The sequence below is a fragment of the Vibrio sp. RM-41-2B genome (assembly GCF_024744415.1).
GTDB lineage: Bacteria > Pseudomonadota > Gammaproteobacteria > Enterobacterales > Vibrionaceae > Vibrio > Vibrio diabolicus.
Window position 1 is genome coordinate 1 of the sequence record NZ_JAMQWD010000016.1, and the last position, 57671, is coordinate 57671.

The window sequence follows — 57671 nt, forward strand, 5'->3', positions numbered from 1 at the left end:
ATCACAGCTTTTAAGTTGCTCTGACTTACTTTTGTGATCTTCATCTTTAAAGGATGATCCGAACTTAATCTTTAGCTAATATCTTTAGCTAACGAAATTAAGTAAAAGAGCAGAATGGCTAAAAAAATCACCATGAGTGACATTGCGGCGGCGGCTGGCGTCTCTCAGTCGACCGTATCGCTGGTATTGAATGGCTCAACTTCCGTAAAAATCGCGGAAGCGACCAAACGTAAAGTGCTCGAAACCGCAGAATCACTTGGCTACAAAAACAAAAAGGTTGCCCATGCTTTGGGACGCCCTAAAAAGATCGCATTGGTGATCAACGGCTTAACCAGTTATGACCCATTTATCGATGCCATCAATGCAGCGAGAGAAGAAGCGTGGTCGAACGACTACATATTGGTGACGTTCAATTACAGCCATGATGAAGTGTTGGCAAGCAAGATTGAGTCGGAGATCAACGGCGGTGATTACGCAGGCTTGGTTTACGCATCCAGTATGACGCGAGAGTTGGAGCAGCAACGCGTCACAACTTCCTTACCGACTGTGCTGCTGAACTGCACCAACGAAGAACACACCGAAACGCCAAGTATTTTGCCGGCCGATATGATTGGAGCTTACAAAGCAGTTTCACACCTCACGACGCAAGGTTATCGTCGCATTGCCATGCTGTCTGGTGAAAGTTGGATGCTAGCCAGTAAGCAACGTGCCGATGGTTATCGTCAGGCTCTCATTGATGCAGACATCATTCCTAACTCAGAGTATTTAGTCGATGCAAACTGGTCGCTAAAAGAAGCGCACCAGCAAACACTGGCACTACTGAATATGGAGCAGCCGCCAGAAGCGATTTTCTGTGGCAGCGACTATATGGCAATGGGGTGCTACCAAGCGATAGCGGAGTTGGGGTTGAAGATTCCTCACGATGTTGCCGTTGTCGGTTACGATAATCAGCAAATCGCCTCTGAAAGCTTCCCAGCATTAACGTCGGTTGAACTGCCCTACTCAGACATGGGTAAACTCGCAATCGAATCGTTGATGGCACTGATTGAAGGGCAACCGTTGCTTTCTAACAAACGCAAAGTAGAGGGTGAGCTCATCGTTCGAACCTCTTCGACAAAAACAAAAAAGGTGGGCATGTAGCCCACCATAACACCCAAAGTCGTTGGAGTTGCATCGCTGCCGCTGCAAGTTCAAAAGGCAGAAGTGCTATCTAAAATTCAAACTGATAAGTAGTTTGATGCTGATAGCAATTCCCAGAGCTCAACACCCCATTGTTGAGTCCCCATTCTGGTTTGTTTGGCCCGTCTGGCAAGTATTGCGTTTCCAATGCTAGGCCGTCATAGCGTTCGTAAGTTTTACTTGCACCTGGCGTACCGGCTAAGAAATTACCTGAATAAAACTGGATGGCAGGCTTGGTGGTTTTCACCTTCATCACCACATCTTCTTTTGGTGCAATTAAAACCGCAGCGACAGACACGCCATCGGTCACTTCAGGCATGAAGACAAAGGCGTGATCGTAGCCACCAGCAGTTTTCTGATCTTGCTCGGCAAGAAATTCTTGGCCAATCGATTTTGGCTCGGTGAAGTCGAAACTGGTACCAGAAACTGGCTTTTGTTCACCGGAAGGAATTAACCCCGCATCTGTTGGCAAGTAATACCCAGCGTTAAGCTGTAAAGTATGATCCAAACTTTTCGCGCGGCTCGCCTCACCAGCCAAGTTAAAGTAGGCGTGATTGGTTAAATTCACTGGTGATGTTTTGTCGGTCTTAGCATCATAGGCGACAGCTAATTCATTCTCGTCAGTGAGCGTGTACGTCACCTTCACATCGAGGTTTCCCGGATAGCCTTGGTCACCGTCCGGGGAGCGAAGTGAAAAAGTGACCTGTTGATCATTTTGCTCTTCAACCTTCCAGCGGCGTTTATCAAACCCTTCTAGGCCACCGTGCAGTGAGTTTTCACCGTTATTGATACCAAGTTGATACTTCTCTCCGTCTATCTCAAACTGCCCCTTCGCAATTCGGTTAGCAAAGCGGCCAACAATGGAACCGAAGTAAGCGTCTTGCTTCATGTGTTCAGCCATATTTGGTGAGCGCAACAACACTTCACGGTTTTCACCATTTACCGGTAATGTGCAACTCAACCACGTCGCACCAATATCCATAAACGACGCCGTCATACCATTCGCGTTGGTCAAATGAATCAGAGTCGCAGTTTGGCCATCAAACGACGGCGTTTGCGCCATCGCTTGTTCTAGTTGTTGAAAATAGGCTTTCATCATCATTCCTTACAGCACTTCAACCAAACCCGCACCATTTTTGGCTTGGCAAACATAAATCGACTCTTTTAAGCCCGTAGCCGCTTGGTACTTCGCTTCAACTGCCGCTTTCACATCATCAACCAGTGCTGGCGGTACAAGTGCCACAATGCAGCCACCAAAGCCACCGCCGGTCATGCGCACGCCGCCTTGATCGCCGATCACCTCTTTGACTATCTCCACCAGCGTATCGATTTCTTTTACCGTGATTTCGAAATCATCGCGCATCGAGGCATGAGACTCGGCCATCAGCTCGCCCATACGCTTCATGTCGTGTGCTCGTAGCGCTTGCGCCGCTTCCACAGTACGATCGTTTTCTGTGATGACATGACGGGCACGTTTTGCCACCATTTCATCCAGCTCAGCGACTTTCTCGTTGAACTGCTCAATCGTCACATCACGCAAAGCTTTCACTCCGAAAATACGCGCCGCTTCTTCACATTGCTGACGACGAGTGTTGTATTCACTGTCGACTAAACCACGTTTTTTATTCGAGTTGATGATCACGACTGCCATCTCTTCTGGCATCGAGACCGCTTCAGTTTCAAGGCTACGGCAATCTAATAGCATCGCATGATTTTCACGCCCTTCCGCTGAAATCATTTGATCCATGATGCCGCAGTTGCAACCGACGAATTCGTTCTCTGCTTGCTGACCGTTTAACGCGATTTCGGCTTGGCTGATTTCAAGGTTAAACAGCACTTTAAAGGTTTGACCGATCACCACTTCCAATGCCGCCGATGAGCTCAAACCCGCGCCTTGAGGTACGTTGCCACTGACTGAAATATCCGCTCCAGTAAACTGGTAGCCACGCGCCAGAAGACACTTCACCACGCCGCGAATGTAGTTCGCCCACATTTTGTCTTGCTGGAAGGTAATGGCTTGCGTGATATCGAATTCGTCCATTGCGTTACCGTAATCGACCGACACCACACGCACGATATTGTCTTCACGCTTTGCCGCCGCCACGACCGTTTGGTAGTTAATGGCACACGGTAGGACAAAACCATCGTTGTAATCGGTGTGCTCACCAATCAAGTTCACACGACCAGGCGCTTGGATAATATGGCTAGGTGCGTAGCCCAACACTTGCTCAAATGACGCTTTCACATTTTGGATAAGTTCAGACATAGGGACGTTCTCTTAAAATAGTAATTTGTGTGGGATAGCGCGTTGAGCCTAACTTTCTATCTGTAAAGTCGCGCTATCCCGTTATTCGTAATCAGTCCAATTTAAAGACTTAGCATTCTTTGTAGTGGACATCACTCACATCACGCAGACGCTGCGCCGCTTGCTCTGCGGTAAGGTCACGTTGGCTTTCTGCCAGCATTTCGTAGCCCACCATGAACTTACGAACCGTGGCACTGCGCAGTAGTGGCGGATAGAAAAGTGCATGAAGCTGCCAATGGTCGATGTCGGTGCCCTGGTCAAAAAATGGTGCGTAATGCCAGCCCATAGAGTATGGGAATGAGCACTGGAATAAGTTGTCGTAACGGCTGGTCAGCTTCTTGATCGCTACCGCTAAATCGTCTCGTTGCTCATCGCTGAGTTCACTCATGCGACGAATGTGCGTTTTCGGCAGCAACATGGTTTCGAACGGCCAAGCAGCCCAGTAAGGCACCACCGCCAACCAGTGTTCGGTTTCCACCACGATGCGTGAGCCGTCTTTGAGTTCCGCTTGTACGTAATCCACCAGCAAGTTGCTGCCGTGTTCTTGGTAGTACGCTTTTAGGTTGTGCTCTTTGCGCTCGATCTCATTTGGTAAGAAGCTGTTCGCCCAGATTTGACCGTGCGGATGAGGCTGAGAACAGCCCATGGTTTCACCTTTGTTTTCGAACGCCTGAACCCAAACGTACTCTTTGCCTAGCTCTTCAATTTGCTCATTCCATGTATCAATCACGCCACGAATTTTATCCACTGGCAGCTCCGGTAAGGTTTTGCTGTGATCTGGCGAGAAGCAAATCACTCGGCTCAAACCACGCACGCCTTGCGTTTTGAATAGCGGGTTGTTTGACTCCGGTGCATCTGGTGAATCCACCATCAGCGCAGCAAAATCGTTATTGAACACATAGGTGCCTTGGTAGTCTGGATTAACATCGCCAGAGATACGTTCGTTGGTTGGACAAAGGAAACATTTACCGTCATAGCTTGGTAGCTCATCCAGTGCGGGCTTTTCATCTGCGCCGCTCCAAGGGCGTTTTGCACGATGAGGTGAAACCAAAATCCATTGCCCAGTCAGAGGGTTGTAACGGCGGTGTGGATGATCCACTGGGTTAAATTCGACATTCGACATGTTACTTACTCAACTCTTTAAAATTCTTCAAACTCAGCTTCCCAAAACCGTGAGAAGTGCAGATGGCAACGCGGCGACTGCAATTACTCCTGGGAATAACCATTGGGATTTTTTGACTGCCAGTTCCACGTATCGGCGGTCATTTCAGCTACCGTGCGTGTTGCTTTCCAGCCTAGTTCACGCTCGGCTTTTTCCGTACTTGCCCAACATTCAGCAATATCCCCAGGACGACGCGGGCAAAACTCGTAAGGCACTGGTTTACCGCAAGCGGCCGCGAACGCATCCACCATCTCAAGTACGCTCGAGCCTTTACCTGTACCTAAGTTGTAAATGTGCAAACCCGATGTTTCCCCCACCGATTTCAAAGCCGCAATATGGCCGTCGGCCAGATCCATCACATGGATGTAATCACGCACGCCAGTGCCGTCAGGGGTTGGGTAGTCGCTACCGAATACCGCGAGTTTTTCTCGGCGACCAACAGCGACTTGGGCGATAAATGGCATCAGGTTATTGGGAATGCCTTGTGGGTCTTCCCCCATGCAGCCCGATGGGTGCGCGCCAACTGGGTTGAAGTAACGCAGTAATGTGATGCTCCAGTCGTTTTCAGCATGGAACAGATCGCTTAAGCATTGCTCCACCATATATTTACTGCGACCGTATGGATTGGTGGTTGCGCCTGTTGGTGAATCTTCCGTAATCGGCACAATTTCTGGGTCACCGTAAACCGTTGCCGATGAACTAAATACGATGCTTTTCACGCCCGCTTTACGCATGCTGCGCGCCAACACCAATGAGCCATTGACGTTGTTGTCGTAGTACTCAAGTGGTTTTGCCACCGATTCGCCAACCGCTTTGAGGCCAGCAAAGTGGATCACGGCTTGGATGTCGTGCTGCGCGAATACCGTATCCAAAAAGGCTTCGTCACGGATGTCACCTTGGTGGAACGCAGGCTGTTTGCCAGTCAGCGCTTCAATACGGTTTAACACTTCCAGTTTGGCGTTACACAAGTTATCAACGATGATAGGTTCCATTCCCGCTTCAATCATCTGAACGCAAGTGTGACTACCGATGTATCCCATACCGCCTGTGACAAGAACTTTCACTTTTTGCTTCTCCACGTTTGCTGCTTTCTGTTCACACCTCACTCTGATGCGCTAAAAGCCAATCGCCATTGCATCGAATCGGTACGCCCATTTCTTAACTGGCTAAAAGTCTAGCAACCAATCTCGATCCAGATCCGTGATCGAATTCAAATTGTGTAAACGTTTCCACAAAATTACACAAAAGCCTTATTTTAGATGCTGACTTTAGTTAAATTAAACCAGGAGGATGATGAGCAGTGAAGATGAGTCGAGCAGATACCGCTCTCTTTCGTGGATCGCACGATTTTACTAAAAGTTTGTGCATCCCTAAGTAGCTGTTTACAATAGCCAGATTATTGAGTTCTCACTTGGACTGTGAGCAATGCCAACGGGAAATGTACATGGCAACACTAAAAGATATCGCCACTGAAGCGGGCGTCTCACTTGCAACCGTATCGCGAGTTTTGAATGACGATCCGACGTTGAGCGTTAAAGAAGAAACCAAACGCCGCATTTTAGAAATCGCAGAAAAGCTGGAGTACCGCACCAGCAGCTCGAAGAAAGCCACCAAAGAAGCCAAGCAAAAACATCACTTTTTGGCCTTGTACAATTACAAACAAGAAGCAGAAGTGAACGACCCGTACTACTTGTCGATTCGTCATGGGATTGAAACTCAGTGCGACAAACTCGGCATTACGCTAACCAATTGCTACAACAGCGAAATTGATGTTGAAACGCAAAAGATCACGGGTGTCCTTTTAGTCGGAAAAGTCGACCAAAAGGTGGTCAATAAGTTACCTAAACGCCTAGCCGATAGCATCTGTTACATCGACTTTTCAGATCCAACTAGTCCTTACGATTGCGTTGATATCGATCTTGTAAGAATCAGCAAGCAAGTGGTTGATTTCTTTGTACAACAAGGCTACGAGCGCATCGGATTTATTGGTGGACAAGACGAACCCAACACCGCAGACATTCGTGAAAATGCGTTTGTGGACTACGGCAGTCTAAAAGGTGTGGTTTCTGAAGACGACATTTATCGTGGCGATTTCTCTAGCTTGTCCGGTTATGACTTAGCGAAAGAGATGCTGGCCAAAGGCGATTTCCCAAAAGTGATGTTCATTGCTTCGGACTCCATTGCGATTGGTGTGTTACGAGCAGTGCATGAGTTTGGTTTAAACATTCCTGATGATATTGCGCTGATCAGCGTGAACGACATCCCTACCGCGCGCTTTACCTTCCCACCTCTATCTACCGTTCGTATTCATTCTGAAATGATGGGGATTCAAGGCGTGAACTTGTTAGTAGAAAAATACCGTGACGGACGCGCACTGCCCCTTCAAGTGTACGTTCCAAGCAAGCTCAAGCTACGCGGCACAACTCGATAAAACCCCCTCAAAACTGCTCAAATAAGGCACTGAATTTTCAGTGCTTTTTTATTTCTTCTTTTATTTTCTACCGAATTTTTACTGTTTTTACTTTCCAAAACAATCTAGAACGCATTCCTTTACGCTGATCATATCTTGCTCAACATTGGTCATTTAAAACGTGACCAAGTTAAAGTAAAACGTTTTCACTAATTTATTTTAGTAAAACTTTCACTAATATATTTCTCAGATTATTCATAAGCATTTTTCACAATACATCGGCCGTTATTTTTGCACTGATGTTGAGCCGCGATGAAATCGTCCCGCACTCCAACATAAGCGCACCAAGCCGAGGGGAGATCAAAACGTGAACAATTGGGAAAACTTCCAACACTTACACGAGAATCGTATGGCACCGCGTGCGTACTTTTTCTCCTACGACTCTGTTCAGAGCGCACAAACCTTTCAACGTGAACTGAGTCGCCGCTTTATGTTACTCAGCGGCCAATGGAGATTCCGTTATTTCACCAACCCAATGTTGGTACCTGATGAGTTTTACTCACAAACAATGAACGACTGGGGACACATTACCGTCCCAAACATGTGGCAAATGGAAGGTCACGGCGATCTGCAATACACCGATGAGGGCTTCCCATTCCCGATCGACGTCCCGTTTGTACCAACCGACAACCCAACGGGCGCTTATCAACGCACATTTACACTTGGTCCACAGTGGGATAACCAACAAACCATCATCAAGTTCGACGGCGTGGAAACCTACTTTGAAGTGTACGTAAACGGCGAGTACGTCGGCTTTAGTAAAGGCAGCCGACTCACAGCGGAATTCGACATTTCCAAGTTCGTCCAACAAGGCGAAAACTTGCTCTCTGTACGCGTGATGCAGTGGGCCGATTCCACTTACATTGAAGACCAAGACATGTGGTGGACGGCGGGGATCTTCCGCGATGTTTACCTTGTGGGCAAAGAGCAGGTTCACGTCCGAGACCTAACAATTCGCACCGATTTCGCCGACGATTACCAAAGTGCGACGCTCAGTGCTCAAGTCGAATTAGAAAACCTTTCCACCGCTATCGCGTCTGGCTATACGCTGGAATACGCACTGCATGACAAAGGCACTGTCGTAGCCAGTGGTCAATGCGATTCACTGACTATCCAAAACCACCACTCAACAAGCTTTGCGATTGATATGGTGAATCCAACGCATTGGACGGCTGAAAATCCTTACCTTTACCACTTGTTCATTACCTTAAAAGATCACCAAGGCAACGTAGTGGAAGTGATCCCACAACGCGTGGGTTTCCGTGATATCAAAGTGCGTGATGGCCTGTTCTACATCAACAATCAATACGTGATGCTGCATGGTGTAAACCGTCATGATAACGACCACCTAAAAGGTCGCGCAGTGGGCATGGACCGCGTGGAAAAAGATCTGATTTTGATGAAACAACACAACATCAACTCAGTTCGCACCGCACACTACCCGAACGACCCACGCTTCTACGAGTTATGTGATATTTACGGCCTGTTTGTGATGGCAGAAACCGATGTGGAAACCCACGGCTTTGCCAACGTTGGCGACCTCAGCCGCATCACCAATGATCCTGCTTGGGAAGCGGTGTTTGTCGATCGCGCAGTGCGTCATGTTCATGCGCAAAAGAACCACCCTTCTATCATCATGTGGTCACTCGGTAACGAATCGGGTTATGGCTGTAACATCCGTGCGATGTATACCGCGACCAAAGCAATTGATGACACCCGTTTGGTTCACTACGAAGAAGACCGCGATGCTGAGGTCGTCGATGTGATTTCGACGATGTACTCACGCGCTCAACTGATGAATTACTTTGGCGAACACCCACACGAGAAGCCACGCATTATCTGCGAATACGCACACGCGATGGGTAACGGGCCGGGTGGTCTGACGGAATACCAAAACGTGTTCTATGCGCACGACCACATTCAAGGTCACTACGTTTGGGAATGGTGTGATCACGGCATTCTAGCGCGTGATGAACACGGCCAAGAGTTCTACAAATACGGCGGCGATTACGGCGATTACCCAAACAACTACAACTTCTGTATGGATGGTTTGATTTACCCAGATCAAACCCCGGGCCCTGGCCTGAAAGAGTACAAACAAGTCATTGCACCGGTGAAAATCCGCGCCGTTGAAGGTTGCCATGACCGCTTTATCGTTGAGAACAAACTGTGGTTCACCAACCTCGATGATTACACCATCACTGCCGACGTGCGTGCCGAAGGTGAAACCCTGCGTAGCGTGCAATTCAAAGTCGAAGCTTTGGTAGCCAACAGCGCTCGTGAAGTGAGCATCGACTTACCAGAATTGGATGAGCGCGAAGCCTTTGTTAACTTCACCGTACGCAAAGACAGTCGCACGCTTTACAGCGAAGCCAACCATGAAATTGCGGTGTATCAGGTCCAACTGAAAGACAACACCGCGACGTTGCCTGCGCTGGTCAACCACAATATTCAACCCTTGGTGCTTGAAGAAAGCCGCCTAGAGCACGTGATCACAGGTCATAGCTTCACGCTTACCTTCTCCAAAGTAAACGGCAAGCTGACTTCTTGGCGCGTAAATGGCGAAGAGATCATTCAATCTGAGCCGAGACTGAACTTCTTCAAACCGATGATTGATAACCACAAACAAGAGTATGAAGGTTTGTGGCAGCCAGCGCATCTGCAAATCATGCAGGAACACTTCCGCACACTTGCAATGGAAGCAACCGATGATTCCGTCTTGATTACGACCACCAGCATCATTGCGCCGCCGGTCTTTGATTTTGGCATGCGTTGTACCTATCGCTATCAAATCAATGCTCAAGGCCATTTGAACGTGGAACTGAGTGGCGAGCGCTACGGCGACTACCCTCACGTGATTCCGGTCATCGGCTTGGATTTGGGCATCAACGGCAGCTTTGATCAAGTGAGTTACTACGGTCGTGGCCCAGAAGAAAACTACCAAGACAGTTGCCAAGCCAACCTCATTGATGTTTACCACACCAATGTGGCGGACATGTTCGAGAACTACCCGTTCCCGCAAAACAATGGCAACCGCCAACACGTGCTCTGGGCCTCACTCACCAACCGTCATGGCACAGGGTTATTGGTGAAACCTCAACAAGAAATCAACTTCAGCGCGTGGTTCTACACCAACCAAAATCTGCATGAAGCGCAACATACGATCGAGCTAGAAAAGAGTGGCTACATCACCCTTAACCTTGACCATCAAGTGATGGGGTTAGGCTCAAACTCATGGGGCAGCGAAGTGCTCGACTCTTACCGCGTGTACATGGACGAGTTCCGTTACGGTTTGACGCTGATGCCACTGCAAGCAGGCGATTGCAACGCACAAGTGATGGCAAACCATGATTTCGATAACGCGTTTTTCACTCAAACCAATACTCAATCAGTCAACGAGGCGTAACCCATGATCGTGTTAGACAGCTTAGAGCAATTCCAACAGGTATATCGCAACGGTCGTAAATGGAACCGCTGTGTGGAAGCCATTGGCAACATCGGCAACATCAAAGATGGCGTGATGCACTCGATTGGCGATTCACTGGTTTACATGGTTGAAGATGGCATCGCGAAACAAACCGAAACGTTCATCGGTAACCGTCGTTACTTCGATGTGCATTACTACCTCGAAGGCCGAGAAACCGTTGAGTTCGCGGATAAAACCGCGTTGACACTAGAACAAGCTTATCGTGATGAAACCGACCGCGAATTTTTTTCTGGTCAGGGTGAAACACGTGAGCTTTGCGAAGGCCAAGTGGCGATTTTTGAAAACAGTGAAGCGTACCGCTTCCATGGAGACAACCGCGTAAGAAAAGTGGTGCTCAAAGTGACCATCGAAGATGGCTACTTCCTAAATAAATAAAACAAGAGAAGGGCTGTGGTCACAGCATTACAAGCCCTTCCTCCCTGCAATTCCAACGTGATTCACCGGAGATAGAACATGTCTGAATCCAAACGTAATACGATAGGCAAATTCGGGTTGTTGTCCCTCACCTTTGCCGCAGTATTTAGCTTTAATAACGTAATCAATAACAACATCGAGATCGGTCTAGCTTCTGCGCCAATGTTCTTTCTGGCGACCATTTTTTATTTCATCCCTTTCTGTTTAATCATCGCAGAATTCGTATCTCTGAATAAAGATTCTGAAGCGGGGGTCTACGCATGGGTAAAAAGCTCACTCGGCGGTCGCTGGGCGTTTATCTCTGCCTACACTTACTGGTTCGTTAACCTATTCTTCTTCACATCCTTGCTGCCGCGTGTTATCGCTTATGCGTCTTACGCGTTCTTGGGCTATGAATACATTCTGACGCCATTCACCACTACCGTGCTCAGTATGATTTTGTTTGCCTTTGCAACCTACGTATCGACGAACGGCGCGAAAATGTTGGGGCCAATTACGTCGGTGACCTCCTCCCTCATGCTGCTACTGACAATGTCGTATATTTTACTGGCTGGCGCAGCGTTGATCGGCGGCGTAGAACCAGCTGACCCAATTACTGTAGAAGCGATGATCCCTGATTTCAGCTGGGCATTTTTAGGCATTACTACATGGATCTTTATGGCGGCAGGCGGTGCGGAATCAGTCGCGGTTTACGTAAACGATGTGAAAGGCGGCTCGAAATCGTTCGTTAAAGTCATCATCATCGCAGGTATCTTTATCGGTGTGCTTTACTCAGTCGCGTCTGTTTTGATTAACGTGTTTGTTCCTAGCGAAACCCTAAAATACACGGGTGGCTCGGTACAAGTATTTGAAGGTTTGGCTGCGTACTTTGGTTTGCCAGAAGTATTGATGAACCGCTTTGTAGGCTTGGTATCCTTTACCGCTATGTTTGGCTCTCTACTGATGTGGACAGCAACGCCAGTGAAAATCTTCTTCTCTGAGATTCCAGAAGGCATTTTTGGTAAGAAAACCGTAGAGCTGAACGAAAACGGCGTACCAGCTCGCGCAGCTTGGTATCAGTTCCTTATCGTTATCCCATTGATGATCATCCCAACATTAGGTTCTAACATCGCTCAAGATCTGATGAACACGGTGATCAACATGACCGCAGCGGCATCCATGCTGCCACCACTGTTCATCATGTTGGCGTACCTGAATCTGCGCTTGAAACTGGATCACGTTGAGCGTGATTTCAAAATGGGCTCACGCAAAATGGGCATCGCTACCGTATCGGTACTGATCGCTATCTTTACGGTTGGTTTCTTAGCATCGACCTTCCCTACTGGGGCCGACATCATGACCATCATTTTCTACAACGTTGGCGGTATCGTGATTTTCCTTGGCTTTGCTTGGTGGAAGTACAGCCAATACGAAAAATCATTGAATCAGGAAGAGCGTATAAAAGAAGCCGCGCCAGCTTCGCAAGCGGTATAACACAGACTCTCAATGACAAACATTCTGGGCACCCTTTGGTGCCCTTTTTTATATGTGAGAGGTAATGGTCGAAGAAACCAACTCGCGTAGCCAAATGCCTTTGTCTTCATTGTTTCGGCTTGAATGCCACAGCATGGCAATATCAAAATCCGCAACGGCGATCGGCGGCTTAATAGTAATGAGATCGTCCGAAAAGCCCTCCGCCAACGCCATTTTTTCTGGCACGATGGCAATGAGATCGCGCTTTTTCAACAAATGCCGAATAGTGAGAAAGTTGCGCGACGCCACGGTGACTTTACGGCTCAAGCCATGTTCTGCGAGCTTTTGGTCTACTTGTGTCTTTAAGCTCCCATCGGGACTTACCAGAGCTTGCTCTATGTTCGCGAACGCTTCCAGAGATAGCTGTGTTTCCCCTTTCAATACCTGTTTATCACACATACACACATGTTTTTCCGTGTACAAGTACAAGCTCTCAAAGTTGTCATCCAACACCGGCATGCTGCCAATAATGACATCGAGCTTTTCGTGCTCAGTTAATGCCACGTAGTTGCTACGATTGACGTTAATAAAACTGATCTGGGCCTCTGGTGCGCGCTGGCGTATTTCGTCATAAAGCCGAGGAGCAAAAATAAACTCGGCATAATCCGTTAACCCAATGCGACATACACCCGCGTAATTTTCAGGCTGGAAGACAGACTTAGTGAGCAAGTCTTTGGCGATAGAGTCCAGCAAATGATGCACGGTTGGCGCGATGTGGTGAGCGTGCTCGGTGGGCTCCATCTTGTGTCCTTTTCGCTCAAAAAGCGGGTCGTCAAACAACAACCTTAAACGAGACAAACTATGACTCATCGCCGACTGGCTAACGTAACTTTTCTCTGCCGCGACGCTAACGCTTCGATGGCGATACAAGTAGGAAAACGTCACCAATAAGTTCAAGTCAATGTTGCGCCACTGAATGTCCTCTTTCACCTCAACACCTTCATCCCATTTCATTCATAAACGAAATTAAATCTATCAATTTGAGTCATTTTAGAGCATCCGATAAATTAGCAACAATGCTTTTTAGATAAACAGGCTCGACATGTTCACCATCTTCAAAACTTTTTTCTGGCTAGGTTGGTTCAGCTTCGGCGGCCCTGCGGCTCATATTGGTTATTTTCGCCAAACCTTTGTTGAGAAACTGAAATGGCTTGATGACAGCGAGTACGCGCAAATCGTCGCACTCAGTCAGTTTTTGCCGGGACCGGGATCAAGCCAAGTCGGCTTTGCATTGGGTTATAAGCGCGGTGGTTTAAGTGGCGCATGCGCAGCATTTGTCGGATTCACGCTTCCTTCGGTGATCATCATGTTGGCACTGGCGATGGTGAGCAGCCAAATCACCGACACCGCTGTGTTTCAAAACATAGTCCACGGCCTAAAACTGCTCGCAGTCGTGGTCGTGGCGGATGCGACTTGGGGCATGTACAAAAACTTCTGCCAAAGCAAACTGACCGCGGGTTTGTGCGTCGCGACTGCGATTGCGTTGCTGGTGGCACCAAGCATCATGACGCAAATGTTCGTGTTGCTCGCAGCAGGTTTTGTCGGCATGCGATATCTGAAGAAAGACTCCGCGCCATCAACCGAGCCGTTTAAACCGTCTATCGCGCCATTGGCTCTATTTGCGGTGCTTTTACTCGGCTTACCGTTAGTGGCTCATACGTTGCCTTTGCTTGGGCTGTTTAGTGATTTTTTCCAAGCTGGTAGCCTAGTGTTTGGTGGCGGTCATGTGGTTCTGCCGCTTCTGCAAAACATTGTTGGTGACCAGCTTAGCCAAGATGCATTTTTAACAGGCTACGCCGCTGCACAAGCTGTACCGGGGCCAATGTTCACCTTTGCGACTTTTATCGGCTATGAGCTTTCGGATACGCCAATTTTAGGCGCGCTGATCGCAACGCTTGGCGTATTCCTCCCAGGTTTTCTTTTACTGCTTGGCGTTCTTAAAAACTGGCAAGCACTGGCAGGCAAACCGCTGGTCTCCGGCGCCATCAACGGTGTAAATGCCTCGGTAGTAGGGTTACTACTCGCGGCACTTTACCAGCCAGTATTTAGCAGCGCAGTTGTTACTCCCATCGACATGGCGTTAGTGATTTCGGGTTTCTATCTACATAAAAAACTCAACCTTTCGGTGCTGTGGATGATCGTGTTTTTTGTGGGAGCAGGCCTTGTCACGGGCATGATGTAGCCTGCTGATACGCCAACTATTAAATCCAGATAAACCACGGGCACTCAAATACGAGTGCCCTTGCTTAGATTAGATAGCGATAACGGAACAGACCCCCGATTAAAAGAGCATCACAAAGGTAGGAGATAATTACCCCATATCCACACTACATCCCGATGTACAAGTCGATAGCCGCAAAACCTCAATGCTGTTGATTAAAGAACGTACACCACGATTTTATGACTTAACTTCTCTCGGTTAAGCCATTGTTCATTCTTACCAACTTAACCGCATCATGACGAGAATGGACATCGAGTTTTTTATATAATTTGTATATATGGCTTTTCACTGTACTTTCAGACAAGAAAAGTCTTGAAGCAATTTGTTGATTTGAAATGCCGTACACAAGTAGCTCTAGAATCTGTTTTTCTCTGCATGTTAACTCATCATGCTGCTGTTCTTCGGACAAATTTGCATGCCGATAATTGAGGACTAACTTCTCTAGGTACATTCTTGGCAGCCACAACCCACCTTTCAGTACGTATTCCGCGCCATCACATATATGTGTCACTGATGCGCTTCGGAGCAAAATTCCTTTTAACAACTTCCAATGCAGTAAGTCCGTTTGTACTTTTTCACAAGGGACGTTGTGAAGCATAAAGGACCACCCAAATAGATCAAAATCTGGTAACTTTCCTTGCATTTCAAGCTGACGCATAAAATCGTAATCAATAAACATCAAATCGATACTGAGTGAGTGACTTCTGAACACCACTTCATCTGGTTGCATTATCTTTACATCGACATCATGAATGGAAGACAGCTGTTTTTTTATTAAGTTACTTTGTAAATTACTCTCAGCTAGCAGTATCAAGTGCTTCTTTTCCATAGTCCCACCACATTAACTTACCTGTTTCACCAACCCCCGTTAGAAAATTAATTGGGGATAGCAAAGAGAATTTATCTTCATTTTAAGTAGAAAATATAGCACTTCAGAATGATATCGCATTGCTTTTCAGCACCGAAAAAGGCTTAAAAAGTATGAACCTGTTATATTTTTATCCATACTTTTCAACCTGTGTTAGCATAAGGATATGATTTATAATATTAAATAATAAAGATAATAATTGGATAAAATACCATTTATAAAAAATGGATGACTGCTCCGCTCAGTGCGATAGAACGAACTACTTCTTTATATTGGCTTCATTTCATACTTGATGAGTACTTAAAGTAAATACAAAAAATAACATTCTGATTATGTTATTTTTTTCTTTAATACCTTAAAGAGACGCACCTAAATACTCCCTTTCAGCCTGAATCATTCTCAATAATGAGAACAGATTTCACTAATCCTTTCTTATAATTTCATCGCTTCCCACAACATTTGAAGGAAGCAGCAAGAAGTTAAGTGCAGTCATTTTTAATCAGGAATAACAGGAAATGGAGTAATCGTTATGACTCTAAACAAAACAGGGCTTGCTTTAGCAATGTCAGCAATTTTATTTAGTGGCTCTCTAATCGCGAATGAGATCGATGATGGAGACGACAACATGCAATGGACTGACAGCGCTAATACTGCTATCGGTTTATCAGGCAGCTTTAACGACAACAGTGACAACAGTGCTTCATTGGGTGTTGGCGATAGCTTTAACGACAACAGTGACAACAGTGCTTCACTGGGTATCGGTGATAGCTTTAACGACAACAGCGATACTGACAACAGTGCAACTCTTGGCGTTGATGACAGCTTTAATGACAACAGCGACAGTTCAAACTCGAGCATGAACACAGCTCAAAGCCACAACGACAATAGTACGTCTAACGCTAACGACAACAGTACCAGTGCTGATCTTGATGTGAGCCTAAATAGTGATAGTAGTGATTCAAGTACTAACACAAATAGAAGCCACAACGACAACAGCGACTCTAGTACTACTGTAAGACGTAGCAACAACGACAACAGTGACTCTAGTATCAACAGTAGCTTTAACGATAACAGCGATAATCGTAATCAAAGCGACAACCGTAACCAGAGTGATAACCGTAGCTACGCTGATTCAAGCACAACAAACTCGAACAGCTTTAACGACAATAGTAACTATCAAAGTGACTCGAGCTCAACAAATGTTGATAGCTTCAATCAAGTCCATATGGATACAGATATGGTTGTTGCGAGCTCAAGTCTAATGGGTGGTGTTACAGGTGCATCAGTTATTTATGCAACTAACGCGGATGATACTCGAGTTCGAGTTGAAAACATGAACACCCTTGGTGGTCTTGGTGGTGCAGCTGGTATTACTACCGTTGGTCAGAATGCTGGTTCAAATTCACTTGTACAACAATCTGTTACAACTAATGCAAGTGTGTTTACTGGGGGTGAGTAACCGACTAGTAGGAGAAAGCGATGCGTTTGGCAATCTGTACTTTGAGTATGATAGTGGCCTGCACTGCACTCGCTGATGACATTGCATTATCTGGCGGAGAAGTTAGCTTGGATATCATGAATGAATCAAGAGGTGGACAAAATGTTGAACTCGACTTGGTTTATGCAGAATCAGATATCAATGGTATTTCGTCAGATAATGTCGCGTCAAACACCGTGAGTGGTAACAATATACTATCAAGTGGAGCGTTCGCAGACAGTTCGGGTATATCCAACGTAATTCAGAACAGCGGAAACAACGTTTTAATCCAGAACTCTACCGTCGTTAACCTGACACTCAAGTAAACAATATGAAAGTATTAAATAACTTAATTTGGCTGATGCTCGTTTATTCAGCATCAGCCATTTCATTAGAACTGCTACCTTACCGAGCACATTACTCTGTTCCTGTTAAAAGCTACAAAGAAATAGTGTTTGGTGATGTTTTTCGCCAACAGTATGACTTCAGCTGTGGCTCTGCCGCCCTGGCTTCTCTTCTCACTTTTCATTATGCAACAGAGTCATCTGAACAAGATATCTTCAAAAGCATGTTTGAAAAAGGTGATAAAGAAAAAATCAAAGAGAAAGGTTTTTCTTTGTTGGATATGAAGTTTTACTTGGATTCCATAGGGTTACGTTCTGACGGCTTTCAAGTAGGACTGGAGAAAATTAAAGAAGTCGGCGTCCCTGGGATTACTCTCGTTAATTTCGATGGGTATATGCATTTTGTTGTAATCAGAGGTATAAACAATCACTCAGTTATTCTAGGAGACCCTTCTAGAGGAACCATGATAATGAAACTGGATGAGTTTGAAAAATATTACCAAGGAATTGTGTTACTGGTCCGTAACGAAGCGGAAATGGGACGGTCTAGCTTTATTACCAATGATAATTTCACTGTATATCAAAGATCACCACTAAAAACAGGTGTGTCTAGAGATTCCTTGGGTGTATTTAGCATTACTCTCCCAGTTTCCGGTGAAAATTAATATAACATTGTTTTAAATAACTTTAATAATTTAACTACCTGAAAGGCCAGCATTATGAACTACAATAAATTTTTGTTAATGCTTTGTATGTTAATACCTCATTTTAATGTGGATGCTAAAGATGTTGGTCTACAAAAACTTACTCCTCTTTCAAATTCATCTCTAGAAGAATATCGAGGTGGTTTCCAAGTTACGAACGAGTATATTATTAATATTGGATTAAGCATTACTACGACTATAAATGGCGATGATATATTGAACACAAACATTGCCAACTTAGTAATTGAAAATGGCAATTTAAAAAACATTAGCGCAAATAGTGAAAATCAAAGTGGAGATGTTTTCAACCAGGGTATTGTTAACATCATACAATTTGGTGAAGGAAATATTATTGGAGATAATTCTATAGATTCCCCTCAAATGCCTTCGTCTCAAAATCCTAATATAATAAGTTCAGACTTTATAAACTCAAGCATTATCAATATTATTCAAAACACGAAAGATAACAGTATTATTGGACTTAGCACGCTCGTAGACATTGATGCTCAAGTAAATGGGGTAATACGGGAAATCAAAGCAAACCAACAATTAGAAGACGCCTTATTGAACCACCTTCAATGAGCATTTCCATTTTTATCTGAAAAATTATCACGTTAAGCTTCTTTGATATTAGAAACGACTGATATCTATGATTACATACCAAAAGAAAGGTTGAAATATCAATCGGCCACCATCATTTTTAGAGTATATACCTACTTTATCCAATATAATCCAATTAATTTATAATGCGAACACTAGACGCTAACGGTAGATTAGGCCCAAAAATCAAGGGCCTAATATCCATTTTACAAATTAAAAGGTACTCGTACTGTTAATTGAAAGTCGGGAGTATCTTCTGTAAGACCGGCTTGAGCACTAACATTGATAGATGAGCGTTCACTAAAGGCATAGTTTATACCAAAAGTTAATGCATCTAATTGAAGCAACTTAGCATCATCTGCCGATCTGCCATTTACTTTGCTTTTTAAAATAGTTTTATGGCTAAGCCCTAAAGAGAATGAAAGATCAGGATTCACCGCAAACCCCATTCCTCCTGAAAGAGAAATAGTGTCTCCAAGTTCAACATCAGCTTTTGTATCGCCAACTGTAACAGTATCCTCTAAGTTATAAATGTAACTTAGACTAGCGAACAAGACCGCTGGATCAACAGGGTGAATAAGAGATAAATTAGGCTCAAAACTCCAAAAACCCGAGCCAGTAGGGACATCACTAAATGAGTTGCTTCCATCTTCAATAGAAACATCATAAGGCGATCGTCCTGTATCCGACTTGACTCTAAGGCCACCTACCCAGTATGGCGCAGACTCAAAGTTAAACTGGTGCCTCAATGCGAACTCTACATCACCAAGCCCTCCGCCATCCACCGTGGTGTTTACTACTTCACTGTTTGAACCATCCTGAATGGGGCGCGTAGAAACTTGGTCATTACGATAAACATACGGCACTCTAACTTCTAACTCTGTGGCGTTTGTTAAACCGTACCGAGCAGTTAATCCAACGGTTACGGTAGTCCTATCCGAATCACTCACTTCAATTCGCCCAACAATCAGAGTTGGTAAGACTGTATACCCAACAACAGATACTTTGTTTGAAGAGTTTTGTGTATAGCTTAAAGACGAATCAAATGACCATTTACCTTTAGGTGTGAGAACGCCTGGGCGCTCAATAACATCACCAACCGTTTGGGCGCGCTGAGGAATATCATCTCCTTCAGCACCATATGCATTCCCCGCAATGAATAAACTACAAAGATAGGTACCCAGTAAAGTCTTCCGTAACATCACATCTTTCCTTTTGCTGATGATCGTACCCAAGTAATCTCAGGCAATAGCTTGAGGTGAAGCTCCTAACTTTCCAAAGTAAGATTAGTATAGCTACTTCAAAACCACGACATACCTTTAAGTTTGGCGCTTTGAAGAAATTAGGAGACATTTATACTTATCTTCAACACTAAGCCACTAGTTAATAAATAATTAGGATAGATTCTATGTTTTCGCAATATTATTAATAAAATAAATTGCTTACCTGTGCTCTTAGTATGAAGTAAGTATGACATAACAGCTGAAAAGCCTGTTCTCTTTTGCGTAGCATCAATCACATTGCTTTTTAGATCGAGTCGCTCCGACTTCAACCATAACTAACGCTATCTTCCCCACATATTTCATCAAAATGCATTCCCGTGTCGCGATTTAACATGCTAAAGTTAACAATGCGTTAACAATTATAAATACAATGAGAAGACATGGAGTCACTTAAAATGAATCAGCCGAATCTAAATAGCGCTGCTGGTTGCGCTCTCCCACCACCAAATGAAATGATTCTCAAATGGGCTCAAGAGCGTCCAAATGAGGTCTACCTAAAGCAAATTATTAACCGACAATTTGTTGAATACACGTTCGCTGATGTTGCCGATCAAGCCTTAAAACTCGTCAGTGCACTACGCAACCTCGGAGTACAACCTGGCGACAAAGTGGCGTTAGTGTCTAAAAACTGTGCAGAGTGGTTTATTTGCGATCTTGCTATGATGCTTGGTGACTATGTCAGTGTGCCAATCTTTCCTACCGCCGGCGCGGACACCATCGAATACTGTGTGACTCATAGTGAAAGTAAAGCGCTCATTGGCGGAAAACTTGATGATCCTAAAGCAACCCAGCAAGTCATTGATGCTATGCCTGAACTCATTAGCATCGCTCTACCTTATGACACGGCACCAAAGTGTAAGCACGAATACCAAGCGCTCATTGCAGATGCAGTGCCAAGTGAAGAGAGTCCGCAGCATTACGATGACAAGCTAATGTCGTTGGTGTATACCTCAGGCACATCAGGGTTACCGAAAGGCGCGATGCTAACTTACGGCGCATTCAGTTGGTCTGTTCAGCAACTGATCAATCATATTGGTATCCAAGAAAACGACCGACTGTTCTCTTATTTACCGCTCGCTCATATTACAGAGCGTGTTTATATCTTCGGTTCATCGATTATGGGTGGCGTGCCAACAGCATTTCCAGAGTCACTGGACACTTTTATCGAAGATGTGAAGATGCACCGACCAACTCTGTTTATCTCCGTCCCACGATTATGGACGCTATTCCAACAACGTATTCAAGACAAACTTCCACAGAAGAAGCTCAACATTCTATTGAAAATCCCATTCGTCAATTCTCTGATCAAGAAAAAGCTCGCAGAAGGATTGGGGTTGGATCAGGCTCGAGTATTAGGCTGTGGCTCTGCCCCGGTATCACCAGCACTGCTGGAATGGTACCACTCTGTAGGACTCAATATTACTGAAGCTTGGGGCATGACTGAATCATTTGCCTATAGCACGCTCAACTACCCATTTAGAGCTGACAAAATTGGTAGTGTCGGTAATGCAGGGCCAGGCATCGAGTTAAAAATCGCAGCTGATGATGAAATTATGGTGCGTGGCAAAGGGCTATTTTCTGGCTACTATAAAAATGACATTGCCACCCAAGAGTCTTTTGATTCAGAGGGCTGGCTACACACAGGTGATATCGGCGCTATCGATTCAGATGGTTATCTAACGATTCAAGGCCGTAAAAAAGATAACTTCAAAACCGCCAAAGGTAAGTTTGTCTCTCCAGTTCCTATCGAGAAAAAACTTTTCGAATACAGTCGCGTAGAGATGATGTGTCTCATCGGTTTAGGGCTACCAGCCCCGATTCTTTTGGTTGTGCCACATGACTTCCCTAACTTTGATCGAGAGCGATACGCACGAACCACCCGCAAAGTCATTGCAAAAATGAATCAAGAACTCGCCTCTCATGAGCAAATCAAAGGCGTATTAATGATTAAAGAGCCTTGGAGCATTGAAAATGGCGTATTGACGCCAACACTCAAAATTAAACGTCATGTGCTTGAGCAAAAGTATCATGAAGTTGGTCACAACTGGCCGAAAGGTGAATTGGTTGTGTGGGAAGAAGATTTATAGCCTTGTCTGCACTCCTCAATATCATTGGGGAGTGCAGTTTAATTCTGAGCTTGAATCAAACTCATAAACTACTCTCTCCAAAAAGGCTTCCTCACTTCACTATTAATCTCCTTTTCATCTAATCCAATATCGTCCCAAAGATGCTCTGGTAACTCTCTCAAGTGACGACGTGTCTTGTAGTTTCTTCTCCAACTAGCAAGTTTAGAATAAATTAACTGTAATCCGGTCCGATGGTCAGCTGGTAAAGTGCGCTCACAAGTGTGTGTCATGTTTTCCATGTAACCAACTCCTATAACAATGTTGACCACTTAATAATCAGCGACTACGCTGATATCCTCAAACGATAGAATCTACCATTGAGTTAAGGAAAACTAATGTGAAAGATCGAATGCCTCCTTTACAGGGCTTGTATTACTTCTTCGTTGCAGCAAAGGAAGGAAGCTTTAAAACAGCGGCAAAAGAATTGTTTGTTACGCCAGCTGCCATTAGTCAGCAAATTCGTCATCTTGAAGAGTTTTTAGGAACGGACTTATTTGTTCGTCAGCACAGAAAAATCGTGCTCACACCTGAGGGAGAGCTGCTGTTTACTCAGGCAGAAAGAGGGTTTGCACATTTGCAGCAAGGGATGAGATTGGTTAATCAAGATCCTAACCCTAACCACCTTTCGATATCAACACTCCCCTCTTTCGCTCACCATTGGTTAGTCCCGAAAATTACGGCTTTTCGTCAGCGTCACCCTGATATCGCCTTACTATTAGAACCAACCAATGATTTAGTGTCTTTTCAAGATAGTCAGATCGATTTGTGTGTCCGTTATGGTTTAGGAAAATACCCTAATTTAGAATCACAATGGCTAATGGATGAAGCTTTTTATCCTGCCTGTCACCCGGTATATCAGAAAGAGCACGGCATCTATCGCATTGAAGATTTAAGCAAAGCAGAGCTCATCGAAGACGTTTGGTCAGATCTGGACTGGAACATGTGGTTAGCGAGACTTGGTCATTCAGCGGCAAAGCCTGCTTTAAAATACAGTGGCTCACACTTAGTGTTAGAAGCCGCGTTATCACTACAAGGCGTAGCGCTCGTCAAACACAGTTTAGCTCATCAATATTTCCGTTCAGGCAAACTGGTCCGAATTGGTGATATAGCCATTAAACCCAAATTTGCGTATTACCTGTGCGCTCCAAAAGGCTACTTAAAGCGACCTAAAGCCCAATTGTTCGCACAATGGTTGAGAGAAGAAATAGAAACATTTGAAAAGTCAGTGATACCAGATTTTAAAACCATCGACCTCAATGTTAGTAATACTGGCTCAGCTTCAGAATAGTAGGTAAACAACACCAAAGGCGTATATCAGCGAAACAAAAACGCGCTATGTATAAGCGGTTAGATACAAAAAGCCCCGCACTAGGCGGGGCTTTCAAGTTATAGAGTTAACTTAAGAATTACTTCTTAGCGTTACGCTCTTTAACGTCAGCAATTACTTGCTCAGCAACGTTTGCTGGACATGGTGCGTAGTGTGAGAACTCCATAGAGAACTGACCACGACCAGAAGTCATTGTACGTAGAGTACCGATGTAACCAAACATTTCTGATAGAGGTACATCACCCTTGATACGTACGCCAGTAGACGCAGCTTGTTGGTCTTTGATCATACCACGACGACGGTTAAGGTCACCGATTACGTCACCAACGTGATCTTCTGGAGTGAACACGTCAACTTTCATGATTGGTTCAAGAAGTTGCGCGCCAGCTTTAGGCATAGACTGACGGAATGCGCCTTTAGCAGCGATTTCGTAAGCGATTGCTGAAGAGTCAACTGCGTGGAAACCACCGTCGAATAGTTCAACTTCAACGTCTAGAGTTGGGAAGCCAGCTAGAACACCGTGCTCCATCATTGACGCAAAGCCTTTCTCAACTGCAGGCCAGAATTCTTTAGGTACGTTACCACCAACAACTGTTGACTTGAACGTGAAGCCAGAGTTTGGCTCACCTGGTTTGATGCGGTAATCGATCTTACCGAACTGACCAGAACCACCAGACTGTTTCTTGTGCGTGTAGCTGTCTTCGATTGCTTGAGTGATAGTTTCACGGTAAGCAACCTGTGGAGCACCAACTTCTAGCTCAACGCCGTAAGTACGCTTAAGGATATCTACCTTGATGTCTAGGTGAAGTTCACCCATACCTTTCAGGATAGTTTCGCCTGAATCTTCATCAGTCTCAACTTGGAATGATGGATCTTCTGCAACCATTTTACCGATCGCGATACCCATCTTCTCAGAACCGCCTTTATCTTTAGGCTTAACTGCGATAGAGATTACTGGATCTGGGAAGATCATTGGCTCAAGAGTACATTCGTGCTTAGGATCACATAGAGTGTGACCAGTTTGAACGTTCTTCATACCAACTACAGCGATGATGTCACCAGCTTGTGCTGAATCGATCTCGTTACGCTCGTCTGCGTGCATCTCAACCATACGGCCGATACGCTCTGTTTTACCAGTTGCAGAGTTAAGTACTGTGTCACCTTTCTTCATCTTACCAGAGTAGATACGGATAAAGGTTAGAGCACCAAAACGGTCGTCCATGATCTTAAATGCAAGCGCACGTAGTGGCTCGTCTGCAGATACAGTCGCAACTTCACCAGTTGGCTCACCAGTCTCTGAATCAGTTAGAGGCTGTGGATCAACTTCTGTTGGAGATGGTAGGTAATCAATTACCGCGTCAAGAATAAGTTGGATACCTTTGTTCTTGTACGCTGAACCACAGTAAGTTGGGAAGAATGCTAGATCACGAGTACCTTTACGGATACAACGTTTGATGTCTTCTAGAGATGGCTCTTCGCCTTCTTCTAGGTAAGCCATCATTAGATCTTCGTCTTGCTCTAGAGCAGTTTCGATTAGCATTTCACGGTATTCAGCAGCTTTTTCTACCATGTCTGCTGGAATATCTTGAACTTCGTAGTTCTCTGGCTGGCCAGACTCATCCCATACGTAAGCTTGTTGGCTTAGTACGTCTACAACACCTACGAAATCTTCTTCGATACCGATAGGTAGAGTCATAACTAGAGGTGTAGCACCTAGTACGTTTTGTACTTGATCTACAACTTTGTAGAAATCTGCGCCCATACGGTCTAGTTTGTTAACGAAGATCAGACGTGATACGTGTGATTCGTCAGCGTAACGCCAGTTAGTTTCTGACTGAGGCTCAACACCACCAGAACCACAGAATACACCGATACCACCGTCAAGTACTTTTAGAGAACGGTAAACTTCGATAGTGAAGTCAACGTGTCCAGGAGTATCGATGATGTTTAGACGGTGATCGTTCCAGAAACAAGTTGTTGCTGCAGACTGGATTGTGATACCACGTTCAGCTTCCTGCTCCATGAAGTCAGTTGTAGTTGAACCGTCGTGTGTATCACCGATCTTATGGATCTTACCAGTTAGCTTTAGGATACGCTCTGTAGAGGTAGTTTTACCCGCGTCTACGTGAGCAAAAATACCAATGTTTCTGTATTTTGATAAATCAGTCATTGTCTTACTCTGTTAATAAGGTATAAAGTGCGCGCAGAGTATATCACATTCTGTCAATACTGATACCCTTGCGTGCGGATGGAAGAAAAAAAATTTTAACGTGAAATTTCCGTCCCCAAAGCATAGTCAAACACAGCAATTTATGTACTTTATTCGCATTTTATTGAGGACGGATAGAACAGTTTGTGATTCCACAAATACCATTCTTATGAGCATTACAGCTCGTCAAAAGCCTCTATAGCTTCCGACAATTTCTTAACGCCGTGAATTTGCATGCCAGGAATGCCGCCTTTCGGCATGTTGGCTGCAGGCACAATGGCTTTCTTGAAACCATGTTTGAACGCTTCATTCAAACGTTCTTGCCCACTTGGCACAGGACGGATTTCGCCTGCAAGCCCGACCTCACCAAAAATAACCACATCTTTGGGAAGTGGACGGTCACGAAAACTCGATAAAAGCGCCATAACTAACGCAAGATCGGCACTCGTCTCCGTCACCTTAACACCGCCAACCACATTAACAAAGACATCTTGGTCTGCCATTTGTAAGCCACCATGCTTATGCAACACAGCGAGCAAAAGTGATAAGCGGTTCTGCTCCAAACCGACCGCAACACGGCGAGGGTTTGCCAATTGCGAGTAATCCACCAACGCTTGAATCTCTACTAATAGAGGACGCGTACCTTCCCACACGACCATAACAGAAGAACCTGATGTTTCTTCTTCACCACGAGAAAGGAAAATCGCGGATGGGTTACTCACTTCTTTCAACCCTTGGCCTGTCATTGCAAAGACACCGAGCTCATTCACAGCGCCAAAGCGGTTTTTATGACTACGCAATGTGCGAAAGCGGCTATCAGTACCACCATCAAGCAGCACTGAACAGTCTATAATGTGCTCAAGAACTTTAGGGCCCGCAAGGGTACCATCTTTTGTTACGTGACCAACAATAAATACCGCGACGTTATTCTGTTTTGCGTATCGTGTCAGAGCAGTCGCAGATTCACGTACTTGAGCAACACTGCCCGGTGACGATTGAACATCTGAAACGTGCATTACCTGAATCGAGTCAATCACCATAATGCGAGGTTGCTCTTTTTCGGCGATTTGGCAAATTTTGTCGACGTTCGTTTCCGATAGCATTTTTAAGTGCTCTTTCGGCAACCCTAGTCGAGAAGCACGCATTGCTACCTGCTGCAACGATTCTTCACCTGTTACGTAGAGCGTTGGCATTTGCGCAGACAAACTACACATGGTTTGCAGCAACAAGGTGGATTTACCAGCGCCAGGGTTACCACCAATCAAAATAGCGGCGCCGGGTACAACGCCCCCACCTAATACGCGGTCAAGCTCTTTAAACCCACTGGTGAAGCGTGGCACTTCCTGCAGATCAATTTCAGATAACGTTTGAACTGTAGCTTCTGTTGCGGAGCCCGCGTAGCCGGATAAACGTTCATTACGAGCAACCGTTGGCGATGCAGCGATACGGACTTCTGTTATCGTATTCCACGAACCACATGCGTTACACTGCCCCTGCCAACGGGGAAAATCCGCGCCACAATCATTACAAACATACGCTCGTTTTGCTTTCGCCATGATGCCTCGATTTTTTCTACAAATGTGACTAAGCACAGCCAAGTCAGACCTTAACTGAAATGAACTATTGATATACTTAAGTTTTACTTCGCTTAGCCGATACAATTTAAAGTAACGACATACTCTAACAGAAATAATGCAGCAATCTGAAATTCTCTCGATCGCAGAACGACTCATTCCCGTTTACGGTTCGGATGACTTTGACTTTGTCCTTGGCCAATTGACCGAGGAAGAGCCGCCTTCGGCCAAAATCTTAGTGAAAATGGAACTTAACCGCTTGATGGCTCCGTGCAAAAAAAGCATCGACCTGCGCGGTCGCGTCCAAGGTGAATGTCGCGAGTATATTTTGGATGGTATTCCACATTGGTTAGATGACGTTGCTTTCAACGCTTACCATAAAAACATCAAAAAGTTTGGCGGCTACACTGAGGGAATGTGGGAAGCTTTGGTCAACACACGGAATAACTTTCGCGTAATGAGCAAACGTCTTACTCAACAAAAAACGCAATCGTTAACGGATCCTAAAAGCCCTTTCTTAGCGGAGCCCGTTCACCTCGGCTATGACTTAAAGCGCCAAGAAAAGCGCTTGAAAGTCCAATCTCAAGTCGAGATTTGCCGATCTAAAGGGCAACTTCTGCATGGGTTAAGCATTGACTTATCCTGCTCTGGCGCAAAGTTCAAAGTCCCAAGTGCGTTTAAATATAACCTTGGGGAGATTATTCAGGTCACGTTTACTGAGTTTGCCAGCAAATCTCAGGTTGCCGGTATAGAGAAACCGCTGGCGTACCGCATACTTGCGGTTGATGACTGTTACGAGAATGACTCAGTTCGATACCTCAGAACCATACGTTTAACTGAAACCAATGTCGTTACTCGAGTGATCGATGAAGCGCTCAACAGCGCAGCTAAAAGAGCTCGTCACGATAATCAAGATAAGATCATTCGAGCTCGAACTCGTGGTTATGAGCACATCGCACTTAAGCACACCAGCAGCTTACCTCTATTCTTTGATGGCAGTGAGCTGAAACTCGCTATGTTGACGCCAAACAATCAAAAGCTTTGGCAGTACTGGCATGATGAAAGGAACCAGCAAATGTTTGGGTCCTTATTTAATGAGAAGCGAGTCGCGTCACTCATTAAACCTGGCGTTAAAGGCACCACCAATGTCCTTTATTCATTTACTCACGAGCACGAAAACCGAACCTATTTCTATTCGATGCTTCGTCCTGAGGCCACTCGTGAACAACGCCAGCTATTTTGGCATTTAGGTGCTAAACGTGAAAGTTGGCGCGCGTTTAGAATTTCGATATTTGAACTGTCAGAGCAAGAACAGGAAGACTTAGCCGCTTTCTCTCCGGAGTTGGCTGAAACGTCCCAATCATTGACTCATATTGGCATCTTGCAAGAAATTGCTGACGAAAAATCAGGGCAGGATTATCTGCTCACTGAAAAGCCGCGCTTACCCGCGAATACGTTAAATGCATTTCGCCATCCGAGAAGAATTATAGGCAACCCGAAAGGCATTTATTTTGATGCTAAGTCTCGTCGTAAAGAGCCACGTTACCGATTTAAGACCCCAATAGAACTACGTTCTGGGCCCGTCACAGCGATCGGCAGCACCGTCGATATTTCAAAGCGAGGGCTCGGCATTAAACTGGACGAACCTACTATGTTGCGCTCTGGGCAAGAGGTTCAGGTCAACTTCCGAGAGTTACAACTCTACGACAAAAAGCTGCCTTTAATGTCGGTGCCATACCGGGTAATTCGTGTTAGCCCAGATGGCTGTAGCGTACAGTTAGTTATTGATGAAAGCAGCCACACCATTAAAGTGATCGCCTTTTTCAACAGCATTATCGAACACAATCAAGATAAGTTGATCCCGCAAAAAGAGATGCTACCGAGTAATGCGTTACTTGAAAGACTGCACAGCATGTTGCTCTCTCGAACTCTGAGCACACCCATTTTTATCAGTAAAACAGCGTCGTCTTCAATCAAAACCCCCGTTATTGGGGTGAATTTGCCGCTACCTAAGCACATTGAGCTTTTTGCACGCCTTGGGCACGATCAATTGTTGTCACTTGAACCTATCTTTAAAGGTCGAACAAGCACATTAATCGCAGAGCCGATAAAGCGTGTAGAGGGAGCTCAAGCAAGGCATCAGGATATCTACATTAGCGCAGCCAAAGTCGGCAATAAAATTACAGGCATTGAGTCTAAGCTTCATCAAGAGTTCAACAGCGTAAAAGAACGGATTCAATTTATAAAGAAAGCGCGAATGATGGGTGACTTCTACGTAATTCGCTTATCTACAGCCCCAATTTTCGATCCGATGACATCGTTGCTGCAACAAGATTTAAGTGACTTAACCCAATTTGGTGTACATCAAGCGAGCAAATTAGAAAAGGAGCTGACCGCTTTGGTCGGTTACAGTGAGTTTGAAGACATTACGGAAGAGGTTGTAATTAGATTGGAGTTAACCGAGTAAATTTAGAGCCATACTAAGTCAACGAAAAACACCGCCAGAAAGGCGGTGTTTTTGAATGGATAAATTAAGGTTTTGCTTTCCAGCTGACCTTTTGCTGCTTCACCAGTGCACCAGATAAAATACAGAGCACACCGCCTAAGCCTGCAAAGCGAATCGCAGATTGCGCTTGAGCTTCCACTTTAGGTTTTGCGTGGTACGCGATACCTAAGCCCGCCACCGACATCATCACAAGATCGTTAGCGCCATCACCGACAGCAACCGTGTTGTGCTGCTCAATTTCGTATTCATCCGCCAACTCCACCAGGATATCTGACTTCATCTGCGCGGTAACCACATCGCCAAGTACGTTCCCCGTGAGCTTACCATTAATGATTTCTAACTGATTAGAGCGAGCAAAATCTAAATCGACTTTATCTTTGATGTAATCCGAGAAGTAAGTAAAGCCACCGGAAGCAATCGCTGTTTTCCAACCTAGTGCTTTTAACGTTGCGATTAACGCTTCAAAGTCCGGCATAAATGGCAATTGGGAACGAACTTGTTCAAGAATTGATTCATCAGCACCTTTGAGCTTGCCTACGCGTTGACGCAAACTTTGCTCAAAATCCAGTTCTCCTTGCATCGCACGTTCAGTAACTTCTGCTACCTCATCCCCGACTCCGGCCAATTTTGCGATTTCATCAATACACTCTATCTGGATTGCCGTTGAGTCCATGTCAAATACAATCAACCCTTGGGTTGAGAGATCTGGAACTTCATTAAGCGAGGCGTAATCCAAGTTGAGGCTTTGTAAGATCGTTTCGTGTTGAGGGGTCAACTCTCCTGCCATCAAGGCGACTTCATATTGGCCAACTTTCCACGTTTCTAACACGGGGTTGTAGACACCTGTGAAGAAATCAATGTCTTCAAAATGACGTGGCGAAAGGTATTCTGCAAACACTATCCAGTTTGCTTTTGCTTTATCTAGTTGGGAGGCAAATCGAGTCTCGGGTAATCGTTTTAAAAGTGTCGTATGTTTTCTGATAGGCAAGCTTTTTGACGCGTCCATGTATATAATCCCTTATGACTTTGCTAAAACGTTACCTCAACAAACTAAAAAGGCAAGTCTTTGTTTTATTTTAAATGGATGAGTAAAGAGCATGAGTGAATCCTTGTTCTCAGTAAGGAATGCCCTAAGAATTCTGGCACTAATCCTACTGTGTGTGATGTTGTTTATCACGATCAAAAACAGTGTTGTGATCAGTAAGGGCAATGAGAAAATTCAAGCACAGCAGCTTGAGACACTCACCAAAGTTTTGATTTCACAGGCGTCTCTTTCTGCCAGTGAAATGATTTTGACCAAAGATCAAGAACGCTTACTTAAGCTGACAAACCAGCTAGCACAAGACCGTTTGGTGTTTGATGCGACAATATATGATGCACAAGGCGTACGTTTAGCGTCTAGTGAAGATGCGCTATCGGTACGCGAAGTTTTAGGCTTAGACACGCCTTTGGCAACAGCTTCCATTGGCCGCCAGCAGTTGGTTGAACCAGTATTTGCCGATGAAGCACTCATCGGTTTTGTTCGCGTTACCTTTGAGACAGGTCGTGTAACCGCAATTTCTGACCACCACTATCGTAAGAGTGATCGCTACATGTACATGATGGTGCTAATGAGTTTTGTGTGCGGCATGTTATTCATTATGATTTTACGTAGACAGCCTATCCGCCGTAAAAAAGCGCAAAACCTACTGCTAACCAAATAGTCAGTCGGTAATCGACATCTAATACAAAAACAGCCCGCATTGTGCGGGCTGTTCTTTTAGTTCTTAATGTCAAGAAACTAAGATGACTCTTTGTCGCTTATTCTTCGTCGCCTAGCAATACTGAATCTAGTGCGATTAGCATCATGTCGTTGAATGTTGTTTGACGCTCATCAGAAGTTGTTTGCTCACCCGTTTTGATGTGATCTGAAACCGTACAGATTGTCAGAGCTTTTGCACCGTATTCTGCCGCTACGCCGTAAATACCCGCCGCTTCCATTTCAACACCAACAATGCCGTACTTGTCCATTACGTCGAACATTTCTGGATCAGGCGTGTAGAAAAGCTCCGCTGAAAATAGGTTACCGACTTTCACATCAATGCCACGTGCTTTTGCTGCGTCTTCTGCCGCGCGAACCATTTTGTAGTCTGCGATTGCTGCAAAGTCATGACCTTTAAAACGGATACGGTTCACTTTAGAATCCGTACACGCGCCCATGCCGATCACAACATCACGCACTTTGATGTCTTCGTTTACTGCGCCACAGCTACCAACACGTATAATTTTCTTCACGCCGAAGTCTTTAATTAGCTCCGTTGCGTAAATCGAGCATGATGGGATACCCATACCGTGGCCCATTACCGAGATCTTACGGCCTTTGTATGTGCCTGTGTAACCGAACATATTACGCACATCACATACTTGCACAACGTCTTCAAGGAAGGTTTCTGCGATGTATTTTGCACGTAGCGGGTCACCCGGCATCAGTACGACGTCTGCGAATGCACCCATTTCAGCATTGATATGTGGAGTTGCCATTTTCTTTTCCTTAACCTTTCTCTAGCGCTCCGCGCTTAAGGCGATATAAGCCAGAGTATTCTCATTTCCGACAAGCAGTACTTGCATACTGCAAACATAAAACTAGGAGCATTCTGCTCCTAGTTTTCAATATCCTAATTATAGGAAATTCTTACCGTAATCCATTGGAGAAGTACCGAAGTAGCTCGCCAATGTTTGGCCGATGTCTGCGAATGTTTCGCGGCGGCCAAGAGAGCCTGCTGGCACTTTTTGACCGTAAACCAATACTGGGATGTGCTCACGAGTATGGTCAGTACCTGGCCATGTTGGATCACAGCCGTGGTCTGCTGTTAGGATAAGCACGTCATCTTCACCCATCAGTTCTAGCACTTCATTGATGCGACCATCAAAGTACTCAAGCGCTGCAGCGTAACCCGCCACATCACGACGGTGACCGTAAGCTGAATCGAAGTCGACGAAGTTAGTGAATACGATGGTGTTATCAGCCGCTTCTTTGATCGCTTCTTTCGTTGTTTCAAATAGTGCTGGAATGCCTGTTGCTTTGGTTTTTTTAGTGATCCCGCAACCAGCATAAATATCTGAAATCTTACCGATGGAATGCACCTGACCGCCCTTCTCATCAACTAACTTTTGTAAGATAGTCGCTGATGGTGGCTCTACAGATAGGTCACGACGGTTACCCGTACGCTCAAATTGACCTTTACCCGGACCAATAAATGGGCGCGCGATTACACGGCCGATGTTGTAATCTTCTAGTTCTTCACGCGCAATTTGGCAAAGCTCTAGTAGACGGTCTAGACCGAATGTCTCTTCGTGACAGGCGATTTGGAATACAGAGTCCGCAGAGGTATAGAAGATTGGCTGCCCAGTCTTCATATGCTCTTCACCCAAGTCATCAAGAACTTGAGTACCAGATGCGTGGCAGTTACCTAGGAAACCGTCAAGACCCGCGCGCTCAAGGATGCGATCCGTCAGCTCTTTAGGGAAGCTGTTTGCTTTATCTGTGAAGTAGCCCCAGTCAAACAGAACAGGAACACCTGCGATTTCCCAGTGACCAGACGGAGTGTCTTTACCAGAAGAAAGCTCAGCAGCGTGACCGTAAGCACCGATGATTTCTGCATCAGCGTCTAGGCCAGGTGCGAAGCGACCTGTTGACTCTTTATGTGCCATTGCCAAACCTAACTTAGATAGGTTTGGCAGGCGAAGTGCGCCTTGACGTTGGTCGTTATCTGCTAAGCCTTTTTCGCATTGTTCTGCGATGTGGCCTAGTGTGTCTGAACCTACATCACCAAATTTCTCAGCGTCAGCGGTTGCACCAATACCGAATGAGTCTAGTACTAAAATAAATGCTCTTTTCATTGCTCGTTCCTTAGGCCCACTCGGCTTTTTATTATGGTTGAGTAGGCCTTGTGTAATTACTTGTTCTATTAAATATCTTCTGCACGAATTTGGCGGTAAACCTCTGGAGTTGGTGTGTACTCACCACCTACTTTGATTGCACTGCGCAGTGCTTTTGCCGCTTCTTCCCACTGCTCTTCGCTGCGAGCGTGGATAACGGCAAGAGGTTTATCGCTATCTGCAACTTCACCCAATCGGATGAACTCGTCGAAACCTACGGCATAGTCGATTTCATCAGTAGCAACACGGCGACCACCACCCATAGCAACGACAGCCATGCCAATCGCACGCGTGTCCATTGCTGAAACAATGCCCGTTTCCGTCGCGTAAACAGGCTTGATGATTTCCGCTTTTTCTAGGTAGTTATCGTAGTTTTCTACGAAGTCTGCTGGGCCGCCAAGACCCGCAACCATCTTGCCGAAGCATGCTGCTGCTTTACCGTTGTCTAGCGCTTCCATCAACTTCGCACGTGCGTCTTCTGTGTTCTCAGCCAGTTTGCCAAGCACCAGCATTTCTGCACAAGAAGCCATGGTGACTTCAAGTAGGCGTGGGTTACGGTATTCACCCGTTAGGAAACGAACCGCTTCACGAACTTCCACCGCATTACCTGCCGAAGAGGCCAATACTTGGTTCATGTCTGTCAGGATTGCAGTGGTCTTAGTACCCGCACCGTTTGCTACTGCTACGATTGATTTCGCTAACTCTTCAGACGCTTCGTAAGTTGGCATGAATGCACCAGAGCCGACTTTAACGTCCATCACTAGCGACTCCAGACCCGCCGCCAATTTCTTAGAAAGAATGGAAGCCGTGATCAGAGAAATGTTGTCTACGGTTGCGGTAATATCACGAGTCGCGTAAACACGCTTATCCGCTGGAGCTAGGTCACCGGTTTGACCGATGATCGCCACACCAGCGTCTTTGGTCACTTGACCAAAAACATCGTTGCTTGGTGTGATGTTGTATCCAGGAATAGACTCAAGCTTATCTAGCGTACCGCCTGTGTGGCCAAGACCACGGCCAGAGATCATTGGTACGAAACCGCCACATGCTGCCACCATAGGGCCAAGCATCAAAGACGTTACGTCACCCACACCGCCAGTAGAGTGTTTGTCGACAATTGGGCCACCAAAGTTCATGTGGCTCCAGTCGATAACCATGCCCGAATCACGCATTGCACACGTTAGGGCAATACGCTCATCCATGGTCATTTCATTGAAGAAAATTGTCATAGCAAACGCCGCGATCTGACCTTCAGATACGGTGTTATTTGCTACGCCTTGAATAAAGAAGTTGATTTCGTCTGCGGTAAGTACTTCACCGTCACGTTTTTTACGAATGATTTCTTGTGGTAAATACATTAGTGCCTCCCATGCTCTCAGTGAGCCATGGTTAAGTAGGATAGAAGAGGTTTGGTAGCACCCGTTTAGGTGCTACCGTTCAGACATATTATTGGGATTAGTACGCTGCTGGATCAGCAGTTTCGTCTGTCACTTCTAATGTATTTAGTAGGTTAGTTAGCAGGCTAGACGCACCGAAACGGTAGTGACGAGCATCAACCCAGTTATCACCTAGGATTTCGTCAGCCATTGCTAGGTATGCAGCTGCATCTTCAGCAGTGCGCACACCACCTGCTGGTTTGAAACCAACAGTTTCTGCAACACCCATGTCGCGAATCACTTCAAGCATCATGCGTGCGTATTCTGGTGTTGCGTTTACTGGCACTTTACCAGTTGAAGTTTTAATGAAGTCAGCACCTGCTTCAATACAGATTTGAGATGCTTTCTTGATTAGTGCTTCTTCTTTTAGTTCACCCGTTTCGATGATCACTTTAAGAAGAATGTCACCACAAGCTTCTTTACATTGCTTAACTAGTTCGAAGCCTACTTTCTCATCACCTGCCATTAGCGCGCGGTATGGGAAAACAACGTCAACTTCGTCTGCACCGTAAGCAACCGCCGCTTTTGTTTCAGCAACTGCGATTTCAATGTCGTCGTTACCATGTGGGAAGTTCGTTACTGTTGCAATACGAACCTCTGGCGTACCTTGCTCACGAAGTGTCTTCTTAGCAATAGGAATAAAGCGAGGGTAAATACAAATTGCAGCTGTGTTGCCTACTGCTGTTTTCGCGTCATGACATAATGAGATCACTTTTGCATCAGTGTCATCGTCATTCAACGTAGTTAGGTCCATAAGTTTAAGTGCACGTAGCGCTGCTGCTTTTAAATCGCTCATTTCTATCTCCGATCAATATTCAAAAAATTCACTACTCAGCCTTACATCACGTCTCTAACTATAATCAACAAGTCGATATAATGTGAGTAAATGGCTAAACAGTCTATTAATGAACGGACTTGGTTCCCTGAAGACTCGGCATATACAGCGAAAATTTCATATGCCAATTGCTATCCTTGTCACCGCACAGTACCAGTTTGGCCTATGGCACAACAATCTATGATTGCGGTGTCTTTAATATCACATCACACAGCAAAACGCCTATTAGATCTGATATTGTTGGGCAAGTCATTTGCCCATCGATTATGTAATATTCATTACGTGATTAAGTATCAACCTTAACCACTATCCTGTGATTAATACATTATAGAGTTTCACCGCAAAACTGTAGCACCAAATAGAGCGCAAACGGTTTGTATCTCAAAATTTCCTAGCCCCTATTCCATCGGCTGCGTAACTCCTAGACTGAGTCCGGCACCCGGTGAGATTTTAGAGCCCGAAAAACGAAAAATGCCCCGCAGCAATCTCTTGCTACAGGGCATGATGTAAAACGGCGTCTATATATTAAGAACCGATTCTAATTATAGTGCTGCAAGGCTTAAGCAGAAGCCTGCAATTGTCGCTGCCATAAGGTTAGACAACGTACCAGCAAGAACAGCTTTAACACCCATGCGAGCGATGTCACTACGACGGTTTGGTGCAAGGCTACCTAGACCACCAAGTAGAATCGCGATAGAAGAAAGGTTCGCGAAACCACATAGTGCGAATGAGATGATAGCTGTTGTCTTCTCAGACATTACTTCACCAGTTGCCGCGATTACTTGAGCGTTTTCACCTAGGTATGGTGTGAAGTTCAAGTAAGCAACGAATTCGTTCACTACGATTTTCTGACCGATGAATGAACCAGCAGTTACTGCTTCAGCCCATGGAACACCGATTAGGAAAGCTAGTGGAGAGAATGCGTAACCTAGGATTAGCTCTAGCGTTAGTTCTGGCATGCCGAACCAACCACCGATGCCACCTAGCATACCGTTGATCAGCGCGATTAGACCAACGAATGCGATTAGCATTGCACCTACGTTAAGCGCAAGTTGTAGACCAGAAGCCGCACCGCCCGCTGCTGCGTCGATTACGTTTACTGGTTTGTCGTCGCCGCCGTCCATCGCTTCTTCGATACTTTCGTGAGGCTGGTCAGTCTCTGGGTGAAGGATTTTAGCGAATAGTAGACCACCTGGTGCAGCCATAAATGATGCTGCTACTAGGTACTCTAGTGGAACACCCATTGAAGCGTAGCCCGCTAGTACACCACCAGCAACAGAAGCTAGACCACCACACATTACCGCGAATAGCTCTGATTGAGTCATTTTTGGAACGAATGGACGAACAACTAGAGGTGCTTCTGTTTGACCTACGAAAATGTTTGCTGCTGCTGACATTGATTCCGCACGTGAAGTGCCCAGCGCTTTTTGTAGTGCGCCACCAAGAATCTTGATAACCCATTGCATAACGCCAATGTAGTAAAGAACTGAAATCAGTGCAGAGAAGAAGATCAGTGTAGGAAGAACACGGAATGCGAAGATGAAACCGCCGCCGCCGAATACTTCGAACATCTTGTCAGAAACAAGACCACCGAACAGGAATGATGAACCATCGTTACCGTAGTTGATAACGTTAGAAACACCTGAAGAGAAACCGTTTAGTAGATCACGGCCCCAAGGTACATACAGAACAAATGCACCTAATGCGAATTGGATAGCGAATGCGCCACCCACAGTTCTTAGATTGATAGCTTTACGGTTATTAGAAAATGCAAATGCAATCGCAAGAAGCACTACCATACCGATTAGGCTCATAAACAGGCTCATAGTTTATGACTTCCTTATAAGTTATTTATTGGCGTGTTACAAAATGGAGCTATAAAGCGGGAGCAATTATACTCATGCAGAATCAATTAAAGTAATGCCAGCCTCACACTTTCCTATAAGATTCATGATTGATTCAGCCAGCTTTGTGAGTTAATTCACAATAAGCAGGAAAACGTTTTCTATTTCAAACCACATCTTTAGATTTTATTCACATATCGAGAAAGCAAAATTGCTATTTTTCCATAACTGAGAGGCAATCGATTGCCTTGAGCCGTTATGCAACTCTACGAGCTCATTAAAGACGTGAATGAGTTTGGCTGGGTGATTCGACTCCCCTTGATATCCAAGTATAGGCATATCCGGTGCATCTGTTTCGATCACGAGATGTTTGAGTGGTAATTTTTGAATTGCGTCGCGCGTTTTCTTCGCTCTTGGGTAGGTGATGGTTCCTCCTACACCGATAAAAAAACCTAATTTGACCCACTCCATTGCTTGCTGATAACTCCCAGAGAAAGCATGTAGCACACCGCCCCGAGGGAGCTTCGCCGCTTTAACCATTTGAATAAGGCGATTGTGCGCTTTTCGGCTATGTAAAATAACTGGGAGTTCGAAGCGTCTAGCCAGTTCAAATTGAACTTCAAGCGTCTCTTCTTGCAACTGTGGGTCAACATCAATGGCAAAATCTAGCCCACACTCTCCTATGGCCACGCACTGGGGAGCATTTTGTTTTAGATAATGTTCCAATTCAGCAAAGTGCTGCTCGACGTTATCTTCAAGAAAATACGGATGAAACCCAAGGGCGTAATACAAATTGGCATGTTGATCTGCCAAGGTTTGAATACGAGCCCAGTTTTGAGGTCCCATTGAAGGAATCAGAATTCTTGTCACGTCTTGCGTTTGAGCTAGCTGAAGTTGATGTGCAAAGTCACCTTGGAATACATCAAAGTCAAAGTGACAATGGGTATCAAAGAGCTTCATCTTGAGACTTTTTATCTGTACCGACAAACTGAGAATCAGAAAATAGTAGAGCTTCACTGTTCTCTTCATTTTGATGGGCAGGATCTTTTCGATACGGAACGCAGCTGCGTTTTTGATCAGGGGTTAGCCCCATCTCCTTGCACCAGTCGTCGTAACGCTTCAATCCTCGTTTAAACCAGTTCATATCTCATCCTTATAAAAAACGCCCTTGGCTAAGTTTATAGCCAAGGGCGTTTTAAAATCTAGTTTGCGTTAAAGCTTACCCAAACCGCTTTTTGATTAGTGCTCACGCGTCGCACGGAAATCAATATCAGGGAAACGCTCTTTCGCCAAGTTTAAGTTAACCATTGTTGGCGCAATATACGTTAGGTTATCACCACCATCCAATGCTAAATTTGCTTGGTTCTTACGTTGGAACTCATCCAGTTTCTTCGCATCATCACACTCAACCCAACGAGCAGTCGCAACGTTAATGCCTTCATAAATCGCTTCAACGTTATATTCAGACTTCAAGCGAGCGACAACAACATCGAACTGAAGTACACCAACGGCACCAACGATCAGGTCGTTGTTTTGTAGTGGACGGAATACCTGTACCGCACCTTCTTCTGATAGTTGCACCAAGCCTTTTAGTAGCTGTTTCTGCTTTAGTGGATCTTTCAGGCGAATACGACGGAACAATTCAGGCGCAAAGTTTGGAATACCAGAGAACTTCAGTGACTCACCTTGCGTGAAAGTATCACCAATTTGAATAGTGCCGTGGTTATGCAGACCAATGATGTCACCCGCGTAAGCGTGTTCTGCACGTGAACGGTCACCAGCCATAAAGGTTACTGCATCAGAGATACTCACCTGCTTGCCAAGACGAACGTGGTTCATCTTCATACCCTGCGTGTAAGTACCCGATACAATACGCATGAATGCGATACGGTCACGGTGTTTCGGGTCCATGTTTGCTTGGATCTTGAATACGAAACCAGAGAACTTCTCTTCTGTCGCTTCAACTTCACGCTCAACCGCTTGACGCGTTTTCGGTGCTGGTGCCCACTCTGTTAGACCGTCTAGCATGTGGTCTACACCGAAGTTACCTAATGCGGTACCGAAGTAAACTGGCGTCAGGTCACCTGTTAAGAACATTTCCAAATCAAACTCAGGGCAAGCACCCATAACAAGCTCAAGCTCTTCTCGAACACTTTCCGCAAGGCCTGCACCGACTTTTTCATCAAGCTCTGGGTTATCTAGACCTTTGATGATTCGAACTTCTTGAATCTCATGACCGTGACCAGATTCGTATAAAATCGTTTCATCACGGTGAATGTGGTACACACCTTTAAACTCTTTACCACAGCCGATTGGCCACGTGATAGGCGCACACATCATGCCCAATTCGTTTTCTACTTCGTCCAATACTTCCATTGGATCACGAACGTCACGGTCAAGTTTGTTCATGAAGGTCACGATTGGCGTATCGCGTAGACGGGTTACTTCCATCAACTTACGAGTACGATCCTCGACACCTTTCGCTGCATCGATAACCATCAAGCACGAGTCGACTGCCGTTAGAGTACGATATGTATCTTCCGAGAAGTCTTCGTGTCCAGGAGTATCAAGTAGGTTTACCAGGCAATCATTGTAAGGGAACTGCATCACAGACGTGGTTACCGAGATACCACGTTCCTTTTCCATTTCCATCCAGTCTGATTTTGCGTGCTGTGCATTACCACGACCTTTAACCGTACCTGCTTTTTGAATCGCGTTTCCGAATAAAAGGACTTTTTCAGTAATGGTGGTTTTACCCGCATCCGGGTGAGAAATAATAGCGAACGTTCTACGTTTAGACACTTCGCTTAGAAAAGGTGTATTTGACATGAAACTGGTCTTCTTTGATGTCTGAATGCTTGCTCGAAAAGCAAACACGCTTTTTAGATTCAATATTGCGCGGTATTCTCGCTTATTATTGCCTCAGGGGCAACTGATCGCTTTAGGGGCGACTTCCCTTATGGGATGCGTTAACGTTAGTGAAAGAAGAGATAACTCATGATTATCGCATCTTCTTTTCCCGTGCCAGTTTTCGCAGGGTAATAGTTATGACGTCGATCAACTTCATTGAATCCAGCTTGTTCATAAATATAAATAGCAGGCTTATTACTCTCTCGCACCTCAAGCCAAGCACTCTCCGCTTTTGATTGCTCACAATGTTCTAAGAACGCATCCAACAGTTTTTGACCATAGCCTTTACCCTGAAGATGCGGCGCGATAGCAATATTCAGCAACGTAACTTCACCGACAATATTCTGCGCATAGAAGTAGCCAATCACCATCTCGCCATCGAGCATCACATGATGACATGCTCCACGGCTGGATAAATCACGTACCAAAGACTCTGCCCACGGATGCGAGTGTGCTTGCTGCTCAATTTGCCAAACTTGATCTAAGTGCTCAGCGCACATTGGTAAGATTTTAGTTGTCATTATTTACCTAGGGGTTAATGTGCAATACCAATTGCAGTAAAACGGGGATTAATGCTTATTTGCTCGAATTGTTGTAAGAACAAATCTGTTGCCAAAGTGCACGTTTTTGTTGGGTATTCCCATCCACACCTTGCAACAATGGCGATGCCAGTTGTTTAGTGTCAGGCAATACTTCGGCTTCACACCCTGCAAACCAAACCCACTCAAGCTCGTGCTGGCCAAGTAATGGAAATCGCTCTGGCTCAATATGTAACGCTTGGTCAGGCGTTAACTTCATACTCTTTAGGATGTTTTCAAACAAAACCGCCGTCTCATTCTCTGGACATACCGGAGAGATCAACAGGAGTTTGCAAGAACTTTGCAAATCGATTTTTGGCGATTGGTAACCTGCCAATCTATCTGGGTGTACCAGCTCCCATGTGCTGATGCCCATTTCGTGTAAATACTGTTTCTCGTTAATTGACATTTTCCGTCACCTATTTGAACGAGGGCAATCCTAACAAATAATCGTGATTATACCTAAAGGACTTCAAGGAACACCTCAATACATTGGAATGATTGAACTGTTCTGCCTATGACAATGGCCACACCGTAGGTATAACATATGAGGTACATTATGAAATTCTTACCTACACTGCTGCTTTGCGCACTAGTAGCCACCACCAGCATAAGTGTTTTTGCTAATAGCAGCGATGAGTGGGAGCTGATTGCAACGAAAACCGTCAAATTCCAAACAGAAACGGATACCGTGACACCAAATAGCCTATTCCGAAATCGCAGCTTCAGTAAAATTAAACTGAAATGTGTGCAGGGCACGGTAGACATTAACGACTTAAAAGTCGTGATGACGGACGGTAGTGAGAAAAAGCTAACCTCTATGGGTGTGCTAACAAGTGGATTATCGACTCGTGCATGGAGCCTTCCTGGCTCAAAAGAAGCGAAGCTAAAACAGATTGAAATGACTTACAGTAGTTGGGGCAGCAGAAAACTCAATGTTTTAGGGCTAAGTAAGAAAGCAAAAATAGAGGTTTGGGGTAAGAAGAAAAGTGACCAGTCGTCTTAACCTCCCTATCTCAGTTTTCAATGAACTAAGAAAGAAGCCCACTGAGTTAGTGGGCTTCTTTCATTTACAGTTCAGAGAACTCTGGCGCGTAATCTATGCGTCCGGAGTGTCCGGCACATTGACCTTCGACCAACTCTGCGATACGAAATGCACCTTTAGGAACATCCCAAGCGCATTCGAATCCCATCTCGTCGCATGATTGAAAGCCCTGGCGCGCGTAATAATCAGGATCGCCCAACACCACACACACTGGATAGCCAAAATCACGAAGTGAATCAAAACCTTCTTTGATCAACTCTGCAGCGATGCCTTGGCGACGGTAATCTTCATGAACAGCCAATGGCGCCAGCCCTTGCCACGACAAATCTTCACCATTTAAGGTCACTGGGCTAAATAAAGCATGGCCTATCACCTCTCCCTCATCTGTACACGCGACTAAGGAAAGTGTGAATTTGCTGTTTTCGCGCAAACGCATCACAAGCTCAGCTTCAGCTTCCGTCGGGAAGGCGTGTTTCAATAAGCGGTCAATGGTAAGAATGTCCGCAGGGGCTTCAGTTCGAATAAGCATTCGCTACTCCGGTTGGTTGTGCAGGCGCCTGAACTCCTTTCTGAACAAAATCAGCCAATTGATTCAAAGCGACTTGCATTGCTTTCGGTAACTGCTCTAAGTCGACACTGTCCATTAAGTTTTTCACTTCTAAGCCAAGCTCAGTATCACCTTCAATTGAAAGGCGACGTTGGAAGAACAGTGTGTCAGGGTCTTCTTTACGACCAGCAATCAGTACTAGGTCGTTTAGATTACCACTAAAACTCACATCTTCCTGAACTGGTTTTTCAGCTACCACTAATTTTTCGTCTTGATAGCTGATGTACCATGCTAAGTTCAAGTCTTTAATCGCAACTTTTAACCACTTGTCTTCAAGGAACTCAAAGTCACCATCTTCCAAGGCTTCTTTAAACACCATTTTTAACCCTTCCAGCAATGCTTTTTGCTGAATTGGCAGTGGTAATAACTGGACTGGAGAACGCAAAATGTTAGCTGCGTTCTTTACTAGTTGACTGCGAATCTTGTTTAACACGTTCATTATCCGTTACTTTGTCATTAGGTTGCCTATATTAAGCAATCGTGGCAATGAGATTACTGTTATGTATCAATAAAGTGCTTATTTTAGATTGGTGAATTATTGTTCACTAACGCTTCTTTTTTTGAAGTTACGTGTATTATTGATGCGAACAGGTGGATAAACACTTTTACAACCGTATTTTCAAAGTTATAGTTATCTCAGCGTATCCATGTGATTGTCGACTGTAAAGTTAAAACCGCGAGCCCTTTAATGGCAAGCGATACTGTGACTTGATAGTAGACCGCCGCAGGCTTATCAGGGTGTCGCTTTTTATACACGGACGAATAATCTGGCTCATTGGAGATCGGTAATACCCTAATGCCTTCCCAGCAATTAAAACATTGGTTTGCCACGCTAACCTCAAATAGCCCTTTCTTCTTTGCCATTCTTGATAAAAAACACAATTATCGAATGGTAAGTGACCGTTACTGCGATATCGCAGGTTTAAGTCATGAGGAAATCATCGGCTTAAACGATTGCCAGGTACTGGGTGAGCAGTTTTATAAAAAGCTGGCCCCTTACTATCAGCGTGCATTCAAAGGAACGCATGTCGAAGCCGAAATCACCCTCGATGAAACCGACCTTGAAACCAGCCTGCACTTTAGTCTGTCACCGGTTTTTGAAGGTAACGAAATTCGCTTTGTCGTTTTTCACGCCGTGGATACTTCAGAAAAGCAGATCCTCGTACGCTCCTTAGAGGAGTCTGAAAGTAAGTTTGCGAAATTAACACAACTTCTGCCTGACGGCCTGCTGCTTATCGAAGATGACATTATCATCTCTGCCAACCCTGCATCAGCACGCCTTCTGGGACTGAACTCTCCCCATGAGTTGCTAGGCGAAGAGCTCAGCCGTTTATTCATCGATGAAAACAGCAAGAAAGTGTTTAGTCATCGTTTGAGTACATTAATTTCTGACAAGCCTTTTGTTTGCTTAACCAGCGCGAGATGTGGCTTTGAACGAAAAGTTCAGTTACACGCTGATTCCACGGCGATATTAGGCAGCGAGTCTCAAATCATCTTGATCCAAGACGCTGACGATACACCTAAGAATTTGTCTTCTGCATCGAATGAAGACATACATATTGATTCGCTCACCAAACTGTACAACCGCTTTGGTTTTACCAAACGTTTGGAACAGCTGATCAAAAAGCAAACGCCGCTTCTGGTGTTCTATTTGGATATCGATAACTTCAAAAACATTAATGATTCACTTGGTCACCACATTGGCGATAAAGTGATTCAAGAGGTATCGGCCCGTCTTAAACGATTACTGCCAAATCAAGCGATTATTGGTCATTTGGGTGGCGATGAGTTTGGCGTCATTCTGCCAGAACCAGAAAATACCCGCATGGCTGAAATTTTGTCAGATCGCATTATCTCGTTGATCAACCAGCCTTTCGACTTGCACCACTTCAGTAAACGCCTTGCGTGCTCAATTGGTAGCGTTCGTTACCCTGAAGACGGGCAAGATGCGCGAATCCTGCTACAAAATGCCGATACAGCGATGTATGAAGCCAAAGATCGTGGCCGAAATCGCCTGATCAAATTTAACGACCAGATGAACAAAGAAGCGCGCATGCGTTTGTGGCTTGAAATCGAACTGCAAAAAGCATTGCAGCAGAACGGTTTGGAGGTGTGGTATCAACCAAAGGTTAACGCGCGTGACTTCAGCATTAACGGTGCCGAAGCGCTCGTTCGTTGGAAACACCCTGTCGAAGGTTACATTAGCCCAGGTTCATTCATTCCTGTCGCCGAGCGTGCAGGGTTAATCGAACACCTTGGACGCGTCGTGATGCGTGATGTTTTCAATACGGTAAAACGTTGGAAACAACAAGGCATACTGCCAGGTCGTGTCGCTATCAACCTCTCTCCCGAGCAATTTGGTAACCCACAGCTGATCGATTTTATGGAAAAGTTACTTCGCACTACCGAGCTTGATCCAAGCTGCATTACCTTCGAGCTAACCGAAAGTGCCGTGATGAGTGATAGCGAACATACACTGCAAATGCTGAATGCGATTAAGAAACTGGGCTTCGCCCTCTCTATCGATGACTTTGGTACTGGTTACTCTTCCCTTTCCTACTTAGCGCGCTTCCCTATCGACGAGCTGAAAATCGACCGCGCGTTTATTAACGATATCGACACGCTACCCAAACAGGTCACTGTGATTGAAAACATCATTAATCTGGGTAAGTCACTCGACTTGACGGTCGTTGCCGAGGGGGTGGAAACCCACCAGCAAGCTACTTTGCTCTCTAACCTTCAATGTAATGCGATTCAAGGATTCCATTTTTATCGCCCACAGCCAAAACATGAAATTGAAGAGCTGTTTGTACAGAATCGTCGTCACAAGAACTAACCCCGACTCGATACCCTTACTCTCAAGGGGTAAATATCGACTTTATTGAGCTAAACCTAACTTAGGTCAATTTCGCTATTCATAATTCTTCATAAAATGCGGACACCTTTTTATTCTCAATGATTGTGAGCATATGGAACTCTTGTGTCCCGCGGGTAACCTGCCTGCGTTAAAAACTGCGATTGATTGCGGTGCCGATGCCGTCTACATTGGCTTCAAAGATGATACCAACGCCCGTCACTTTGCTGGCCTCAACTTTAACGGCAAAAAGTTAGAAAAAGCGGTGCAATACGTTCACGACCGCGACAAAAAAATTCATGTCGCGTTGAATACCTTCGCTCATCCCAATGGCTTTGAGCGCTGGACGAACGCGGTAGACAATGCAGCGGCATTGGGTGTGGACGCGCTGATTGTTGCAGACATTGCAGTTCTGGAGTATGCAGCTCGCAAATATCCCGATCTGGAACTACATCTTTCAGTGCAAGCATCAGCGACCAACATCGCAGCCATTGATTTTTATAAACAGAACTTCAACGTAAAACGTGTGGTGCTGCCTCGCGTCTTATCGATTCATCAGGTGAAGCAGCTTTCGCGCAACATCACTAGCGATGTCGAGCTAGAAGTCTTTGCTTTTGGTAGCCTTTGTATTATGTCCGAAGGCCGTTGTTATTTGTCATCATACATGACGGGTGAGTCCCCAAACACTGTGGGTGCCTGTTCTCCTGCCAAATACGTTCGTTGGCAAGAAACTGATCAAGGCCTTGAGTCTCGTCTAAATAATATCCTAATTGACCGCTACTGCGCAGGAGAAAACGCAGGCTACCCTACGCTCTGTAAAGGTCGTTTTGAAACAGAAATTGATGGTGAGAAAAAACGCTATCATGCTCTGGAAGAGCCAACCAGTTTGAACACCCTTTCGATGCTGCCAGAACTATTTGCCGCTAATGTCGCGTCTGTAAAAATTGAAGGGCGCCAACGCAGCCCAGCTTACGTAGAGCAAGTCACTCGAACATGGCGAGCCGCGATTGATCGCTACCAAGCCAACCCAGAAGCTTACCAAGTTGAAGCCGCATGGGATGCGACGCTCGCAAATGTGTCGGAAGGAACGCAAACCACCCTAGGTGCTTACCACCGAAAATGGCAGTAGAGGTTAAGATGGATAACTCAATGAAATACGCACTTGGCCCACTACTCTATTTTTGGCCAAAACAAGATGTAGAAGCCTTCTACCAACAAGCAAAACAAAGCTCTGCAGACATTATTTACCTGGGTGAATCGGTTTGCTCTAAACGCAGAGAAATGAAATCAGCCCACTGGTTGGAAATCGCTAAAGACTTATCTGCCTCTGGCAAGCAAGTCGTTATCTCTACGATGGCGCTACTGGAAGCACCGAGTGAAGTAAACATCATGAAGAAGTACATCAATAACGGTGACTTCGCCATTGAGGCTAATGACGTATCGGCGGTTCAATTAGCATCAGAGCATAAAGTGCCTTTCGTCGTTGGTCCTGCAATCAATACTTATAACGCACACACGCTCAACTTATTTTTGAAGCAAGGTATGATGCGTTGGTGCATGCCTGTCGAGCTCTCTCGCGAATGGTTAAACGATACTTTAGTTCAGTGTGACGAGCTGGGTATTCGTAACAAGTTTGAAGTTGAGGTATTTAGCCACGGTTATTTACCTTTAGCGTATTCCGCTCGCTGTTTCACAGCCCGAGCTGAAAACCGAGCGAAAGACGATTGCGAAACCTGCTGTATCAAATACCCTACGGGTATCCAGGTCAGCAGCCAAGAAGGGCAAGAAGTCTTTAACCTTAACGGCATTCAGACACAGTCAGGGTATTGTTATAACCTGATCAATGATTTACCAAGTATGCAAGGGCTGGTTGATGTGGTCCGATTAAGCCCTCTCGGTGTGAGTACACTTTCTGAGTTAGAGCATTTTCGCTCAAACGAGCACGGCGACAACCCTGAAAAACTCGAAAGCCGCCAATGCAATGGCTATTGGCATCATCTAGCTGGCTTAGAAGTAAAAAACATTTAGCTCCCCAAAAAAGAAAAGCGAGGCCCAACCTCGCTTTTCTCTATCAGCCATTGTTAACAGGCTTGCACTGTTGGCTCAGCCGAAGTTTCGTTTAGCAGCTTTTTCACGTCCCGCCACAACATACTGACCACGACTAAACTCAGCGCAATATTGGACAATGGGAAAGCCAGCCAAATGCCTGTCACGCCAAACAGTTTCGGCATAACGAACAAAAACGGCAGTTGAACCAACATGTTGCCTAGTGTCACAAACATGGCTTTGCTGCCTTTGTTTACCGATTGGTAGTACGCAGCCGCCACGACTAAAAAGCCATCTAGGAACAACGCAAACATGTGTAAACGAATCCCGATCACCGTGCTATCAATCAACTGTTGATCAGCATTGTTAAACACCGAGACCAACTCGTACGGGAAAAGGTTCATCAAACCCACAAACGCTACACCACCAAGCACAGATGTCCCCATTGCGACTTGCAGTAATTTCCTGACGTTCGCCTGGTTGCGCGCCCCGTGATTGAAACTCACTAGAGGTTGCATACCGTTCGCGATTCCCTCTGCAATTAGATAGTAAACCGTCACGATATATCCCAAAATAGCATACGCCCCTATCAACATTGCACTTCCGTACTGAGCAAATAATGCGTTGTGCATTGCCACCATCACAGAACCGTACGCGTACATAAAGAAGCTAGATGTACCGATCATTATAATCTTTGGTGCAACATCAACTTGAAACTTAAAGTCACTGATTCGAAGGCGTAAGGTCGCTTTTGAAGTAAAGAAGTAACCAATACCAAGCACGGTTACCACCAATTGTGCCAGCGCTGTAGCAATGGCCGCTCCGCTTAACTCCCACCCCAACCAAGCAATAAATAAGTAGTCTAATACAATATTAATGACAGCACCGATGACCATCAGCATCGTTGCTAAGTTCGGGCTGTCGTCATTGCGTAAAAGAAATGGAACCGCGATAGAGCCTAGCGTAAATACGCACGCGACAATCAGAATATGCAGATATTGCAGCGCGAGTTCAAACACTCGCCCTTCCGCCCCCTGCCAGCGAATAAATTCATCAGCAAAATAGAACAATATGCTAGCAACGACCGGCATCAATATCGCTAACAACCCCAATCCGGTTGTTAAAATACGCTTCGCGCCCTCATGATCGTTTTCTCCTTGCTTAATCGACGTTAGCGCACCAGTCCCCACCCCAATCATCATCCCTATACCGAGGATAGAACCGATGATCGGCCACGCAACATTGATCCCTGCTAATCCGTCAGCACCAACATAACGGCCAATAAAAATGCCATCAACTATTTGATATAAACCGTTCACGAGCATTGCTGCGACGGTTGGAATCGTATATTTCCAAAACTGTCTATAAATTGAGTTTTGCATGACTGCCACCAGTAGTTAGCAAAGCTAACCATTTAATTAGCAAGGCTAACTAAATGGTTAAATTAAATAAAAGAAAAATGAAACACCAAAGGCTAATGCGTACAGCGGAGGCCTTTGGTTTAATTTAAAATGACTTATTGCTCAATGCTTTATTCAGTAAAGCTTGTAACTGCTCAGCTTCTTGCTGATTTAATTGTTGCATCATTTGTTCAGAGATATCTTTGTAAACCACCTGCTCCAAAGACATTTTTTCTGCGACTTCTTCTGTCAGCAATACACGCTTAGCACGGGCATCCTCATTACATGCGATGCGTTTCACCAAACCCTTTTTTTCCAAACGAACAACCATTGTCGATGCGGAAGGCTTTGTCACTTGCAACTCTTCTGCAAGATCGGTTATTCGTACACCCTCAGGGTAAACCTGAATCACACGTAAATAATCGAACTCATTAAAGCTTAGATGTGATAACGGATCTTCTTTGGCATAAACACGCCAAGCTTTGGCGCAAAAACGCTCTAAATCAATCAAGCTTTCTTCTAGTGCCATAAAAGCCACCACCACTTAGTTAGCAAGGCTAACTATTTTAAATGAGTCACTAATCAAGTTCAATCATAAAAAAAACCGCTCTCATTGAGCGGCTCTAAATCATTCAATTCCCTGCTTCTTAGCGGCCTTTAGCTTGGCTAATCTATCTTGCTGTAATTGATCGTAGATTTGTGCCAGTTCCAAGAAGGAATACCGATGCTCAACATAATCATAAACGTTGAACGAAATCGCGAGCTTATAAAGTGAGATAGCACTTGCGATGTCACCTTCAAGCTGATTACGCTTTCCAAGGTAGAAATACGTTTCCGTCAATCGTTCAGCTAGGCGATAGTTCTCTCTCGTTCCATCCATAATTGCTTTAAGAGCGTCTTCGTCCGAGACGTCTCGCAGCATGATGGCAACAAGAACCCATCCCCACTCTTCACTACGATCTCGTAAATAACGCTGTTGAAGATTGGCTTTTGCTTGCTCTGGATTTTGCTCAGCTTCGATGATGTACAGCCATAATGAACGAAAAGGATCCGTTGGCATTTCTTGATAGTGCTTGGTCATATCTTCTAAAGCGAGATCGATTCGGCCACCATAATACAGTGCAATCGCACGGTTGCGTTCAGCATAGGTATTATCCGGAGCCAACTCTATGGTCGAGTCAAACGCTTCATAAGCCGCGTCAAACTCCCCCACTTGGGTGAAATACACCCCCAAAAGATTGAAGATATCCGGTTGAGCAGGATTCAACTGCAAAGACTGGTTAAAGTCCAAACGGGCAAGATCACGCAAACCAACGCTATCGTAGTAGCTACCGCGCTCATAATGCATTTTAGCGCGTACTTCATCACTGAGATCAGGACGTTGTAACAACTGCGATAAACGCGCGATTTGTACTTCTTGTTGAACGCTAGGCTGAAGTGGCACCGCCATCGGTGGATATAGCCACTTTTGTGCTGATTGCTGAGAAGTATTTGCACAACCGGTCAGCGCGATAGCAACACATAAACTTGCGGTTTGAAACCATTTCACTAATTGATACTCCTGTTTGGACCGCTCAAAATTTATTTCTCTTAATGCAATATAGGCGATAACCTCGTTTGAGGTTAATGCGTCGAAATAAACCAAAAAAAGGGGAGCGAAAATGCTCCCCTTTTATAACATGCTTTCAGGCCCTTAATCTAATAAAAGGCTGAAAGTCTCATTTTGTCTTACTCGTCTTTCGCAGCTGGTGCTTCAGCAGCAGCTTCTTCAGCTGGCTTTTCTACCGCTTCTTTCATGCTTAGACGTACACGGCCTTGGCGGTCGATTTCAAGAACTTTAACTTGAACTTCTTGGCCTTCAGCTAGGTAGTCAGACACTTTCTCAACACGTTTTTCTGCGATTTGAGAAATGTGTACAAGACCATCTTTGCCTGGAAGAACCGTTACGAATGCACCGAAGTCAGCTAGACGTGCAACTTTACCCGTGTAGATACGGCCAACTTCAACTTCAGCAGTGATCTCTTCGATACGGCGGATAGCTTCTTTCGCAGCAGTGCCTTCAGTTGCAGCAATCTTGATAGTACCGTCGTCTTCGATTTCGATAGTTGTACCAGTCTCTTCAGTTAGAGCACGGATAACTGCACCACCTTTACCGATAACGTCTTTGATCTTCTCTGCGCTGATCTTCATTGTATGAATACGAGGAGCAAATTCAGAGATGTCTTCACGAGCACCAGAGATAGCTTCATCCATTACAGATAGGATGTGCTTACGTGCACCTTGAGCTTGGTTAAGCGCAATTTGCATGATCTCTTTAGTGATGCCTTCGATCTTGATGTCCATTTGAAGAGCAGTGATACCAGTGTTAGTACCCGCTACTTTAAAGTCCATGTCACCTAGGTGGTCTTCGTCACCAAGGATGTCAGAAAGAACAACGAAGTCGTCGCCTTCTTTAACAAGACCCATTGCGATACCCGCAACAGAAGACTTGATTGGCACACCTGCATCCATAAGAGCAAGAGAAGTACCACATACAGAAGCCATTGAAGAAGAACCGTTAGATTCAGTGATTTCCGATACAACACGTACTGTGTATGGGAATTCATCAACAGAAGGCATTACTGCTGCGATACCGCGTTTAGCCAGTTTACCGTGACCGATTTCACGACGCTTAGGAGAACCTACAAAACCAGTCTCACCTACACAGTATGGAGGGAAGTTGTAGTGCAGTAGGAAGTGATCTTTACGCTCGCCTGTTAGCTCATCAATGATTTGAGCATCACGCTGAGTACCTAGAGTTGCCGTCACGATAGCCTGAGTTTCACCACGAGTGAATAGCGCGCTACCGTGTGTGCGAGGAAGAACACCAGTGCGTACATCTAGTGCACGAACCATGTCTTTTTCACGGCCATCAATACGAGGGTTACCCGCGATGATGCTACGACGTACGACTGTTTTCTCTAGATCATGGAAGATAGTGTGAATTTCTTTTGTATCCGCTTCAGGATCTTCAGCAAGAAGAACTTCATTTACTTCCGCAGCGATCTCATTGATACGGTCGTAACGAGCCATCTTCTCAGTGATTTTGTAAGCCTCAACAAGCTTCGTTTCTGCTAGCTCTGCAATCTTATCTTTAAGTGCTGTGTTTTCTTCAGGAGCAACCCAATCCCAAGCAGGAGTTGCTACTTCTGCTTTGAATTCGTTGATAGCTTTGATAGCAACTTGTTGTTGATCATGACCGTAAACAACCGCTGCTAGCATTTCTTCTTCAGTTAGGTTGTCCGCTTCTGATTCAACCATCAGTACGGCTGATTCTGTACCAGCAACCACAAGATCAAGCTTAGAAGTTTCTAGTTCGGTTTGGCTAGGGTTAAGTACAAGCTGACCATCGATATGACCAACACGCGCCGCACCGATAGGGCCGTTGAATGGAATGCCAGAGATAGCAAGAGCAGCAGAAGTACCGATCATTGTAACGATATCTGGCTGAACATCTGGGTTTACAGACATTACTGTCGCGATAACCTGAACTTCGTTTTTAAACGCGTCTGGGAATAGCGGACGGATTGGACGGTCGATTAGACGAGCTGTTAGCGTTTCGCCTTCAGAAGGACGACCTTCACGCTTGAAGAAACCGCCTGGGATTTTGCCCGCAGCGTAAGTACGCTCTTGGTAGTTAACCGTTAGTGGGAAGAAGTCTTGACCTGCAACGGCTTCTTTTTTACCTACAACAGATACGAATACAGACGTATCATCCATTGTGACCATAACTGCTGCTGTAGCTTGACGTGCAATAACGCCAGTTTCTAAAGTAACTGTGTGGTTACCGTACTGGAACGTTTTAACAACTGGTTTTTCGAACATTGTTATTCCTTGTTTCTAATCTTCCTTTAGTGCTTAAAGAAATCTTAGATGTGTTAATTGACACTCAAGACATTACGAATCGCGACTAGTAAAAAGAAACTCGGAAATTCCTTTTGAATAGTCGCGACCTTTTGGTCGACGTGGTTGACTGTAATGCTATGAGCTTTTGAGAAAACCTCTTACGAGGTTTAGCCGCCAGTATTATAACGGCATAAGTCTAATTTGGCTAAATTTAGGCAACAAAAAAGGGGCATAAAGCCCCTTTTTAGACAAACTGCTATGCAGTCGCTGATTAGCGACGTAGGCCTAGACGTTTGATTAGGTCTTGGTAGCGAGCTAGGTTTTTACCTTTTAGGTAATCTAGAAGCTTACGACGACGAGAAACCATGCGTAGAAGACCACGACGGCTGTGGTGATCGCCTTTGTGCGCTTTGAAGTGACCTTGTAGGTGGTTGATAGAAGCTGTAAGTAGAGCTACTTGAACTTCTGGTGAACCAGTGTCGCCTTCGCCTTGTGCGTATTCTGCAACGATTGCTGCTTTAGTTTCTGCATTCAGAGACATAATTCTCTCCTAATAAGAGTAGGTTTAAAGTTGTAGCAGCCAATCTCTGATTCAGCCGCTACGCGAAGCGCGGATTATAGGGAAATTTCCTATCTCGTGCAATATAAAAATACCGACACTCAGGTCGGTATTTTCAATCATTTACTTGGATGCGACGTCATCTCGGAACACGACCAATCGCTTAGGAGCGATTTTGCCATCTTCGTTCATTTCGCCAACGCCAATAAACAAACGCTCTTCACCCATGGTAAGGCGAAGTGAGCCTTCGGTAGGCGCACCAAATACTTGAACAGGTTGCCCATGCTGAACCATATCCGCCAGTTCAGGCACTAAGTTGACTTCTGGTAAGTCTTCTACCGCTGTATCCATTGGTAACAGCAATGGGTCCAGTAGTTCTCGAGGAGCGCGTTCTTCACGGTGTGCTTGCTCTAGTAACTCATTCAGTTGCTCAAGTGTCACCATCTTCTCGTAAGGGTATTTCGCAACACCAGTGCGTCGAAGCATAGTTACGTGCGCACCACAACCTAACATTTCGCCTAGATCATCCACGATGGTACGAATGTATGTGCCTTTTGAGCAGTGCACTTCCATCTCGACTTCATCGCCTTCAAAACGGTGAAGAACAATCTCGTATACCGTGATCTTACGAGATTCACGCGGAACTTCGATGCCTTTGCGAGCGTATTCATACAAGGGTTTCCCTTGATATTTCAACGCTGAAAACATGGAAGGTACTTGTTCAGATTCGCCACGGAACTTCTCAATGCACGCTTCTAGCTTGTCTAACGTAACATCGATTGGACGTGTCTCTACGACTTCACCATCCGAGTCAGACGTGTTGGTACGTTCACCAAGCTTTGCGATCACACGGTAGCGTTTATCAGAATCTAGAAGAAACTGAGAAAACTTCGTCGCTTCACCCAAGCAAATTGGCAGCATGCCTGTCGCTAATGGGTCCAAGGCACCAGTGTGGCCTGCTTTCTCAGCAAAGTAGATTCGCTTTACTTTTTGCAGTGCATCATTGGAAGAGATGCCTGTTGGTTTGTCCAACAGTATAACGCCATTAATTGGACGACCTTTACGACGACGAGCCATTATTCTTCGTCCTCACGACCAGAATCTTTTTGCTTTTGTTTGTCTGAGCTTACCACTTCAGACACTAGGTTAGACATACGCATACCTTCAACAAGCGTATTGTCATAATGGAAGCGGATTTCTGGCGTTAGACGTAGGCGAATGCGCTTACCTAACATCATGCGAATGTGCACTTCGTGCTCACGTAGCGCTGCTAGACATGATTCTGGTGTTTGCTCGCCCACACATAGGAAGGTCACAAATACTTTTGCGTAAGCTAGGTCACGAGAGACTTCTACGTCTGAGATCGTCACCATGCCAAGGCGAGAATCACGAACTTCACGTTGAAGGATCATCGCTAGTTCTTTTTGCAGCTGCTGTGCAACGCGCTGCGTGCGGCTAAATTCTTTTGACATATCTTTACTCTTATATAGAAAGAATGGGGGGTTGGTCAAAGCCAGCCCCCCATGGTGTATTCAACAACCAATTACTACTTATCTTTCAAAGACAATATTAGTAATTTTAGTCAATTAGTCTAGAGTACGTTTAATTTCAACGATTTCGAAGACTTCGATTTGGTCACCAACTCGAACATCATTGTAGTTCTTAACGCCGATACCACATTCGTAGCCATTCTTAACTTCTTGAACGTCATCTTTGAAACGACGTAGTGACTCTAGTTCACCTTCGTAAATAACAACGTTATCACGTAGTACACGGATTGGGTTGTTACGCTTGATCACACCTTCTGTAACCATACAACCAGCGATAGCGCCCAGTTTCGGTGACTTAAACACGTCACGAACTTCAGCAAGACCAATGATCTCTTGCTTGAATTCTGGAGCAAGCATACCGCCCATTGCTTGTTTAACTTCGTCAATCAATTGGTAAATGATTGAGTAGTAACGTAAGTCAACAGCTGCGGCTTCAACAGCACGGCGAGCAGAAGCATCTGCACGAACGTTAAAGCCAAGGATGATTGCGTTTGAAGCTTCCGCTAGTACTACGTCAGTTTCCGTAATACCACCAACACCAGAACCAACGATGTTCACTTTAACTTCGTCAGTAGATAGCTTAACTAGTGAGTCTGCGATTGCTTCTACAGAACCTTGAACGTCTGCTTTAAGTACAACGTTAAGTTCAGCAACTTCACCAGCAGTCATGTTAGAGAACATGTTCTCTAGTTTAGATTTCTGCTGACGAGCAAGTTTCACTTCACGGAACTTACCAGCACGGTAGTTAGCTACTTCACGCGCTTTACGCTCGTCACGAACTACTGTTGCTTCATCACCTGAAGATGGTACACCTGAAAGACCTAGGATCTCTACAGGGATAGATGGGCCAGCCGAAGTAATTTCTTTACCTAGCTCATCACGCATTGCACGAACACGGCCGTACTCTTGACCACAAAGAACGATATCGCCCTTGTTTAGCGTACCTGATTGAACAAGTACTGTTGCAACTGGACCACGACCTTTATCTAGACGAGATTCAACAACAACACCAGACGCCATGCCTTCTTTCACTGCTGTAAGTTCTAGAACTTCAGATTGAAGAAGGATTGCTTCTAGAAGAGCGTCAACGTTTGTACCCTGTTTCGCAGAGATGTGAACAAAGATGTTCTCACCGCCCCACTCCTCAGGAATAACATCGTATTGAGCAAGCTCATTCTTAACGTTATCTGGGTTCGCGCCTTCTTTATCGATCTTGTTCACAGCAACAATTAGAGGAACGCCTGCCGCTTTCGCGTGCTGAATCGCTTCTACTGTTTGTGGCATTACGCCATCGTCTGCTGCAACAACAAGAACAACGATATCTGTCGCTTGAGCACCACGAGCACGCATTGCAGTAAACGCTGCGTGTCCAGGAGTATCAAGGAACGTGATCATGCCGTTGTCTGTTTCAACGTGGTACGCACCAATGTGCTGAGTAATACCACCCGCTTCGCCAGAAGCAACGTGTGTGCGACGGATGTAGTCAAGTGTTGACGTTTTACCGTGGTCAACGTGACCCATGATAGTAACAACTGGAGCACGTGGCACTGCTTCCGCGTTAGTGTCACGGTCAGATAGTACCGCTTCTTCCAGTTCGTTCTCTTTACGAAGAACTACTTTATGGCCCATTTCTTCAGCAACAAGTTGTGCTGTTTCTTGGTCGATCACTTGGTTGATAGTCGCCATAGCGCCCATCTTCATCATTACTTTGATAACTTCTGTCGCTTTAACCGACATCTTGTTAGCAAGTTCTGATAGAACGATCGTTTCGCCAATTACAACGTCTTGCTTAGCTACCGTTGCTGACTTATCAAAGCCATGCTGCATTGAAGTCGGTTTAGCAAGTTTGCCTTTACGACCTCTACCGCCACGTTGGTTGTTACGGCCACCGCGAGCTTGGTCGTCTTTACCTGAAGCTTTTTTCTTCTTACGACGACCGCTCTCTACTTTGCGATCTGCTTCATCTTCGGCTTCACGTGCGTATTGTGAAGTCGTTACATGGTAATCTGTATCTTCCATATCACCCTTTTTCTCTTCTGCAGCAGACCAACGCTCTTTATTCTTTTCAGCCAATTCGCGAGCTTCTTCAAGCTTGCGCTGACTTTCCTCTTCAGCCTTACGCTTAGCTTCTTCTTCCTGACGACGTTTAAGCTCGTCGGCCTCTTTTCGCGCTGCTTCTTGCTTAATTTTCTCTTCAGCATCACGCTTTGCTTTTTCTTCAGCATTGCGTTGTGCATTCGTATCTACGTCTCGCTTCGCTTTTTCTTCAGCTTCACGTTTCGCTTTTTCTTCCGCTTCACGTTTTGCTGCTTCTTCAGCTTCTCGTTTTGCAGCTTCTTCAGCTTCACGTTTTGCAGCTTCTTCTGCTGCACGTTTTGCTGCTTCTTCTGCTTCACGTTGTGCTGCTTCTTCAGCTTCACGTTTCGCTTCATCTTC

At 45.2% G+C, this 57671-nt stretch carries 49 protein-coding genes (1 of these 49 running past the window's edge); 18 read left to right on the forward strand and 31 right to left on the reverse strand.

Annotated elements, in window-relative coordinates:
* Positions 1–114: 114 nt before the first annotated feature.
* A complete protein-coding gene (locus NB463_RS11875; RefSeq protein WP_145532624.1) occupies positions 115–1140 on the forward strand; it encodes a LacI family DNA-binding transcriptional regulator in 1026 nt (341 codons plus the stop codon).
* Positions 1141–1210: 70 nt separating this feature from the next.
* On the opposite strand, the gene galM is transcribed toward NB463_RS11875, so the two are convergent.
* The 4 genes from galM to galE form a co-directional block, all read right to left on the reverse strand.
* A complete protein-coding gene (gene galM, locus NB463_RS11880) occupies positions 1211–2275 on the reverse strand; it encodes a galactose-1-epimerase (RefSeq protein WP_258431136.1) in 1065 nt (354 codons plus the stop codon).
* 9 nt (positions 2276–2284) lie between these two features.
* Entirely contained in the window at positions 2285–3445 is a 1161-nt protein-coding gene (galK, locus tag NB463_RS11885; RefSeq protein ID WP_031847378.1) for a galactokinase, read from the reverse strand.
* Positions 3446–3554: 109 nt separating this feature from the next.
* On the reverse strand, positions 3555–4607 hold the full coding sequence (locus NB463_RS11890; RefSeq protein ID WP_258431137.1) for a UDP-glucose--hexose-1-phosphate uridylyltransferase: 1053 nt from the start codon (positions 4605–4607) through the stop codon (positions 3555–3557).
* Positions 4608–4690: 83 nt separating this feature from the next.
* Positions 4691–5710, reverse strand: coding sequence for a UDP-glucose 4-epimerase GalE (galE, locus tag NB463_RS11895; protein WP_258431145.1), 1020 nt, complete (start codon positions 5708–5710; stop codon positions 4691–4693).
* A 380-nt stretch (positions 5711–6090) separates the two neighbouring features.
* Between galE and ebgR the strand changes: the two genes are divergently transcribed.
* From ebgR to NB463_RS11915, 4 genes are all read left to right on the forward strand, one after another.
* Positions 6091–7077 carry a transcriptional regulator EbgR gene (ebgR, locus tag NB463_RS11900; RefSeq protein WP_258431138.1) on the forward strand — a complete coding sequence of 329 codons (987 nt, stop codon included), beginning with the start codon at positions 6091–6093 and terminating at the stop codon, positions 7075–7077.
* Positions 7078–7423: 346 nt separating this feature from the next.
* On the forward strand, positions 7424–10522 hold the full coding sequence (ebgA, locus tag NB463_RS11905) for a beta-galactosidase subunit alpha (RefSeq protein ID WP_258431139.1): 3099 nt from the start codon (positions 7424–7426) through the stop codon (positions 10520–10522).
* Positions 10523–10525: 3 nt separating this feature from the next.
* Positions 10526–10978: a beta-galactosidase subunit beta gene (locus NB463_RS11910; RefSeq protein ID WP_258431140.1), complete on the forward strand. Its 453-nt coding sequence runs from the start codon at positions 10526–10528 to the stop codon at positions 10976–10978.
* Between the two features lie 78 nt (positions 10979–11056).
* Positions 11057–12490, forward strand: coding sequence for an amino acid permease (locus tag NB463_RS11915; protein WP_258431141.1), 1434 nt, complete (start codon positions 11057–11059; stop codon positions 12488–12490).
* Between the two features lie 48 nt (positions 12491–12538).
* On the opposite strand, the gene NB463_RS11920 is transcribed toward NB463_RS11915, so the two are convergent.
* Positions 12539–13459 (reverse strand): LysR family transcriptional regulator, encoded by a 921-nt coding sequence (locus NB463_RS11920; RefSeq protein ID WP_405054827.1) that lies wholly within the window; start codon positions 13457–13459, stop codon positions 12539–12541.
* Between the two features lie 112 nt (positions 13460–13571).
* On the opposite strand from NB463_RS11920, the gene chrA reads away from it, so the two are divergent.
* A complete protein-coding gene (chrA, locus tag NB463_RS11925; RefSeq protein WP_170891019.1) occupies positions 13572–14711 on the forward strand; it encodes a chromate efflux transporter in 1140 nt (379 codons plus the stop codon).
* Positions 14712–14934: 223 nt separating this feature from the next.
* Here chrA and NB463_RS11930 read toward each other — a convergent pair whose 3' ends face one another.
* Positions 14935–15579, reverse strand: a complete 645-nt coding sequence (locus NB463_RS11930) for a helix-turn-helix transcriptional regulator (protein ID WP_023624282.1) — start codon at positions 15577–15579, stop codon at positions 14935–14937.
* A gap of 568 nt (positions 15580–16147) precedes the next feature.
* On the opposite strand from NB463_RS11930, the gene NB463_RS11935 reads away from it, so the two are divergent.
* From NB463_RS11935 to NB463_RS11950, 4 genes are read left to right on the forward strand one after another with little or no spacing between them, the layout of a single operon-like run.
* Positions 16148–17077, forward strand: a complete 930-nt coding sequence (locus NB463_RS11935) for a dentin sialophosphoprotein (protein ID WP_152811674.1) — start codon at positions 16148–16150, stop codon at positions 17075–17077.
* Between the two features lie 20 nt (positions 17078–17097).
* Entirely contained in the window at positions 17098–17421 is a 324-nt protein-coding gene (locus NB463_RS11940; protein ID WP_005380167.1) for a hypothetical protein, read from the forward strand.
* Between the two features lie 5 nt (positions 17422–17426).
* A complete protein-coding gene (locus tag NB463_RS11945; protein WP_005380165.1) occupies positions 17427–18104 on the forward strand; it encodes a C39 family peptidase in 678 nt (225 codons plus the stop codon).
* 54 nt (positions 18105–18158) lie between these two features.
* Positions 18159–18725: a hypothetical protein gene (locus NB463_RS11950; RefSeq protein ID WP_170891017.1), complete on the forward strand. Its 567-nt coding sequence runs from the start codon at positions 18159–18161 to the stop codon at positions 18723–18725.
* 224 nt (positions 18726–18949) lie between these two features.
* Here NB463_RS11950 and NB463_RS11955 read toward each other — a convergent pair whose 3' ends face one another.
* Positions 18950–19945 (reverse strand): transporter, encoded by a 996-nt coding sequence (locus tag NB463_RS11955; RefSeq protein ID WP_005380160.1) that lies wholly within the window; start codon positions 19943–19945, stop codon positions 18950–18952.
* A gap of 476 nt (positions 19946–20421) precedes the next feature.
* Between NB463_RS11955 and NB463_RS11960 the strand changes: the two genes are divergently transcribed.
* Positions 20422–22113 (forward strand): AMP-binding protein, encoded by a 1692-nt coding sequence (locus tag NB463_RS11960; RefSeq protein WP_170891015.1) that lies wholly within the window; start codon positions 20422–20424, stop codon positions 22111–22113.
* 68 nt (positions 22114–22181) lie between these two features.
* On the opposite strand, the gene NB463_RS11965 is transcribed toward NB463_RS11960, so the two are convergent.
* Complete coding sequence (locus tag NB463_RS11965) at positions 22182–22391, reverse strand: DUF1127 domain-containing protein (protein WP_170891013.1); 210 nt, start codon at positions 22389–22391, stop codon at positions 22182–22184.
* 98 nt (positions 22392–22489) lie between these two features.
* Here NB463_RS11965 and NB463_RS11970 point away from each other — a divergent pair, with 98 nt between their 5' ends.
* A complete protein-coding gene (locus NB463_RS11970) occupies positions 22490–23440 on the forward strand; it encodes a LysR substrate-binding domain-containing protein (RefSeq protein WP_258432193.1) in 951 nt (316 codons plus the stop codon).
* A 118-nt stretch (positions 23441–23558) separates the two neighbouring features.
* On the opposite strand, the gene fusA is transcribed toward NB463_RS11970, so the two are convergent.
* Together fusA and radA are read right to left on the reverse strand one after the other, a co-directional pair.
* Entirely contained in the window at positions 23559–25649 is a 2091-nt protein-coding gene (fusA, locus tag NB463_RS11975) for an elongation factor G (protein WP_012841459.1), read from the reverse strand.
* Positions 25650–25864: 215 nt separating this feature from the next.
* Positions 25865–27244, reverse strand: coding sequence for a DNA repair protein RadA (gene radA, locus NB463_RS11980; protein WP_046875036.1), 1380 nt, complete (start codon positions 27242–27244; stop codon positions 25865–25867).
* Between the two features lie 136 nt (positions 27245–27380).
* Here radA and NB463_RS11985 point away from each other — a divergent pair, with 136 nt between their 5' ends.
* On the forward strand, positions 27381–29729 hold the full coding sequence (locus NB463_RS11985) for a PilZ domain-containing protein (RefSeq protein ID WP_170891009.1): 2349 nt from the start codon (positions 27381–27383) through the stop codon (positions 29727–29729).
* 64 nt (positions 29730–29793) lie between these two features.
* Here NB463_RS11985 and serB read toward each other — a convergent pair whose 3' ends face one another.
* Positions 29794–30774, reverse strand: coding sequence for a phosphoserine phosphatase (serB, locus tag NB463_RS11990; RefSeq protein WP_006742382.1), 981 nt, complete (start codon positions 30772–30774; stop codon positions 29794–29796).
* A 91-nt stretch (positions 30775–30865) separates the two neighbouring features.
* On the opposite strand from serB, the gene NB463_RS11995 reads away from it, so the two are divergent.
* A complete protein-coding gene (locus NB463_RS11995) occupies positions 30866–31471 on the forward strand; it encodes a YtjB family periplasmic protein (RefSeq protein ID WP_041852892.1) in 606 nt (201 codons plus the stop codon).
* Between the two features lie 97 nt (positions 31472–31568).
* Here NB463_RS11995 and deoD read toward each other — a convergent pair whose 3' ends face one another.
* The 10 genes from deoD to NB463_RS12045 all read right to left on the reverse strand — a co-directional run bounded on the left by deoD (position 31569) and on the right by NB463_RS12045 (position 41698).
* A complete protein-coding gene (deoD, locus tag NB463_RS12000; RefSeq protein ID WP_006742381.1) occupies positions 31569–32288 on the reverse strand; it encodes a purine-nucleoside phosphorylase in 720 nt (239 codons plus the stop codon).
* A gap of 138 nt (positions 32289–32426) precedes the next feature.
* A complete protein-coding gene (locus NB463_RS12005; protein ID WP_258432194.1) occupies positions 32427–33647 on the reverse strand; it encodes a phosphopentomutase in 1221 nt (406 codons plus the stop codon).
* Between the two features lie 68 nt (positions 33648–33715).
* Positions 33716–35044, reverse strand: a complete 1329-nt coding sequence (gene deoA / locus NB463_RS12010; RefSeq protein WP_048625940.1) for a thymidine phosphorylase — start codon at positions 35042–35044, stop codon at positions 33716–33718.
* A 97-nt stretch (positions 35045–35141) separates the two neighbouring features.
* Positions 35142–35918: a deoxyribose-phosphate aldolase gene (gene deoC / locus NB463_RS12015; protein ID WP_006742378.1), complete on the reverse strand. Its 777-nt coding sequence runs from the start codon at positions 35916–35918 to the stop codon at positions 35142–35144.
* Positions 35919–36499: 581 nt separating this feature from the next.
* Complete coding sequence (locus tag NB463_RS12020) at positions 36500–37783, reverse strand: NupC/NupG family nucleoside CNT transporter (protein ID WP_047008943.1); 1284 nt, start codon at positions 37781–37783, stop codon at positions 36500–36502.
* 204 nt (positions 37784–37987) lie between these two features.
* Positions 37988–38761, reverse strand: a complete 774-nt coding sequence (locus NB463_RS12025) for a TatD family hydrolase (RefSeq protein ID WP_258432197.1) — start codon at positions 38759–38761, stop codon at positions 37988–37990.
* The gene (locus NB463_RS12030; RefSeq protein ID WP_046875042.1) at positions 38748–38945 is read right to left on the reverse strand and encodes a DUF5363 family protein; all 198 of its coding nucleotides are present in this window, start codon (positions 38943–38945) and stop codon (positions 38748–38750) included. The genes NB463_RS12025 and NB463_RS12030 overlap by 14 nt, the downstream gene beginning before the upstream one ends.
* A 95-nt stretch (positions 38946–39040) precedes the next feature.
* The gene (prfC, locus tag NB463_RS12035; RefSeq protein ID WP_012841453.1) at positions 39041–40630 is read right to left on the reverse strand and encodes a peptide chain release factor 3; all 1590 of its coding nucleotides are present in this window, start codon (positions 40628–40630) and stop codon (positions 39041–39043) included.
* 146 nt (positions 40631–40776) lie between these two features.
* Complete coding sequence (gene rimI, locus NB463_RS12040) at positions 40777–41232, reverse strand: ribosomal protein S18-alanine N-acetyltransferase (RefSeq protein WP_005394641.1); 456 nt, start codon at positions 41230–41232, stop codon at positions 40777–40779.
* A gap of 55 nt (positions 41233–41287) precedes the next feature.
* A complete protein-coding gene (locus NB463_RS12045) occupies positions 41288–41698 on the reverse strand; it encodes a DNA polymerase III subunit psi (protein ID WP_258432198.1) in 411 nt (136 codons plus the stop codon).
* A gap of 150 nt (positions 41699–41848) precedes the next feature.
* Between NB463_RS12045 and NB463_RS12050 the strand changes: the two genes are divergently transcribed.
* Entirely contained in the window at positions 41849–42295 is a 447-nt protein-coding gene (locus tag NB463_RS12050; protein WP_139060315.1) for a hypothetical protein, read from the forward strand.
* A 64-nt stretch (positions 42296–42359) separates the two neighbouring features.
* Here NB463_RS12050 and NB463_RS12055 read toward each other — a convergent pair whose 3' ends face one another.
* Together NB463_RS12055 and ubiT are read right to left on the reverse strand one after the other, a co-directional pair.
* Positions 42360–42863, reverse strand: coding sequence for a GNAT family N-acetyltransferase (locus NB463_RS12055; RefSeq protein WP_258432200.1), 504 nt, complete (start codon positions 42861–42863; stop codon positions 42360–42362).
* Positions 42847–43374 (reverse strand): ubiquinone anaerobic biosynthesis accessory factor UbiT, encoded by a 528-nt coding sequence (gene ubiT / locus NB463_RS12060; protein WP_258432201.1) that lies wholly within the window; start codon positions 43372–43374, stop codon positions 42847–42849. The genes NB463_RS12055 and ubiT overlap by 17 nt, the downstream gene beginning before the upstream one ends.
* A 363-nt stretch (positions 43375–43737) precedes the next feature.
* Between ubiT and NB463_RS12065 the strand changes: the two genes are divergently transcribed.
* From NB463_RS12065 to NB463_RS12075, 3 genes are all read left to right on the forward strand, one after another.
* Positions 43738–45777: a sensor domain-containing protein gene (locus tag NB463_RS12065; protein WP_047008947.1), complete on the forward strand. Its 2040-nt coding sequence runs from the start codon at positions 43738–43740 to the stop codon at positions 45775–45777.
* Between the two features lie 133 nt (positions 45778–45910).
* Complete coding sequence (gene ubiU / locus NB463_RS12070) at positions 45911–46924, forward strand: ubiquinone anaerobic biosynthesis protein UbiU (protein WP_005394650.1); 1014 nt, start codon at positions 45911–45913, stop codon at positions 46922–46924.
* A gap of 20 nt (positions 46925–46944) precedes the next feature.
* A complete protein-coding gene (locus NB463_RS12075) occupies positions 46945–47823 on the forward strand; it encodes a U32 family peptidase (protein WP_257082753.1) in 879 nt (292 codons plus the stop codon).
* 53 nt (positions 47824–47876) lie between these two features.
* Here the strand turns inward: NB463_RS12075 and NB463_RS12080 are convergent, their stop codons facing one another.
* From NB463_RS12080 to infB, 8 genes are all read right to left on the reverse strand, one after another.
* Positions 47877–49223 carry an MATE family efflux transporter gene (locus NB463_RS12080; protein ID WP_257082712.1) on the reverse strand — a complete coding sequence of 449 codons (1347 nt, stop codon included), beginning with the start codon at positions 49221–49223 and terminating at the stop codon, positions 47877–47879.
* Between the two features lie 124 nt (positions 49224–49347).
* A complete protein-coding gene (locus NB463_RS12085) occupies positions 49348–49770 on the reverse strand; it encodes a MarR family winged helix-turn-helix transcriptional regulator (protein WP_005394653.1) in 423 nt (140 codons plus the stop codon).
* Positions 49771–49869: 99 nt separating this feature from the next.
* The gene (gene nlpI / locus NB463_RS12090) at positions 49870–50790 is read right to left on the reverse strand and encodes a lipoprotein NlpI (RefSeq protein ID WP_257082711.1); all 921 of its coding nucleotides are present in this window, start codon (positions 50788–50790) and stop codon (positions 49870–49872) included.
* Positions 50791–50969: 179 nt separating this feature from the next.
* Entirely contained in the window at positions 50970–53105 is a 2136-nt protein-coding gene (pnp, locus tag NB463_RS12095) for a polyribonucleotide nucleotidyltransferase (protein ID WP_145532586.1), read from the reverse strand.
* A 292-nt stretch (positions 53106–53397) separates the two neighbouring features.
* The gene (gene rpsO, locus NB463_RS12100) at positions 53398–53667 is read right to left on the reverse strand and encodes a 30S ribosomal protein S15 (RefSeq protein ID WP_005380094.1); all 270 of its coding nucleotides are present in this window, start codon (positions 53665–53667) and stop codon (positions 53398–53400) included.
* Between the two features lie 141 nt (positions 53668–53808).
* Positions 53809–54762 carry a tRNA pseudouridine(55) synthase TruB gene (gene truB / locus NB463_RS12105; RefSeq protein ID WP_053809233.1) on the reverse strand — a complete coding sequence of 318 codons (954 nt, stop codon included), beginning with the start codon at positions 54760–54762 and terminating at the stop codon, positions 53809–53811.
* A complete protein-coding gene (gene rbfA, locus NB463_RS12110; protein ID WP_005380087.1) occupies positions 54762–55157 on the reverse strand; it encodes a 30S ribosome-binding factor RbfA in 396 nt (131 codons plus the stop codon). The genes truB and rbfA overlap by 1 nt, the downstream gene beginning before the upstream one ends.
* Before the next feature lie 114 nt (positions 55158–55271).
* Positions 55272–57671, reverse strand: the 3' portion of a protein-coding gene (gene infB / locus NB463_RS12115) for a translation initiation factor IF-2 (RefSeq protein WP_046875050.1). The gene runs 309 nt beyond the window's last position; the window shows 2400 of its 2709 coding nt (coding positions 310–2709); its start codon lies beyond the right edge, outside the window; the stop codon is at positions 55272–55274.

What these genes read in the sequence shown, in the direction of transcription:
- NB463_RS11875 (WP_145532624.1), top strand. Translation starts at nt 115, where the DNA reads ATGGCTAAAAAAATCACCATGAGTGACATTGCGGCGGCGGCTGGCGTC.
- galM (WP_258431136.1), bottom strand. Translation starts at nt 2,275, where the DNA reads ATGAAAGCCTATTTTCAACAACTAGAACAAGCGATGGCGCAAACGCCG.
- galK (WP_031847378.1), bottom strand. Translation starts at nt 3,445, where the DNA reads ATGTCTGAACTTATCCAAAATGTGAAAGCGTCATTTGAGCAAGTGTTG.
- NB463_RS11890 (WP_258431137.1), bottom strand. Translation starts at nt 4,607, where the DNA reads ATGTCGAATGTCGAATTTAACCCAGTGGATCATCCACACCGCCGTTAC.
- ebgR (WP_258431138.1), top strand. Translation starts at nt 6,091, where the DNA reads ATGGCAACACTAAAAGATATCGCCACTGAAGCGGGCGTCTCACTTGCA.
- NB463_RS11910 (WP_258431140.1), top strand. Translation starts at nt 10,526, where the DNA reads ATGATCGTGTTAGACAGCTTAGAGCAATTCCAACAGGTATATCGCAAC.
- NB463_RS11915 (WP_258431141.1), top strand. Translation starts at nt 11,057, where the DNA reads ATGTCTGAATCCAAACGTAATACGATAGGCAAATTCGGGTTGTTGTCC.
- chrA (WP_170891019.1), top strand. Translation starts at nt 13,572, where the DNA reads ATGTTCACCATCTTCAAAACTTTTTTCTGGCTAGGTTGGTTCAGCTTC.
- NB463_RS11930 (WP_023624282.1), bottom strand. Translation starts at nt 15,579, where the DNA reads ATGGAAAAGAAGCACTTGATACTGCTAGCTGAGAGTAATTTACAAAGT.
- NB463_RS11935 (WP_152811674.1), top strand. Translation starts at nt 16,148, where the DNA reads ATGACTCTAAACAAAACAGGGCTTGCTTTAGCAATGTCAGCAATTTTA.
- NB463_RS11940 (WP_005380167.1), top strand. Translation starts at nt 17,098, where the DNA reads ATGCGTTTGGCAATCTGTACTTTGAGTATGATAGTGGCCTGCACTGCA.
- NB463_RS11945 (WP_005380165.1), top strand. Translation starts at nt 17,427, where the DNA reads ATGAAAGTATTAAATAACTTAATTTGGCTGATGCTCGTTTATTCAGCA.
- NB463_RS11950 (WP_170891017.1), top strand. Translation starts at nt 18,159, where the DNA reads ATGAACTACAATAAATTTTTGTTAATGCTTTGTATGTTAATACCTCAT.
- NB463_RS11955 (WP_005380160.1), bottom strand. Translation starts at nt 19,945, where the DNA reads ATGTTACGGAAGACTTTACTGGGTACCTATCTTTGTAGTTTATTCATT.
- NB463_RS11960 (WP_170891015.1), top strand. Translation starts at nt 20,422, where the DNA reads ATGAATCAGCCGAATCTAAATAGCGCTGCTGGTTGCGCTCTCCCACCA.
- NB463_RS11965 (WP_170891013.1), bottom strand. Translation starts at nt 22,391, where the DNA reads ATGGAAAACATGACACACACTTGTGAGCGCACTTTACCAGCTGACCAT.
- fusA (WP_012841459.1), bottom strand. Translation starts at nt 25,649, where the DNA reads ATGACTGATTTATCAAAATACAGAAACATTGGTATTTTTGCTCACGTA.
- radA (WP_046875036.1), bottom strand. Translation starts at nt 27,244, where the DNA reads ATGGCGAAAGCAAAACGAGCGTATGTTTGTAATGATTGTGGCGCGGAT.
- NB463_RS11985 (WP_170891009.1), top strand. Translation starts at nt 27,381, where the DNA reads ATGCAGCAATCTGAAATTCTCTCGATCGCAGAACGACTCATTCCCGTT.
- serB (WP_006742382.1), bottom strand. Translation starts at nt 30,774, where the DNA reads ATGGACGCGTCAAAAAGCTTGCCTATCAGAAAACATACGACACTTTTA.
- NB463_RS11995 (WP_041852892.1), top strand. Translation starts at nt 30,866, where the DNA reads ATGAGTGAATCCTTGTTCTCAGTAAGGAATGCCCTAAGAATTCTGGCA.
- deoD (WP_006742381.1), bottom strand. Translation starts at nt 32,288, where the DNA reads ATGGCAACTCCACATATCAATGCTGAAATGGGTGCATTCGCAGACGTC.
- NB463_RS12005 (WP_258432194.1), bottom strand. Translation starts at nt 33,647, where the DNA reads ATGAAAAGAGCATTTATTTTAGTACTAGACTCATTCGGTATTGGTGCA.
- deoA (WP_048625940.1), bottom strand. Translation starts at nt 35,044, where the DNA reads ATGTATTTACCACAAGAAATCATTCGTAAAAAACGTGACGGTGAAGTA.
- deoC (WP_006742378.1), bottom strand. Translation starts at nt 35,918, where the DNA reads ATGAGCGATTTAAAAGCAGCAGCGCTACGTGCACTTAAACTTATGGAC.
- NB463_RS12020 (WP_047008943.1), bottom strand. Translation starts at nt 37,783, where the DNA reads ATGAGCCTGTTTATGAGCCTAATCGGTATGGTAGTGCTTCTTGCGATT.
- NB463_RS12025 (WP_258432197.1), bottom strand. Translation starts at nt 38,761, where the DNA reads ATGAAGCTCTTTGATACCCATTGTCACTTTGACTTTGATGTATTCCAA.
- NB463_RS12030 (WP_046875042.1), bottom strand. Translation starts at nt 38,945, where the DNA reads ATGAACTGGTTTAAACGAGGATTGAAGCGTTACGACGACTGGTGCAAG.
- prfC (WP_012841453.1), bottom strand. Translation starts at nt 40,630, where the DNA reads ATGTCAAATACACCTTTTCTAAGCGAAGTGTCTAAACGTAGAACGTTC.
- rimI (WP_005394641.1), bottom strand. Translation starts at nt 41,232, where the DNA reads ATGACAACTAAAATCTTACCAATGTGCGCTGAGCACTTAGATCAAGTT.
- NB463_RS12045 (WP_258432198.1), bottom strand. Translation starts at nt 41,698, where the DNA reads ATGTCAATTAACGAGAAACAGTATTTACACGAAATGGGCATCAGCACA.
- NB463_RS12050 (WP_139060315.1), top strand. Translation starts at nt 41,849, where the DNA reads ATGAAATTCTTACCTACACTGCTGCTTTGCGCACTAGTAGCCACCACC.
- NB463_RS12055 (WP_258432200.1), bottom strand. Translation starts at nt 42,863, where the DNA reads ATGCTTATTCGAACTGAAGCCCCTGCGGACATTCTTACCATTGACCGC.
- NB463_RS12065 (WP_047008947.1), top strand. Translation starts at nt 43,738, where the DNA reads ATGCCTTCCCAGCAATTAAAACATTGGTTTGCCACGCTAACCTCAAAT.
- ubiU (WP_005394650.1), top strand. Translation starts at nt 45,911, where the DNA reads ATGGAACTCTTGTGTCCCGCGGGTAACCTGCCTGCGTTAAAAACTGCG.
- NB463_RS12075 (WP_257082753.1), top strand. Translation starts at nt 46,945, where the DNA reads ATGAAATACGCACTTGGCCCACTACTCTATTTTTGGCCAAAACAAGAT.
- NB463_RS12080 (WP_257082712.1), bottom strand. Translation starts at nt 49,223, where the DNA reads ATGCAAAACTCAATTTATAGACAGTTTTGGAAATATACGATTCCAACC.
- NB463_RS12085 (WP_005394653.1), bottom strand. Translation starts at nt 49,770, where the DNA reads ATGGCACTAGAAGAAAGCTTGATTGATTTAGAGCGTTTTTGCGCCAAA.
- pnp (WP_145532586.1), bottom strand. Translation starts at nt 53,105, where the DNA reads ATGTTCGAAAAACCAGTTGTTAAAACGTTCCAGTACGGTAACCACACA.
- rpsO (WP_005380094.1), bottom strand. Translation starts at nt 53,667, where the DNA reads ATGTCTCTGAATGCAGAAACTAAAGCAGCAATCGTTGCAGAATACGCA.
- truB (WP_053809233.1), bottom strand. Translation starts at nt 54,762, where the DNA reads ATGGCTCGTCGTCGTAAAGGTCGTCCAATTAATGGCGTTATACTGTTG.
- rbfA (WP_005380087.1), bottom strand. Translation starts at nt 55,157, where the DNA reads ATGTCAAAAGAATTTAGCCGCACGCAGCGCGTTGCACAGCAGCTGCAA.